The 48021-nt window shown below is 58.3% G+C and carries 40 protein-coding genes and 1 tRNA gene; 14 read left to right on the top strand and 27 right to left on the bottom strand.

Annotation, left to right across the window (positions count from 1 at the left end):
• Positions 1–8 precede the first annotated feature (8 nt).
• Positions 9–3059 (bottom strand): BPTD_3080 family restriction endonuclease, encoded by a 3051-nt coding sequence (locus BN1233_RS00645; RefSeq protein ID WP_046861596.1) that lies wholly within the window; start codon positions 3057–3059, stop codon positions 9–11.
• 607 nt (positions 3060–3666) lie between these two features.
• Complete coding sequence (locus BN1233_RS00650) at positions 3667–4776, bottom strand: DUF2235 domain-containing protein (RefSeq protein WP_048708971.1); 1110 nt, start codon at positions 4774–4776, stop codon at positions 3667–3669.
• 169 nt (positions 4777–4945) lie between these two features.
• Here BN1233_RS00650 and BN1233_RS50445 point away from each other — a divergent pair, with 169 nt between their 5' ends.
• Positions 4946–5077, top strand: a complete 132-nt coding sequence (locus tag BN1233_RS50445) for a hypothetical protein (protein WP_280139438.1) — start codon at positions 4946–4948, stop codon at positions 5075–5077.
• A 505-nt stretch (positions 5078–5582) separates the two neighbouring features.
• Here BN1233_RS50445 and BN1233_RS46560 read toward each other — a convergent pair.
• Positions 5583–6905 carry a hypothetical protein gene (locus BN1233_RS46560; protein ID WP_147706913.1) on the bottom strand — a complete coding sequence of 441 codons (1323 nt, stop codon included), beginning with the start codon at positions 6903–6905 and terminating at the stop codon, positions 5583–5585.
• A 426-nt stretch (positions 6906–7331) separates the two neighbouring features.
• On the opposite strand from BN1233_RS46560, the gene BN1233_RS50450 reads away from it, so the two are divergent.
• Positions 7332–7466 carry a hypothetical protein gene (locus BN1233_RS50450; RefSeq protein ID WP_280139437.1) on the top strand — a complete coding sequence of 45 codons (135 nt, stop codon included), beginning with the start codon at positions 7332–7334 and terminating at the stop codon, positions 7464–7466.
• Positions 7467–8356: 890 nt separating this feature from the next.
• Here the strand turns inward: BN1233_RS50450 and BN1233_RS00660 are convergent.
• Together BN1233_RS00660 and BN1233_RS50915 are read right to left on the bottom strand one after the other, a co-directional pair.
• Entirely contained in the window at positions 8357–9316 is a 960-nt protein-coding gene (locus BN1233_RS00660; protein WP_046861598.1) for a hypothetical protein, read from the bottom strand.
• Positions 9317–9604: 288 nt separating this feature from the next.
• Positions 9605–9790 carry a helix-turn-helix domain-containing protein gene (locus BN1233_RS50915; RefSeq protein ID WP_425311665.1) on the bottom strand — a complete coding sequence of 62 codons (186 nt, stop codon included), beginning with the start codon at positions 9788–9790 and terminating at the stop codon, positions 9605–9607.
• A 57-nt stretch (positions 9791–9847) separates the two neighbouring features.
• Here BN1233_RS50915 and BN1233_RS50920 point away from each other — a divergent pair, with 57 nt between their 5' ends.
• The gene (locus tag BN1233_RS50920; RefSeq protein WP_048708969.1) at positions 9848–10045 is read left to right on the top strand and encodes a hypothetical protein; all 198 of its coding nucleotides are present in this window, start codon (positions 9848–9850) and stop codon (positions 10043–10045) included.
• Between the two features lie 1057 nt (positions 10046–11102).
• Here BN1233_RS50920 and BN1233_RS00680 read toward each other — a convergent pair.
• The 8 genes from BN1233_RS00680 to BN1233_RS00720 form a co-directional block, all read right to left on the bottom strand.
• Complete coding sequence (locus BN1233_RS00680) at positions 11103–12668, bottom strand: anti-phage dCTP deaminase (RefSeq protein WP_046861602.1); 1566 nt, start codon at positions 12666–12668, stop codon at positions 11103–11105.
• Positions 12669–13165: 497 nt separating this feature from the next.
• On the bottom strand, positions 13166–13738 hold the full coding sequence (locus tag BN1233_RS00685; RefSeq protein WP_046861603.1) for a recombinase family protein: 573 nt from the start codon (positions 13736–13738) through the stop codon (positions 13166–13168).
• A gap of 940 nt (positions 13739–14678) precedes the next feature.
• Positions 14679–15023 (bottom strand): hypothetical protein, encoded by a 345-nt coding sequence (locus tag BN1233_RS00695; RefSeq protein WP_046861605.1) that lies wholly within the window; start codon positions 15021–15023, stop codon positions 14679–14681.
• A gap of 316 nt (positions 15024–15339) precedes the next feature.
• Positions 15340–15975 (bottom strand): DUF5677 domain-containing protein, encoded by a 636-nt coding sequence (locus BN1233_RS00700; RefSeq protein WP_048708965.1) that lies wholly within the window; start codon positions 15973–15975, stop codon positions 15340–15342.
• A gap of 413 nt (positions 15976–16388) precedes the next feature.
• On the bottom strand, positions 16389–16550 hold the full coding sequence (locus tag BN1233_RS46570) for a hypothetical protein (RefSeq protein WP_154678246.1): 162 nt from the start codon (positions 16548–16550) through the stop codon (positions 16389–16391).
• A 176-nt stretch (positions 16551–16726) separates the two neighbouring features.
• Positions 16727–16930, bottom strand: a complete 204-nt coding sequence (locus BN1233_RS00710; protein WP_046861608.1) for a hypothetical protein — start codon at positions 16928–16930, stop codon at positions 16727–16729.
• Entirely contained in the window at positions 16920–18077 is a 1158-nt protein-coding gene (locus BN1233_RS00715) for a hypothetical protein (protein WP_046861609.1), read from the bottom strand. The genes BN1233_RS00710 and BN1233_RS00715 overlap by 11 nt, the downstream gene beginning before the upstream one ends.
• 491 nt (positions 18078–18568) lie before the next feature.
• Positions 18569–19111, bottom strand: coding sequence for a hypothetical protein (locus BN1233_RS00720; protein WP_048708964.1), 543 nt, complete (start codon positions 19109–19111; stop codon positions 18569–18571).
• Between the two features lie 418 nt (positions 19112–19529).
• On the opposite strand from BN1233_RS00720, the gene BN1233_RS50925 reads away from it, so the two are divergent.
• The 4 genes from BN1233_RS50925 (at position 19530) to BN1233_RS00740 (ending at position 22043) form a co-directional block, all read left to right on the top strand.
• Complete coding sequence (locus BN1233_RS50925; protein WP_046861611.1) at positions 19530–19733, top strand: NepR family anti-sigma factor; 204 nt, start codon at positions 19530–19532, stop codon at positions 19731–19733.
• Positions 19734–19837: 104 nt separating this feature from the next.
• A complete protein-coding gene (locus BN1233_RS00730; RefSeq protein WP_046861612.1) occupies positions 19838–20128 on the top strand; it encodes a hypothetical protein in 291 nt (96 codons plus the stop codon).
• Between the two features lie 114 nt (positions 20129–20242).
• Positions 20243–20509, top strand: coding sequence for a hypothetical protein (locus BN1233_RS00735; RefSeq protein WP_046861613.1), 267 nt, complete (start codon positions 20243–20245; stop codon positions 20507–20509).
• Positions 20510–21812: 1303 nt separating this feature from the next.
• Positions 21813–22043 carry a hypothetical protein gene (locus BN1233_RS00740; RefSeq protein WP_046861614.1) on the top strand — a complete coding sequence of 77 codons (231 nt, stop codon included), beginning with the start codon at positions 21813–21815 and terminating at the stop codon, positions 22041–22043.
• A 98-nt stretch (positions 22044–22141) separates the two neighbouring features.
• Here the strand turns inward: BN1233_RS00740 and BN1233_RS44385 are convergent, their stop codons facing one another.
• The 5 genes from BN1233_RS44385 to BN1233_RS00770 form a co-directional block, all read right to left on the bottom strand.
• Complete coding sequence (locus tag BN1233_RS44385) at positions 22142–24544, bottom strand: type II toxin-antitoxin system ParD family antitoxin (RefSeq protein ID WP_053086453.1); 2403 nt, start codon at positions 24542–24544, stop codon at positions 22142–22144.
• An 81-nt stretch (positions 24545–24625) separates the two neighbouring features.
• Positions 24626–25210 carry an ATP-dependent DNA ligase gene (locus BN1233_RS00755; RefSeq protein ID WP_048708961.1) on the bottom strand — a complete coding sequence of 195 codons (585 nt, stop codon included), beginning with the start codon at positions 25208–25210 and terminating at the stop codon, positions 24626–24628.
• A gap of 366 nt (positions 25211–25576) precedes the next feature.
• A complete protein-coding gene (locus tag BN1233_RS00760) occupies positions 25577–28594 on the bottom strand; it encodes a type I restriction endonuclease subunit R (RefSeq protein WP_046861615.1) in 3018 nt (1005 codons plus the stop codon).
• Positions 28591–29928 carry a restriction endonuclease subunit S gene (locus BN1233_RS00765; protein ID WP_074078237.1) on the bottom strand — a complete coding sequence of 446 codons (1338 nt, stop codon included), beginning with the start codon at positions 29926–29928 and terminating at the stop codon, positions 28591–28593. Before BN1233_RS00765 ends, BN1233_RS00760 begins: the two co-directional genes overlap by 4 nt.
• Positions 29925–31931, bottom strand: a complete 2007-nt coding sequence (locus BN1233_RS00770) for a type I restriction-modification system subunit M (RefSeq protein WP_046861616.1) — start codon at positions 31929–31931, stop codon at positions 29925–29927. The genes BN1233_RS00765 and BN1233_RS00770 overlap by 4 nt, the downstream gene beginning before the upstream one ends.
• 195 nt (positions 31932–32126) lie before the next feature.
• Between BN1233_RS00770 and BN1233_RS00775 the strand changes: the two genes are divergently transcribed.
• Both BN1233_RS00775 and BN1233_RS42535 read left to right on the top strand, forming a co-directional pair.
• Positions 32127–32507: a hypothetical protein gene (locus BN1233_RS00775; protein ID WP_046861617.1), complete on the top strand. Its 381-nt coding sequence runs from the start codon at positions 32127–32129 to the stop codon at positions 32505–32507.
• Between the two features lie 400 nt (positions 32508–32907).
• Complete coding sequence (locus tag BN1233_RS42535; protein WP_048708957.1) at positions 32908–33342, top strand: hypothetical protein; 435 nt, start codon at positions 32908–32910, stop codon at positions 33340–33342.
• 1387 nt (positions 33343–34729) lie between these two features.
• On the opposite strand, the gene BN1233_RS00795 is transcribed toward BN1233_RS42535, so the two are convergent.
• The 3 genes from BN1233_RS00795 to BN1233_RS00805 form a co-directional block, all read right to left on the bottom strand.
• Positions 34730–35737 (bottom strand): helix-turn-helix domain-containing protein, encoded by a 1008-nt coding sequence (locus BN1233_RS00795; protein WP_046861620.1) that lies wholly within the window; start codon positions 35735–35737, stop codon positions 34730–34732.
• A 420-nt stretch (positions 35738–36157) separates the two neighbouring features.
• Positions 36158–37714, bottom strand: coding sequence for a VapE domain-containing protein (locus tag BN1233_RS00800; protein ID WP_046861621.1), 1557 nt, complete (start codon positions 37712–37714; stop codon positions 36158–36160).
• A 38-nt stretch (positions 37715–37752) separates the two neighbouring features.
• On the bottom strand, positions 37753–38880 hold the full coding sequence (locus tag BN1233_RS00805; RefSeq protein ID WP_046861622.1) for a hypothetical protein: 1128 nt from the start codon (positions 38878–38880) through the stop codon (positions 37753–37755).
• Between the two features lie 172 nt (positions 38881–39052).
• Between BN1233_RS00805 and BN1233_RS00810 the strand changes: the two genes are divergently transcribed.
• Complete coding sequence (locus BN1233_RS00810) at positions 39053–39286, top strand: DUF6626 family protein (RefSeq protein ID WP_046861623.1); 234 nt, start codon at positions 39053–39055, stop codon at positions 39284–39286.
• 104 nt (positions 39287–39390) lie between these two features.
• On the opposite strand, the gene BN1233_RS00815 is transcribed toward BN1233_RS00810, so the two are convergent.
• Positions 39391–39702: a hypothetical protein gene (locus BN1233_RS00815; RefSeq protein WP_147706914.1), complete on the bottom strand. Its 312-nt coding sequence runs from the start codon at positions 39700–39702 to the stop codon at positions 39391–39393.
• Positions 39703–39995: 293 nt separating this feature from the next.
• Positions 39996–40745 carry a DUF3102 domain-containing protein gene (locus BN1233_RS00820; protein WP_046861625.1) on the bottom strand — a complete coding sequence of 250 codons (750 nt, stop codon included), beginning with the start codon at positions 40743–40745 and terminating at the stop codon, positions 39996–39998.
• Positions 40746–40897: 152 nt separating this feature from the next.
• Between BN1233_RS00820 and BN1233_RS42540 the strand changes: the two genes are divergently transcribed.
• Both BN1233_RS42540 and BN1233_RS00830 read left to right on the top strand, forming a co-directional pair.
• Entirely contained in the window at positions 40898–41287 is a 390-nt protein-coding gene (locus tag BN1233_RS42540; protein WP_048708954.1) for a helix-turn-helix transcriptional regulator, read from the top strand.
• Between the two features lie 501 nt (positions 41288–41788).
• Positions 41789–43075 carry a tyrosine-type recombinase/integrase gene (locus BN1233_RS00830; protein ID WP_048708952.1) on the top strand — a complete coding sequence of 429 codons (1287 nt, stop codon included), beginning with the start codon at positions 41789–41791 and terminating at the stop codon, positions 43073–43075.
• Positions 43076–43270: 195 nt separating this feature from the next.
• Here the strand turns inward: BN1233_RS00830 and BN1233_RS00835 are convergent.
• A tRNA-Leu gene (locus tag BN1233_RS00835) sits at positions 43271–43355 on the bottom strand.
• Between the two features lie 193 nt (positions 43356–43548).
• Between BN1233_RS00835 and BN1233_RS00840 the strand changes: the two genes are divergently transcribed.
• On the top strand, positions 43549–44664 hold the full coding sequence (locus BN1233_RS00840) for a complex I NDUFA9 subunit family protein (RefSeq protein WP_046861627.1): 1116 nt from the start codon (positions 43549–43551) through the stop codon (positions 44662–44664).
• On the opposite strand, the gene BN1233_RS00845 is transcribed toward BN1233_RS00840, so the two are convergent.
• A complete protein-coding gene (locus tag BN1233_RS00845) occupies positions 44587–45327 on the bottom strand; it encodes a sulfate transporter family protein (RefSeq protein WP_046861628.1) in 741 nt (246 codons plus the stop codon). The two genes, BN1233_RS00840 and BN1233_RS00845, sit on opposite strands and share 78 nt — an antisense overlap.
• A gap of 212 nt (positions 45328–45539) precedes the next feature.
• Here BN1233_RS00845 and BN1233_RS00850 point away from each other — a divergent pair, with 212 nt between their 5' ends.
• Entirely contained in the window at positions 45540–46847 is a 1308-nt protein-coding gene (locus BN1233_RS00850) for a flavin monoamine oxidase family protein (protein WP_046861629.1), read from the top strand.
• A gap of 240 nt (positions 46848–47087) precedes the next feature.
• Here BN1233_RS00850 and BN1233_RS00855 read toward each other — a convergent pair whose 3' ends face one another.
• Together BN1233_RS00855 and BN1233_RS00860 are read right to left on the bottom strand one after the other, a co-directional pair.
• Positions 47088–47417: a helix-turn-helix domain-containing protein gene (locus BN1233_RS00855; protein ID WP_046861630.1), complete on the bottom strand. Its 330-nt coding sequence runs from the start codon at positions 47415–47417 to the stop codon at positions 47088–47090.
• Positions 47404–47781, bottom strand: coding sequence for a type II toxin-antitoxin system RelE/ParE family toxin (locus tag BN1233_RS00860; protein ID WP_046861631.1), 378 nt, complete (start codon positions 47779–47781; stop codon positions 47404–47406). Before BN1233_RS00860 ends, BN1233_RS00855 begins: the two co-directional genes overlap by 14 nt.
• Positions 47782–48021: the final 240 nt, after the last annotated feature.

The raw sequence follows: 48021 nt of genomic DNA on the forward strand, positions 1-48021 counted from the left end.
CGCCGATATTATGCTGCAGCACTGTTTGTGCTGCCGATGCAAAGGTCCTCAATCAGCCTGTTAAATTCCGTCTCAATCTCGTAGACGGCCGTGAATTCCACAAAGACCCACCGTCCGAACTGTGCGAGGTTATTCACGCCCGGCACCCAATAGGCGCGCATAGTGTTGGCCTTTTCCTTAGCATTCTCCCCGCGAAGACCCTTGATCTCGACGATCAGATTGAGCGGCTCGGGCCCGCCGTCATCGAACTGCACGATGAAGTCCGGCAGATACTTCCGAGGCGTGGATCCGGCCAGATAAGGCACCTCCAAGCCAAGGTTCTGGTTCTTGACGTAGGCGCGCACGCGCGGATGCGCCTCTGCAACCCGGCAGAACTCGGCCTCCCAGTCGCTGTCACAAACAACCCAATTCACGTGACATTTGCGAGGATCGGTCTGCCAGCGCGTTTCCTTCGAGGTCGTGAAATTGACGTGTGCGGTGGAGCCTGTGGGATTGTAGGCGTCGAGGATCGCTTTGACCGGGTGCTCGCCCGACAGCGTCTCAGTGATTGCAGCCTTGATGCGCTCGGCCGCCATGTCGGCGATCTCCTTGTAAAGGAGTTGCGCCGGATAGGTGCCGCCAGAGCACTTGAGATAGCCGCCTTCGAGCCATTGCCGCGTGATCCGCTTCAATTGGCCGAACAGGTGGAGCTTGGGCTCCTCGCCGGGATCTCGATACTTGTTATAGAGAAGGTGACGGGCCAGGTGGAACAGGATCGTGGACGAGCGCATGTCTTCGAGATGTGCGATCGTCAGATCGACGCCTTCGCCGATAATGCCCTGATTTTTTGTGATCGATGGCCCAACCAGTTCCGGCGTCAGGTGCAGCACGTGGTCGAGGCCGAAGGCTGCCTCGAGCCGCTCGTCAGGAAGCTCGACCCGATAGCCCTCGACACGCGGAAAGGTGATTTCGAGCGGATCGCGATCCGGCCTCACGGCATGGACGCGAACAGTCTCCCGCGGCTTGGCCGGCGGTGAGACGACGGGCTTCGCCGCAAAGTCGAACGGGATGCCGAGCACGTCCGCGTATTCGACATTGAACAGGCTGTCCTCATTGAGATCATAGGACTGGCGGCGCAGGCCGCGGCCGACGACCTGCTCGCATAGGAGCTGCGTCCCGAAGGCGCGGACGCCGAGAATGTGCGTGACCGTGTTGGCGTCCCAGCCCTCCGTGAGCATCGACACGGAGACGACGCAGCGGATCTGTTCGCCGAGCCGGCCCTTCTTGCCAACGGTGTTCATGACCTCGCGGAGGAGCGTCGCGTCGTCGATCGTGTCACCTGCACGAATATCGCCGGTGCGCTCGACGATCTCGCGGCGGAAACGCTCGATCTCGTCGGCGGCCATCTCGCGGAAATCCTTGTCGAGAGCCTCGCCAGATTCGAGCTGCGCCGAATCGATTAGGATTGTATTCGGGCGCGCGAGCCGGTTACCGAAATCATCGTAGTTGCGGAACAGTGCGAGGCGGCCGTTCTCGAGAGTCGCCGAGTCGTCGTCGTTCTCGCGATGAAAGCCGGAGATGTATTTGTAGATAAGTTCCGAAGTCGAGGTGTTGTTGCAGACCACAATGAAGACCGGCGGAACACCGATCCCCTCGCGCTCCCAGAGCTCGAATGTCTTCTGATGATGGCCATAAAGGGCTTCGAGCGCCGTCAGGAGCTCCGCCGGCAGGCTCAGGGGATCGAGCGACTTTCCAGAAGCTCCGCGCCCCTTCTTCGGCAGCTTCTTGCCGATGTGGTCCCACAGATTCCGGAACTTCGGCGTGTCACCCCCCGGCACATTATCGGCGACCGGGACCCGTGGCAGCTTGACGATGCCGCACTCGATTGCGTCCATGAGCGAGAAGTCACTCATCGTCCAGGGAAACAGCGTCCCTTCGACATAGCCCGAACCGCGCAGGAAGAAGGGCGTGGCCGAGAGATCGTAGACGATCGACAGGCCGAGCTTGCGCTTCACCGCTTCGAGCCCGGAAATCCACATCCGGGCTGCCTCGTTGTTCGCCTTCGCTTCGTCCTTTTCCTCGCCCTTCAGGTCCTCCTCGGCCGCATCCCTCACGCGCTCTCGATAGCAGTGATGCGCCTCATCGTTCAGCACGACGATGTTCTTCATACCCATCAGCTCGGGCATGACGCGCTGGAGCATCTGACCCTCGGTCTCGAGTGTCTGCAGCTTCTCGCCGCGCCAGCCTTCGATTGCGTTGCGCGTGCCCTTCGCGACCTCCATGCGCTCGCGCAGCTTGAACGCGTGATAATTCGTGATGACGATCTTCGCGCGATCGATGTCGGCGAGCATGTCCGGCGGAACGATCTCGCGATGTCGATAGTAGCTCTCCGGATCGTTCGGCAGAAGCACCCGCAGCCGATCCCTGATCGTGATACCGGGCGCGACGATCAGGAAGCCGCGCGAGAAGTGCCTGCTATTCGGGTGACGGACGGCATTAACGGTCTGCCACGCGATCAGCATCGCCATGACGGTGGTTTTGCCGGCGCCGGTGGCGAGTTTCAGGGCAATGCGCAGGAGTTCCGGGTTAGCCTGTGCGTTTGCGTTCTTGATGTGCGCCCAGAACTTGGAGGCCCGCGGGCCGAGCTTCGGCGCAACCTCAGTCAGCCAGATCGCCGTTTCGACTGCCTCGATCTGGCAGAAGAATGGACGAATGCCTTGGAACTCGTGGTGGCGCCAGTGCTTCAGGAGACGGGCAGTCTCCGGCGTCACGAGCCACTGGTCCGGGTTCGGCAGGTTGCGCCAGATCTCGACGTGAGTCCGGATCTCGTTGATGATCGGGGTTGGGTTGTATTCCTGCTCGTCGGACGATAGCCCCGCACTATCCTCGAAGACCATCTGGGCCTGCGCGCGCGCCTGCCTGCGCTTCTTCGGCTTGGGAACAGGCGTGATGAGGTCGGAGCGGCGGCGTGCCTCGATGATCTGATTGGTTGGCTGCCCGTCCGCGTCTAGTTCCCAGTGGCGGCCAGGATACGCGTACGGCGAATTCAGAATCGGCCGCTCGAAAAACTGCTCCGTCATGCCCCACGCTCCCCAGTCTTGTCTCTTGCGGACAAGTTCTCATTGAGGAGAATCGTTACTCAATTACACGCCGGACGCCAAGACTGCGGCATATCAATGATTTGCCGCATACGTTAGGGAATGTCGCTTTGGGCGAAAGTCTGGTCTGGCGAAGTCCAGAGCGGATCTGACTCGCGTATCTCAGCGGAACACCTTGGTCTGGTGTTGGTGCCCAGGAGAGGGCGTGAAGGATCGAGTACATCCAAGCACTTGGGGAAACCTGGGGGATGGACTTCGACTCGTATTTCCCCGTACCGTCTCACGCCCGCTCCCCCAGCTTTTGTTCATAGCTACAGTCGCTCATGAACTGGATGCCCAACGGATGTGAGCATGCCCAATCCTTCTGGAACTTCCGTCGCCCATTTCTATTTCGTTCGCAAGGCGATGTGGGACGGCGATGGTCGAGCGGCTGAGCGATTTTCCATGAGTGATCGTCCGGATCAATTGCCCCCTTTGCTCCCACCGCAAAGGTCCATATCGGCTGGCGCGACATAAACCACGCCCGTCGTGCCAATCCCACCGAAAAGTAGCCGCGATGGATGTTCGGGTTGACTACTCCACGTCTTACCTACTGGTTTGCTTTCACGTGGCCGAGATTTCGCGGCTCATACCGTCCCACAATGGTTTCTTCCTTGCCCTGAGTGACAAGGTCATTACGGCCGAGACGATGCCTGACACTCTCGTGTACGCTCTCGTTGATGGTCGGAAGCAGATTGCCCTGAGTATCTACGGGCGCGTAAAGCCGCTCGTAAAAGGCGACCTGAAACGGCTTTCCCTCGACGCATCGAAGGGTTGGTGTCAGCATGTCTTTTGTTGACCACCCGGTCCGAGAATCGTGCCGGGGAGCCAGCGGATTGAGCTTGTTTGAATCGGGCAACATAGACCAATCTATCGCTAAACCATTCTCGCTCGCTTTCCCCGCCATCCAGACCAGTGGAATGTCGGCCAACTCGCGATCAGCGTATCCTCCTCCGACATCCGAGTGCGCTCCTGCGAACCATACCTGTTCTATACGAATTACAGCCGGAACCTGACCTGTCCAAAGAGTGGGGACAAATTCGTCCCGATGCTCATCGATGGCGAGCGCATGACAACCATGTTTCACAATCCTGGACGGCGACGTATCGTGAAAGGTGTAGTTATCTCGGGTGAATGCCCCGAGAATGGCGGTGGGAACACCTAACGCTCCCACTGTGTCCCAGACGCCTAGAAATGTGATCTCGACATCCATGTGGGTATCGGAACCGCAGGACGCACAGAAGCCCTGAGGCGTGCGATCAACCTCTTCGCGGTAGTACTTCCAAGCCCGCGTGAGGTCTCCAAGTTTCTGTCGTTTCAGCAGGCCACAGCAGCCGATAAATCCAGCAAGGCTGCGGGCCGTGAAAGCACCACGCGAGAAGCCGAAGAGAAAAATCCCGTCTCCAGGAACGTAGTTCTGGGCGAGGAACATATAGCCCGAGCGAATATTGTCATCAACGCCGAGCCCTGTTGCACCCTCAATTAGCTTCTGAGCGGCAATGCCGGTCGAGCCTACGCCACGCAAGTACAGGACCAGTTGAGGGTCGCCGCGATGCTGGGTGGCATGAATGGCGCGCGCAAGCCGGGTCACGTTTGTCTCGGCCTCTTCACTGTCGGCGCTATTCCAAGTTCCGTCGAAGCAAACAACCAGCCGCTTCATCTGATTCCTCCGAAATCCATGTCTTGCGTTCAGTAACGGCTGTCGGGTGCTAATCTGACAGTGGCTTGTTTAGATCGTCGCTCAATTGCATAAGATAGCACTCGCGACGGCGACCGAGTTCATTGCTCTGGTTCAGTTTGCATGCAGTTTCCGGCTCTTGAAGAATCGGATGAGCGCCCTCCTCGATCTTCCGCTGGCGAGCTTGGATCGGTTTGCGATTGGCACTCGTCTGCGCGAGGTCGGCCATTTGGAAGGCGCGAATACCGACGCAACGACCGAAAACGCCCCTCCGTCCAAGTGACGGTCTCTCTTGCGAAGTGGATGACGGCGGAAGCCCTTGTAGCGGGCTTCCTCGTCGCAACCATGGTGGACAGGTTGCCGGGCGGGAATATGGCTCTCGCCCTCCCGGGCAACACGCTGCCAGCCAGAGCCATTCTTGTTGTTCTGGTCCTTGCTCTAGCCCAGTCTCGGAAGCAAACGTCAACCCTGCGGTGTCTCTGATCGAAAGTATTGTGGGCTTGCTGCCAAGTCGAGAGTTCGCCGCATTCATCATTGCCCAACGGCTTGGCGCTCTGCCTGCACTGGCGTTGATAAGATGGTTGCTGGCTCCCAAGTTGTGCGATTCCGGGCAAAACTGAGCACCTGTGGCTTGATCTGACAATCTGTCCTGGTCTTTCCAACCCCAAGCGTTGCTGGCATCAGCGAGTTTGCCGTTCTCCTCTGGTTCTCACAGGAAGCACTCAATCTGCGCCCTGTGGCCGCGCGCCTTCCAGACCTTCTGTGGGAATAGTAATACGCTCTCCCAACTATCTCTTACGAAATGAAGCCTCCAATGTTGTCTCAGTCGTGCGAAGGATTCTCGGCACAAACCGCTCGGAGAAACCAGCTATGAAACTCCACATCACCAATGTTGCTAACTCACCAATGGGCCATGTGACGGACAACTCATCCGCGGACTCGGGGTTGGCTGAACGAGCTTCCGGAGGCTTCCCGGACTTATCCGCGGACTCCGAGTTGGCTGAACGAGCATCCGGAGACTTCTTGGTCACATGATAATGGAGTTGATCGAAATCAGGGAATACTTCACCTTTGATTATACCAGATTGGAGAAAAAACATTACGGTAAGTGCGCCCATGACTCCAACCAAGCATCTTAAACTGATAGTCGCCCAGTCTTCCAAATCCTTCCATTCTCCAACTGGCAATTTATCTATATTTTTCTGGAAATACAGCAATCGGCTAAATACAACGCCAAATAAACCAGCGGTAAATACAGCCGCAATCGGCAAAGATGGCGACATTTTGATTAATATTCTGTTATCGGGATTTGCTGACATACCCAGCATTCGCAAAACCTGAGAGCTTATACTTTGTTCTGATACAATGCTGGTAACTAGATGGGCATGGGTGAATAAGAAACATGCAAGAGCAAAAATGCCAACAATAGTTATACGCCAACGCGCTTTTTGCTGGACAGGAATAGAATGCAGCCTCTTCAAGTATTCCCAATGCAAACTCTCGTAACAGCGAACAGCTAACGCTCTTAGCGGAGCTTCACAACCCTGTTTACACTTTGGAGGCCCCTCCTTTGTCTCTACGCACTGGCTTGCCAATACATTCAACTCAGCCTCTAGTGTCGGAACTGATTTCACGCCTTGGTTAGTAAGCAAGTTTATGACTCGCCTCAAGTCTCCCAGTAATTCGTCAGCAGGGATTATCCGTGCAAGCTCGGATTCCAAATGATACGCGTCCGCCCACGCTTCTTCGATGGATGTCGATTCGGCTTTATTAGCCCATTTTTCATAAAAGTTGTCGAGCCTTTCCCGTGTAAGCGACATTATTGCCTGTTGCCGCCGAGAGAGAGGAATATTACCTTCTTCCGAGTAATATTCCTCATAGTGGTTTGCTCTAAGTCTAAGGTTTACTATAAAGGCGCGCAACCTAATATCGTCAAAAAGTATTTCTTTAAATGAACGGAATAATGGCCAAATACGGAATACTCGATCCGAATTGACCTCTTTCTTTGTGGGACTTGGATTGTCTCTGAGTTTGTGCCTATGTGCATCCGGCTCAAGCGAGATGCTCCGTGGTGTAGACCCGTTGCTCGCGGCTTCACTCGCCTCCGGCATCGTTCCCTCCATCCACAAGCTATGGAATTTCCTGACCGACGACAGTGATGTTAACATACACCGTCCGTAGCATTCTGTTGAGGGCGGAAATCATCACGACAACGCAATACGTTGAGTAAATCTGAGGGGCGATTTTGCGCTCGCATCAGCCCGTGAAATCTCGCGTCCACTCCCCCAGCCTTTGCACTCCCTCTTCGTTTCGCTGTTAGGCAACTCTCTGTCGAAAGCGGTTGGCTGACAGCCCATTTGCGAGGGCTAAAACGAGGCTTGTTGCGGGCGCGGGATTGTCCCATTTCCTTTCGATTGCCGAACTCACGCTAAGCGAATGCTCTGCGCTGGCTCCAGAAGCGACGTGATCTTAAGAACTCGATCTGGCGGGAAACCTCAGACAGTGGCGATGCACAGGCGACGAGGACCGAAGTCGAGATGGACCTGGACAAGGTGGTGTTTGTGCCGGTGGCCAAGGGCGGCTCCCGGTCCGATTCAGTTGCCTGCCGCAACAACCTGGACTACATCATCGGAGCGAAAGAGCGCAGAAGAGCGGGTCAAGAACTATCGTGAGGCGCTCGCGAGACTGTCACGAATTCCGCCGATACACGAAGCAGGAGCTATCTGAGATTTCGCGAGAGGTGCTGGCGCGCGAGATTGACGATCCTTTTCGAACACGCCCCCCGTTCTCCCCCGTCGCCTCGCATTAGATGCGCTGTCCCTGGTGCTACTCGATGAGGTTCTTGAGCCTGCTATCCAGGCGCACGTGACATGGAGACCCGCATGTTCGGTCGCACCGTTCGAGCATTGCTTTAAACTCATTGCATTGCGAAAACACCTAGAGTTACTCGAATCCTTATAGGCCATATCTACGAAGTAGTTGCGCCTGCAAGTCTGGTGGAGATATACAACGCACGAGAATTTCTACCCGGCTACGACTCCAGCCTCTCTTCCTATCTAAGAAGGACCCATGTTTGGAAGCATTAACGGTCAGTCGGACTACCTCGTGAGATGACGAAAGTCGTTCCGCTTCGCTGATTGCCTGACGCATATCTTCCTGCATGCGTGCCCTTACCGCATCTTTGCCTCTCTGCCCTGCCAAGTCTAGCGCATAACTGTACGCCCTTTTGACATCGCGGGAATAATCGAAGGTCTGTCCAGACGCTATGCGCGAAACTGAAAAGCCACCGTTGTTTGTGCTGATCTCTATATTCCGGTGATTAACTATGATTTGACCGGCAGGAGGAGTTGAAGTGCACGATGCGGGACAGTCCCCACCTTCCCATGAGGCTGTACAACTCGCTTCGCAACCGGCAATCCATGTTTCTGCTCCAAAATTACACACCTGGGCGCTTGCTGCCGCCAGCCACGAAAGGACAATTGTGCTCGCGAGTACGATACGTGTCGCCAGTTCTCTCATTGTAATCTGTTCCCTTTGGTCGATTAAATTCTAGCGAGCAGTCTCACGAGGACGGAAGGCTAACGACTACTATGAGCGTAATGACATACTTACTCGCAAGATTTTCAGCCATCTGAATTGTCAGTTCCCGAAGATGGAAATCTGGGACATATGAATCCTCAAACTTGTGCTGACTTCTTCTTAAATGGACTAACCGCTGCTTTTCACCTCCAGCAGAATACTCCCTTAGCCACCTTTCTCGTCTCATGTCTAAAACCTCTTTCCCGTCAAGGTCGATAGATACGGCTTTGGCGAGATCGACGGAACTTGTGACATCTCTTGTCGTGTGGCCCTCGCCGTTCGTGTGGAAGTCAATTTCCTGAACATGAACCCATACATCTAGGTTCACAGTTGAGATGCTTCTTGATCCGAACACCGAGGATGCAGACGTAACCAACGCATCTGGGGGAATCTTGCACTCTCTGTTCTTGTTGGCGACACTGGAGTTTGAAGCATCCCCACTCGACTCCGTACAGCGTCCTCGAACTCTCTCAGGAAGAATGCCGACTCGGTAAATGCCTGCGTGGAGTACGCCATTATGTCGACGAAACTCCTGGGCCACGATAGGTTCTAATTGTCCTTTGGAAGCGAACACATTGGTGAGTTGCCCCTCGATCACCTTACGGAGCTTGTTGTCATCCTCTCCAAGTGCAGCGATGAGCGCGGGCTCCGTGCCAAACGCACGGTGAATTTCCCGAAGTAGTGCGGGGCTGTTCCAAACAGCTTTAAGCAACCACCCAGTAAGCACTAATGATGGAATTGCGATAACGCCCGACCAGAAACGAGCGTCTTTGTAGAATGGTTTCTTTAAGTCATCGGTAATTTTCGCGACCTGTGCTCCAAGCGACTTCAGAGATTCCTGTGCGCTTTCTAGGTCTGTTTTAATGGGTTCAATCTCTGCCGCTGCAATGCGCCGAGATTCGATGAGAACTTGGGCTAAATCCTCATTCACTGAAACCCCCATCGTCTCCTATCTTGATTTCGCACCTGCTTAAAGGCTTTTGGCAATGCTGAAGGAGAGCAAAGGCTTTTGGCAATACCCGAAGGAGTGCTCGATAAGAATAGCTCGAGTATTAAATTATTCTGCGAATCCGCCGGGCGACCAACTACCGATTTAGACTAATCTATGCACCGCAGGTTGTATGACTCGTATGCCCAGAGTAATAGCCCAGCGTACGGCTTGTACATTGTGTTGTAAGCAGTACGCTAGGACCAACCTCTATCAACGTACACGAGTCCATTCGGATGATAGCTATGCCGACCGGTGCTCGTTGAAGCCGCACGTCGCTGGCTCGATGTTCAGCGGACCATTAGCGAGAACCCGATACACGCTCGACGGTCCTACCTTGAGTGTCTTGGCGATGTTCGCAGGGCTGAACCCTTCCTTTTTCAAGCGGATGATCTCCGCGGTCTGATGCCATGCAACTCGCACTCTCACTGGAATTTCTCTTCTGAGCCTTCCGGATTCCGGCTGCTTCAACGGCGTATTCGTTCCGTGACGGATGTGGTGGTTTCGTTCTTCGCGCTCGTGGGTCGGCGTTACCGGGTGGCCGATATCGCTTCAGATATCGACTGGTTGATCGATATGTCTGGCCTCGATGTGCCGCACGCGATCAAGAACGATCACGAACTCGACGCTTTGATCTCGGCCCGGGCGACCCAAACCCGCCTCCTGGTGCATCTGAAGCAATGACGACTTTCTGAGTTTTCGGTTCAAAATGCCAATAGATCCTGCCCTTGTGTCATAGACTGACACCCGATCTGGACCCCTTCAGATCTGTGCCAATGACATGGCATCTGAGAATTGGCAGGCCCGTGGGGACGATTCGTGAGCCTAGTGGCACAAGTTGTCACGACGCATTTCCCTATCATGACGAAGTCCAACCGGCCGATAAGTTGTATGAAGCAAGGTCCGGTTTACTGGACCCGCTATAATCGTCGTTGGTTGGCCCGATCGCAGACATCGGGGCTTGATCCGAGAGCCCCGTGGATCAGCTATCCCTGAAAACCCGTATACCGGCGGTGCATATCCTCTCCGGCTGTCCGCACTAATTCCCACTCCGCTGAGGAGAGCCCAAAATTCTCCTGAGCATACCGGCACAAATTGGAGCCCGGCGCTAACTTATATGGCGACATCATGCCCCAAACACGATGGAGACCTGTGTAGGTCGTCATCTGTCCTGGCTCTCGCATACCGAAGAGAAGACCACACGACAGTCGATTTGAACGTCCCCGGTAGGCAGCCTCTATGTCGAGGTGTGGAATGTCATCCTCCAGCCGGATTGATAGCTCCCCAAACAACTGTTCCAAAGGAAGATCAGACACCCCATTCATCCGAGCGCTACTTGCCGCGAGACCGACAGCATACCCTGCGGTGAAGTCATCTGTCGCGAACCGGAGGGCTGCCTTCAGCGGTCCTAACTGATGGTCCTCTCTTTCAAAGCGTGCCTTTTGATCACGAATTGCATTGGCGGCTATCATGGCCCCCAAACTAACGGCAGTGTCGGTATCCTCACCAACCAATGTTTTCTGAGAGGCAGATCTGTCGGATGTTTGTGAACGCGGATGATTCGGGGCAAGGTTAATCCGAGATCTTACTGAATTGCCTGCCCCATTCTCTCGCTTTCGCCCAAACCAACCAAACATTGTCTCCCCCGAGATGACAGCCCTGGCACACGAGCAACCTAAGCAGTTTCACGTCCAGGATGCTAGTCCGGCGGACTGGCAACTATAATGCGAGATCTGCTTACCTAGTTGGCTCCGGTGAGTTGGTCCTCGCCATCCTCTGCTTTCGCAGCAGCCTCGGCCTCTTTTTTCGCGATAAGTTCGGCAAGCCGCAAGGCAACCACCGCCTCCGCTTCATAATGAGGTGGAACAACAACGTCGATCATCGGGCGACGCGGATCACTCTTCCATTTCATGGCCGCTCCATCAGATCCCTTGCGCTTTCCCTTTTCGAATAGGTCGCGATATCGAAATGGAGATATCCCCATAAACGGCTGAAACGAGACCTTATTGGTCTCACTCGGGTCATCGATCTGAATCGAGTCGCTATGCAGTTTCTCGGCATAGCTTTTTGGATATGGCTCCAGATAGACTACCCTCTTGATGCCACTCGCAACGATGTGTTTCGCACAGAGGTGACAGGGGAACGTCGTTGAGTACAGGGTCGCCCCTCGAACTGAGGTGCCATTTCGGGCCGCGTCACAAATGGCAGACATTTCCGCATGAATGATTCTCCCGAATTCGATGATGTCCATGACACGGGAATCGCGGTAGCGCCTCCCGTCATCCTTGCTGAGCAACTTCTCCACGACTGCCTTAGCCTCTTTGAGATCCAGCAACTCGTCGCTTAAGAACTTATCGCTGAGCAGGCGGGAGACAATCTCCGCGAATATCTCGACCTTGTTCAGTTCATTAGGGTCGTATCCAACTCTGATGTCGCGGCTATCCAGCGGATCTCCTGTCCAGTAAGTGCCTCCCCCGGCTTTTGGAACTTCGTTTGATCCTACGCTGATAACCTCTCCTGTTGCCGAGAATATCGCGGCTCCCACTTGGCGTGACAAATCATTCGACCGCAGCGAAGCTGACTTGGCCAAGTACATGCCGTATTCTTCGCGCGTCGGCGATATTTCATTGCTCCCAAAGAGCGCATCTATAAATCTTTGGATCGAAGCCGTTGCAGCCTCACGATTGCTCGAATCGACGAAAACGTCACCGAGTGGAAACGCGTTGCTGATATTTTGGCCGTAGTCCTCGTCTTCCTTACTATCTCTCTCCATGAGGGCTTCCGCCCCTTTCCGCGCCTCTTTCTCGTCCTTGGTTCCCCTGGACCGCATCTTGAGTTGGGCAACGAGGTAGTCCTCGCGCTTCTTGGGATCGCCGTAAATGGACACCTGAATGTATTGCCGACCAAAAACTGCGCGTAAAAGACGAGTCTCCTCGGGCGTTTTTAATTGGCGGATGATATAGGCAGTGGGACGGCTCTCGGAACTATGTTTCTCGGACCTAAGTCTCTTGATCGCAACAATTCCGAGCGCAGCCAATATGTCATTTGCGCCGTATTTCTTCCTTAGATCATTAGCATAACGTATCTTCGAGTCATAATTTTTGGCCATGTCGGTGTCATCAATAGTGACATCCGATTTCAGTTCCAGCATAAGGCCCGTAAGACGGACTAACTCCTCTTTGTAGTTAAAACTCCTTAGGGCGTCCGCGATCGCAGTCTGGATATAATCCAGATCAACACCAATTGGCCCTACCAGCCCGAACACCAAATCGGGAAAATCGATGGGCGGAGCGAAATTTACTTTCATTGTGGAACTTTCCGCTTCCTTAGCGATTCTGGCTTGAGGTAGTTGGGCCGTGCGTTACGGTCTGCACGATTCGTGCACTAAGGGGGACAGGCATGCGACAAGGAGCGGCATTCTCGCCGGGCTGGCTTAGAACCGAAATTGAAACCTCCCTTCGGCAGGTGGCTGACAAGCCGTACATTCCTGCACAGGTGATGGAGTCCTTTAAACGGGCTGAGAACGCAATCAAGCATTCTGACAGCTTGCAACGTTCACAGGGCGACAATCGTCGTTCTGAGAAGATAGCATAATCCCCATTCGGCACTCCGCTGCCAACATTCTTCCACTAGCTCAATGCCATGCGGCGTGCATCGCCGCGTGGCTTACACAGAATACCACCACCTCATCGTCCAAGAGGTAAAGGATCTCTCGGATCAATTCTGTCTCGCGAAAAGCCAGCCATAGGCTGAAGCGAACGTAGACGTGAGAGTAGAACTGCTACACTATCGTAGCACACGCCACTAACGACTCTCTGCGATCGACAGCGGGTTGTCAGCCAGAATCCTATAGACGCTCGATCGTCCGACTTTCAGCATCCTCGCAATGTCAGCCGGGCTCTTCCCTTCCCTCTTGAGGCGAACAATCTCATCGGTCTGACGAAGCGCGACAGGAACACGCCCGCGAAACTTCCCTTCTTTTTGTGCCTTGCGGATTCCGACAGCCTGCCTCTCAAGCATTACTTCTCGTTCCCACTGAACGATCGAGCCGATGAGATTTGTAAGTAAGCGACCGTTTGGCGTCGCCGTGTCTACGCCCATGTCCAGAATGCGGAGCGAAACCTTCTTGGCATCCAAGTGCTGAATGATCTGCCAGAGGTGGGGAACAGACCGAGCCAGTCTTGAAAGGGTTGTTACGCAGAGGGTGTCACCATCCCTAACCCAATCCAGGGCCTGATCGAGAACAGGTCGTTGGCCCACCGAGGAGGTCTCCTCGATGAACAGCTTCTCGCAGCCTAATTTCCTAAGGGCCTCGATCTGATGCTCCAAACCGGCCTTCTGGTCATTGGTTGACGTGCGAGCAAGCCCAACGAGCATGTAGTTCTCCAAGTGCGTTTTGGGACAACTTGATGGGAATTGCCAAGCTTGTCAAATGGGACTACTCGTGTGGGATAGTTCCGGCCGCAAATGGGAGTTCCCACACGCCCTTGGTCTGTGGGACGGGCGAACAGCCCTCCGGCCCAGTTCAAGGTCCAGTCCACTGGACCTTCGAGGCCGCACGCGCGGAAACTCTTTCAGAGTCTTGAACCACCTCCACTAGGTTGCTCAAACACGCCTGCGCTCGTGAGACTGGTCGGTGACACCTACCGTCCATTCTAAATACGTGCATGGAACGAAGGTGTAGTTCCCAAAATCGATGCCGATCCCTGGAATGCGTTACCTGCGCCAGCCGGTGTGCCTTCCGACTTTCTCGGCGCATTCTCTCCACCTGTCCTCGGCGGATGTATGTCATGGAGTGCGAGACGGCGATCTCATCGCCCCGCGACTTCGGGAAGTGGCGCACTGCCGTTCGAAATGTGATTGACCACAACAGGAGGCGGACCAACTGGTGGCGAGATGTCGGCCTGTGGGCGTGGCTCTCAGCGGACGGTTGGATCAGAGGCGTCGTCAGCCTGGGCGCGATGACCGAGGATGAGTTCGTGAGTGCCGTTGGCCGACGCTGGCCCACCGTGCTGCGGTATATTGAGCCGCCGGGGCTGCGAAATGAGATCATCGCCGTCGTACGACCGGGAGTAATCTGCCCTGGAACTTCATCAGGACGATATCAGTCGATCCGGACAGCGATCTGGCCTCGCAAGGCGGCGCAGCGCATGATCTCGCAACCAACGGCCGGTCGCCTTCGGGTCTGGGACGATCCCATGCCGGTTCTCGTTTGATCTGGCGACTGTTCGTCTAAACATGCTTTAGGAGAATTGTGCCCCTGCGGCTAATAGAGGAGATCCTACGCAGTTTGCATTCCGCATATCGCAGTCTGCGATTAGCAGAAGTATATCTTAAACAGAGCGGCATCGCCCTGTTGAACAAACCGAAAGTCATAGCCGATGAGAACCATGCGATCATTGCGGATCGGCTCAATCTCATAGTCACCCGGACACTGCTGCTTGCACCACACGCGGCGATGGTGGAACTGCCGTTCGAAAAGTTCATCCCCAAGATGCTCACGCGAGAGGCCCGTGCATGTGACCACGTTCGGGGTAGCGGCTCGGCGAGCCGGTGTGATGAACCCCGATTTGAGGCCCAGAACCGCAGCATGCTGGTGCAGCCGGGCCAGGAAGGCGGGCGGTATCCACGGTAGCGTAGTTATGATTTCCCGGTATCGCATGGATATCCTCTTCTGATGATGAGGTATTTATCCCCGATGTTCGGGAGTCAGACGCGAGAGATCGATACGCCTCTTCGCTTCATTTCTGTGCTGACGGTCGGGCTGCTCGTTATCCCGACCGTTACCCTTTAGGCCGCCCCAAACCAGTACTCGCCAGAGCAAATACAAGACCATAAGTAATTGTCGTTTTGGGTCACAAGAACGCTCGCCTTGCGAATTAGATCGGAACGAGCCTGAGCAGCATTCGATGAGTAGAGCAGATTGTTTCTCAAAACACTGAGGAACTACGGTTCTTGTCGCAGCCATGCATCGAATGTCACTCCTCGGGAGTATCGTACCGTTCAGTCCAGACGACATACAGCATCAGCATCAGGGAAAGAGCCCAAGCAATATAAGCGCGTCTTGCTTCGGCAGCACTGATCATGCCAATCGAAGTTGGCGTATCAGGTACACCCTTCGTGTACGCGTGCACTACCGAGAACAACGTTGGATGCGACCACTCGCTGAGTGTTGAATACATCAACCTCGCTTTACCCTCGTCATCGCCTAGCTTTGTAAGAGCACGCTGGAGCGATTTGATCAGTTCTGCTGTCGAAATTGCGGGCGTTTTTTGTCCATACTTTGCTACGGCAGCTTCGGTATGCGCCTGATTAGGATCAGGGTCTTCAGCAAATAAGCGTCTGCGCTGCTCTGAAGAATTATCCAGATCAACCAAAACAGCTTCCAATGCGTCTAAATCGCCGCTCAGTTCCTCGGCACGGTCGAGTATGTACGTTGTATATGCTGCTTGCTCGAAAAAGGCACGGGCTATGATAAGGGACGAGGTCAATCGCTCGTTTTCAAGGAGAATGATGCAGTCATCGAATAGATCAACGGCTCTCGAAAGGCTTCGAATAATCCTATTTGTGACGATCTGATCAAACCGGCTGCTTACATCCGCTTCGGCCATCATTCGTACTAGGTCCCGTCGCGCATCTCTTGCGGCTGTGATTCGCTCCTTATTCTGTTGTGCATCAAACATTGAAAGAGTCCCCTCAGGAGTGGCCTACAGGATCATTTCCGCCACGCGGTGGTGTTGCCTCGGGCATTATCCCATTGCAGCAGGCCAGCAAACACGGCGTGTAATCGGAATACCTACCCGAGGCTGCGTATCGCGAATAGCTGATCAAATATGTTTTCTACCTCCTTGAACCTGCGCTCCGCCTCGGCCCGTCGGTCCGGCGGATGTCCATCCGGGTGGAGCTTCCTCCGGTAGGCGGTCCGAACCGCCGCGAGGACGAACTCAGGGCAGTTCTCATCCAGGCCGACCCGCCGGTAAAGCGGGTTCGGCCGCCTCTCGGTCGCACGCCTCGACGCGTCCCAAGATCAAATCCGAGTACGCTCCTCGACCAGAAGTTTTATGATCGCGATCGCGCGATCCCGCTCGCCCTTGGCCGTCATGAGAGCCTCGAACACGATTGCGATCGTGTCCTCGGCGGTGTGATGGTCCTCGATGTGGAATCCGCTGTAGTCAGCAGGGCTCCTCATCCACTCGCAGAGTGCGGCATCGCCGCTGGCGAGGAGCCGATCGATATGGTCATCACGCGAAGGAACGTTACCCGAACTGTCCCCACCCTGGTGCTGCTCGCCTTGATTGCTCGACGAGGTCTGGTCACTAGCCCTCCCGTCGTTCGTTCTCGACCTGAAGAAGCCAGCGCCCCATTTCACGGGCGGAACACCAGGGCGGGTAGCAAGTTCCCCCGCCCAATGAGACGACCAGTGGCATCGCGCGTCTCATCCGTGCGCTCGTCGTAGAAGCCGAGCCGCCGACCGGCGGCATCCCGAGCCCCGATGCGACCCGAGATGCCATTGCCCTCGTAGCTCCCGAGCATCCAGCCCGTCCGGTCACGCACATACTCACGCGACATCGGCAGCCTCCCCGAGGTCGAGTTCTCGGGCAGCCAAACCATCTTCGTCGTGATCGTCATCGCCGAAGCCAAGGTCGTCGGTGAGATCCCAAACACCGAGCAAGCGCGCAATTCCGAGCGAGCGCGGGTAAATCTCGCCCGGCGAAAGAGCCGGAATCCCGAAGGTCTGGAGTTTGCGTCGGAGAGCCGCAGCGGCTGCTGGATCAACCCGTCCGTTCGCCAGGGCGTGGATCTCAGTCAGGACCCAGTCCCCACTAGTCAGGCGGCGGCACTCTCCGATGGCTCCGGGTTCGTGTCTCCATTCCAAGTATGCCTGCACGCCAAGCGCGACGAGCGGGACCTTGGTCGCGGCGCAGTTACGGTATCGCCGCCCGAGAGCCGACATGGCATCTCCACTCGTCATGACCACGACATCAGGATCATCTGCCGGGATCGATGGACGAGCCGGAGGCAAGTCCATCTTTTCCAGCCAGCGCCGGAACAGCGTCGCAAGGTCGGTCTTTTCGCCCAAATTCTCAATCGATTGCCGGATGGCGTCGTCGTTCGCAGATGAAACGGTCCCACGGATCACTGCCAATGCCGCGTTAGCGTCGTCCGCCTGAGATGTACCGTAGAGGCGTTTCAGAACGTTCTTATGGACCAGGACGCGGTCAAGACGTTGCACAATCCCAATGTGCATCGCACAGATCGAGCCACTGTGCTGCATGAGAGCTTTGGCGCGAAACCGGTGCTCGGGAAGACCGAAAAGCTCGAACAACGTGCGATACGAGCCCGGTTTAGGAAGCGGTGCATCACCAAGTCGATGCAACACTCCCAGCAAACCATCTGGAACCTGCCCATACACTGCGTGGATGATTTCCCGCACACGGGATGACACCATCAACGCGCGAGCGATCTGCTCGTAGGGGCTGAGGGTATGACGACCATCGGCGGGAGTGAGGGGACGGAGCCGGGTGGCGAGGCTTTCGGGTCCTCCAAGAAGCAGTTCGGCGAGGGCCATCAGAATTGCCTGACGGCGGAGCGCCGAGGCACAGAGGAGGAAAGAGAGGAAGCCGGGCGCTGCGGCGTCGAGGCGGACGGCGATGTCGAGGCTCCAGCCGTCAATGGAGCGTGGTTTGGAGGATTTCTTCGCGTGAAATGGTCCCAATGGCGGCTCCGTCGCTGTTGCAGACGGTTTGAGACTCTCACGGAATTTGTTTTTGACAACTAATTTCTGCCGCTAGACAGCCAAAATCGTGCAAGTCGTTGAACAGGAATCGAATTATCTGCGTGCGATGGCTCGCTCTGGACTGAATACGGAGCGCGTCAGATCAGTGAGTTGGCCTGACCGAGTTCTCGGCCGCTTCGGCAGCTTGATCGAACTGCTCTTCCGGCCACGCGTTTGCTCCCCGAAGGCCCGCCCCTGCTCAGCCCGCCTCATAGTGACGGTAGACCCCACACTTCACCCTCAGCCAATCCTTGCACGGACCTAATCGGTAGGGCCTTTCCCGCCGTATCGAGACGATCCCTTCCAAGTTCATGGAGCACACATGACCGAACAGGGCCGCCCCCCTGATGGCCCTCGACAAAGCCGCTGAACCAGAAGCCATCATGCGGGTCCTCGGTCAACAAGTTAGCAAGAGGTAGAATCTGAACTCATCATCTCGGTTGCATCACCTTCTGATGAGTATCGTCATGCTTCATGACATCGCCGATCTTGCTCTCGTAGCGCACAGGACGTTCGGTATCCCTATGCGTGCGCCAATGGATCAGAAAGTAGCAATCATCGGGCTCCGAACGGTCGAACACCTTCAGGCGAGAGCGCTTCCTCCTATTCCGCATCGAGGAGTAATCGTCGAGAACCAATCTGACCGGGAATTCCCGCGCCAGTTTCGGGGGAATGCGAACCTCTCGTCCAAAGTTATGGTGTCTCTCCGGGCGAAGCCACTGGATATCCTCGCGAATGTCCCGAGCAACTTGCAACTCCGGGCGGGATGCCGTGATGCCAGAGATCACGATCTCCTCTTCGAGCGAGTTCTCGACATAGAGGCACCGCCCGTCCCAAAGCTTCGGGTCGAAGGTGTTGTCGAGGATTCGCACCACCGGGACGGGAGACGATGAGTTCGACAGCATATGCGAAACGCCCCTTTCGAGAGCATATTCCGCAACCTTGAGCCCGATGCCCATCAATGAGAAAGCCATTTCCGTCCCTCGAAACGTCTTCTCCCCTATGTGGGCAAGCCGGTTTGAATTTCGATGTTGGAAGCCGCTCAGCACTCGGTGCTGAGCGAACCGAGCAGTCGGCAAGGACTTCAACTCTCTTCCATACGAGGTTGCTCAGCACCCGACTGGAAAGCCTGCCATTGGGTCTCAGGAGGAATGATCACGCGGTTCAAGGAGGTCGCCAACGCTGCCGTCAGAGAAACCAGCAGTCTCATGCGCCCGATGCAGCGGCCCCAAACCCAGATGAAGCCCAACCGTTACGGCTTAGCTGATTAGCTTGCGTTTCCAAGAGCTTGGCCGAAACCGATTGCGGGGTCGCGAGTTGCTTCTGCAAATCCATCCAACTTGAATGCCGGAGACCAGCAGCCGCTCGGTCTCGGAAAGGATAGCTTTTGTCATGAACTTCTACAAAGGAGGCCCTTGGAGCGTTGGCGTAAGGTCCCAATGGTTGGGGCAGCGTCAGGCCCTTGATTTGCTTGGGAGCAGCCTCAGACAGGTCTATGCTAAGCTTGAGCGCGAGCCCTTGCCGGATCGCCTGCGGGAGCTTGTTGGGAAGCTCGAAGAGGCGGATAGGGACGGCATGTGCGCCAGCAAGCGGTGATCGCTTGGTGCAACGCAACATAGGTGAATAAATCCTGCCTCTTGCTGGGGTAGTTGTCATGCTCGGTCGTCTATCGATTCAGTCGAGTGAGAGGGCACGAGAGCATGACTTCTGGGGCAATCTCATCGGTCTTAGCCGAGGCTCAGAAAGAGCTTGACCGCGCCCGTCTCGGGGTCGCAGAAGCAGCACTTGCCCTCACGATCTGCCACGAAAAGCTGGACAGAGTTGTCGATCACGCCGTCGAACAACGGAAATTCAGCCCCATTGAAGCACTCTTTCGCGAGGAAGAGGCGGCACGCAAGTTCTACGAGCGGGCGGCGAACTATCTCGCAAGGTCAGAGGAGCGGTGGTTTGCTCTTGGGACTGCATTAGCCGCTGAACAGGAGCAGGCGTAGTTGGAGCCGGTGCCGCGCCACTGGCTCAACTGATCAGCCGAGCGGCCCTCCCACATTGGATAATCAGTAAACCTGAGCGAGTACCCGATTGGGGCTCACGACCTATGGTGGAGCATGACGAGCGAGATCGACGAAACCGCAACCCTCGCCCTTGCAGACCGCCATATCAGCGAAGGCGAGGAGCGCATCCGGCACCTGACCATAACGAGGGACAGTTTGTCGGTCGCTGGCCGGGACACCGGCGAGATAGACCGGTTACTGACGCTGTTACAGGACACCCTTTCGGTTTGGCACGTTCATCGCAACAACATCCTGAGCGCCCTTGAGCGGCAGAATAGGCCCGAGTTCAACGCTGCCTATGAGCAGATCGAAGCCTCGTAGATTAGGGTCGCTACTGCGCCATCGGCTCAACTGATTGATGCCTCTACCCTGTGGAAGTGCAGTCTTCCTCATGCCTGCTCGACTGCCTCGGTGCGATGCGCCCTCTGCTATTAACTTAGGTTATTCAACAGGTTATCCGACCGGCAGTCGGGAACAATCTGCTGCTGAAGGTTGTTGGGACACAGCATGCGTGATTCCTCCGAACTCGTGGGGTGCTTGCTGCAACCAGCCCTCCATTCTTTCGCTCCGTCGCGCTGTAATGCCCTGCGGCTTCACTGAGAAATCGTGAGACTGGTCGGTTCGGACACATTGGACTACCCGCCCGACGTAGATCGTCGAACTGGTGTTAACCGGGCGGACCTACGATTATACGCCTCGGCAGTGCATCTCTAAATGCAGTCACATACCGATCAGAGTGGATTTCAATTCAATAGGTTGCTCCCAGCATGCGTATGACACGTTCTCCGGCACGGTCGTTCACGTTCGAGGTCAAGCGCGCCAACAGGCGGGTGCCCGAGGTCGTGACCCTCAGCAAAGCGCCAGTCTCAGAAAGTGCCTCTCTGGCTGATCAGGTCTTCGGCAAGCTCTCGGCGCGGCCCCGCGCTCGACAAGCGGACAAAATCGAAGTTCCAGCCCCAGTTGGTTCTACGGCTTCTGCACCCCAACCACCGGAAGTGTTCGGCACAACAGAGTCGGCAGAGAAGTCTGCTCGGCGTGTTCTGCCTGACCTCCTGTCGGTTCCTGTGAGCCCGGTCGAAGAGCGGGTGCAGCGTGAGGCGGAAGAGCGGGCCGTACGGCGTAGGGCAGCACGAGCAAGCCGCGCCACGAAAGAGGCGAAGCGTCCGTCAGTCGCGACCACTCGCGAGAACACGACACCCGCCGTCAGCACAGCCACACGGAGCGTGGTCATAGAGGCGATGATTGGTGCCGATCAACCGCTGGAAGCAATCACCACGTCGCCACAGCCCGTCAAGCTGGTTCCGACATCACGGAGGCGGAAGAGGAACGCGCTCCTTACAGCTTTCAGACGGGCTGGGCGTAACGGGAGAGCCGTGCCTCGTCTTCCTGCGGGCCAGCGTTGGAAGCGCCGTCTGCCCCAAGTCTGCTGGTGATTTTTGCAACGGTTCGGCCTGATTAGATTTTGACATTGAGATCGGGAAACCGGGCCGGGTACGTGCCGCTTCGAGCGGACAATCCATAGCCGCCAAATCGGTCAAAGGCGTAGGTCGCCCTCGCACCTCTTCAGAGACAACTTTATGAACTCTTGGTGCTGTCTCGCGTTGGTCTGAGACGGAAGTCTAAGATGTTGGATTCGAAGCAGGAATTTTCTGATCTAGCTTTGGTAGAACGCCAGATTGTCGAGAGCGAGCGACGGGTGAGCCGACAAGCCATGCTTGTGGAGCGAAAGCGTTGGGCGGGGCAGCGGACGAAGTTGGAGGAGCATATACTCAAGCAGTTTGAGGCGGCGCGGGACGCTCTGCATCGACACCGAAAGTTCATTCTGGACGCAATCGACCGATCTTCTGCCAAATGATCGTTATCGGCAGCAAGCTGTCGTGGTTGCGGAATTCAGGGGAGTCGATAGGCTCCGCACTTCACCTTCAGCCAATCCCTGCACGGGATCACGAGCAGTCACGAGTTGAGACGTTCCAACGGCACCGTGACATGCACGGTGAGACCTTCAGGCCGCCAGTCATACTCGACACTTCCCTGAAGCTGGCCCGTGACGCTCCGCTCCACGAGAGTAGTCCCGAATCCATGGGCACTCGGCGGCTCAGCAATACTTGGTCCGCCGCTCTCCTGCCACTTGAGGTAGAGATCGGCATCCCTCTTTGTCCAATCGACCCGGATGCAGCCCTCGCGAGCCGAGAGCGCCCCATATTTCGAAGCGTTCGTGGCGGTCTCGTGCAGGATCAGGGCGAGGCTCGTCACGGCACTCTCACCGACCGGCACAGCAGGGCCGTTGAGGATGATGCGCTCGCGATCCATGTAGGGTGAGAGCACCGTCTGCACCAGCCGGTCCATGGTCGTGCCCTGATCCTGCTCCTTCCCGGCCCCGATCAGCCCCGGAAGGATGAGATCATTGGCCCGCACGAGGGCATCGAGCCGCCCGCGAAGGATTTGAGCCATCTCCTGTGGGGTGCGCGCCGACCGGGCGCTTACACTCACCATGCCGCTTGTGATCGCGAATATATTCTTCACCCGGTGGATCAGTTCTCGAAGCAGCAACCTTTGGCGTTCCTGCGCTTCTTTCTCTGACCGGATGTCACGCGCCTCGATGATGGTCCCGATGGGCTTTCCGTCCTCGCCTTGGATCGGGCTCGCCGTGAAGGCCACAGGGTAGAAGCTTCCGTCCCTGTGGACGAAGATTTCCTCGCCCTGCATCTGATGGGCCTCGGGAAAGGCGCGGTCGATGGGACACTCCTCAAGGGGGTAGTGGCTACCATCAGGACGGGTGTGGTGAATGACATCGTGCAGGGCTCGTCCCTTCACTTCCGCGAGCGAATAGCCGGTGAGCTTTTCGGCTGCGGGGTTCATGTAGACGCACTGCTGGCGCTCATCCATGCGGAGGACTGCAACCGAGGCATTATTGAGCACGGCATTGAGGTGGCGTTGGCTCTCTCGCAGGGCCTCTTCGACACGCTTGTGTTCGGTGATGTCGCGGGCGATCTTCGATGCACCGAGGACCCTGCCCTGAGCATCCTTAACCGGTGAGACCGTGAGTGAAATCTCGACCAGAGTTCCATCCTTGCGTTGGCGAATCGTCTCGTAGTGCTCGACGCGCTCGCCCCGGCAAATCCGGTCGATGATCTCTAATTCCTCGTCCTTCCTGTCATCGGGTAGCAGGATCGTGACGGGTTTGCCGATTACCTCCTCGGCCCGGTGGCCATAGAGCCGTTCCGCTTCTTTGTTCCAGCTTGTAATAGTACAATCGAGATTGATGCTCACGATGGCATCGTTCGACGAGGTGATGATGGCCGCGAGTTGCCGCTCGACCTCCTCGGCGCGCTTGTGCTCGGTAATGTCAACGACGGCACCGGGAAATCGCAGGGGCTTGCCATCGTCACCATAGAGGCATTCGCCGCGCGCCTCGATCCAGCGAACCGTGCCGTCCTTTTGAAGGAGCCGGTATTCCTGAACGTATTTCTGACCGGTCGCGATGGTGTGGTTGACCGCCTCAGCAACCCGGTCCCGGTCGTCGGGGTGGATACCGGCCATGTAGTCGGCAATCGGTGTGCCCGTCCCGCCCTTCTTGGGATCGACCGAGAACATCGCGGCAAATCGTGGGTCGGAGTAGAAGGTATCCGATAGGATGTGCCAGTCGAATGTGCCGACCATGCCCGAGGCATGGAGGGCGTGCGACAGGCGTTCCTCGGCTTTGACCAGTGCCCGTTCCGCCAGCACGCGCTCGGTCGTCTCCACCACGACAGCGAGCACGCCTGCGGGCTGACCGCTCTCGTCCAGCACCGGAGAGTAGTCCAGATTCATCCAGACCGGCTCGGGAACCCCATTTCGATAGAGGGTCAACTCCTGATCGCGGTAAGATAGCGTGCCCCCGCTCAGGCCGACCTTCATGACGTGATCGTTGAAGTCGGCGACCTCGGGCCAGCCCTCTCTCACCTTGGAGCCGAACAGGAGAGGATGGCGGCCTCCTGCAAATCCCGAATAGGCGTCGTTGTAGATCATGACGCCATCCGGCCCCCACAACAGAACGATGGGAACCGGCGAGCGCAGGAGAAGACCGACCGTCGTTTTGAGGCTCTGCGACCAAGAGGAGAGCGGTCCCAGTGAGGTGCGGGACCAGTCGTAGACCCGCGTGAGCCTGCCCGTCTCGCTGTCGTCGAGGAAACCGAGGTCGGGAGCAGGCGCTTCACCTCCCTCCCATGGTTTACGCTGCTCTGCGCTTTCCAGCAGGCGCAGGCCAGCCCGCACGACCTCGCTGGCGCTGCGGTAGCGGCCAGAGGCGACCTTAGCGGCCACGAGCGAGGTTAATTCGGGCGTCAGGGACACCGAGAGGGCTGATTTGGCGGGCATGTCCAAAGGGTAGGAAAAATTGGCACCCGCAATTTAGGTGGTCATGTAGCCGTGGCAATAACCTGTGATGATGACGCTAGGTCAGGCATGCCCTCGACCCAACTTCCCGCACTTCACCTTCAGCCAATCCTTGCACGGCCCTGACCGGTAGGGGCTGTCCCGCCGCTTGGAGACGATCCCTTCGAGGTTCATCTCGCAGGCATGCCGGAATAGGGCCTCACCCTGATAGCCCTCCATGTGGCTGCTGAACCGGAGGCCGTCATGGGCTCCCTCGTTCAGCAGGAAGGCGAGCTTGGTCCGACGCTCATGAAGAGGGTTGGGGCGCAAGTCTTGCCCCTCAAGGGTGAGGAGGTCGAAGGCCATGAGCCTCGCCTCCCAACAGGCTGTCTCGGAACGAGGCGTATGGAACTCAGGTGAGCCGTCCTCTCTCAGACAGACGGCCTCCCCATCGATCATGGCAGAATCAGTCGGGAGCGCCCGGATCGCGTCCACGATGGCGGGGAACACGCCCGCCCAATCCTGCCCGTCACAGGACCAGAGCCGAACCACGCTCCGATATCGCCGCGCCACGATGCGGTAGCCGTTCCACGGCGGCTCGTGCATCCACTCCGGGCCGGTGGGCACCTGATGGGCCACAAGCTGCTGGTATAGCCGAATCAAACTCACCGGCAACTGCCGGTCACGGGCGCAATCGGCTCTACTCTACTCGCTGTAGGGAAACCGTTATGCCCTTGGTCCCGAGATACTTCTTTGCGGCCTCATAAGCCTCCTGCTCAGTGACATACCAACCCAACAGCGTATAGTACTTCCACTTTCCGTTTGGCCTCAGTTCACGTTCCACACGTGGGAACAACCATAATTTTGACCGTTGAAGTGAAGCAAGCCTGATCCGCCACATGATTTTATAAATGCTTATTTTGCATGGTGCTCATTGGCTCCGATCAAGGATAGCTGAGCAGGCCGTACACCATAGTCAAGCCCGTCCCGGCTCACTTGAATTAATATGTTTTCGTAGTCGCCCATTCAGAGTTGTTACTCAGCGGCACTTGCTGTCGGCTCCCGACCGGATGCCCCTCCGCTACGGGCACGCTCATAGAACTCCCGCATCATGGCATTGAGCATCATGCCTCTAAGCTCGTCGTTCGCCATGAACTGCTCGGTGATCGCCTCATTGCGCTCCATGCGCTCGATCACCGCCTCCATGGCGCGCGGATCGAAGACGTGCCGGAAATTCGCGAGCGTGTTCGACCGGGCTTGTGCCGCCAGTCCTTCGTCCTTCCCGAGATCGCCCACAACCTGTTCCATGAGGAGCCGGTCTTCCTCCGAGAAGTCGGTGCCGAACCGGTCGTTGATGAGCCGGATCACCTCCGAGAGCGGCGATACCGCCTCATCGTTCGGCTTGTGGGTGCCGACTGCTGTCGGGCCGGTCAGCGTTCCCGTCTCGCCCGGTGTGAGGCTCACTGAGCCCTCAAAGGTCTTCTCAAGCCGGTAATAGGCAAGGCTCACGTCGTCTTCGAGGTCGAGCATGCCCCCACCCTCGCGCTTGGGCAGCTTAGTCCGTAGGAGCCGCAGGAAGGCATACAGCTTCTCAAGCTCCACGTCCTCGAAGGGCATGATCTGGCTCACGAAGCCATAGAGCCGCACGAAGCTATCGAGATTGGCCCGGAACTCCTCCTGACGCTCCTCGTCTGGCTCGGCCTTGAACCGGCCAACTGCCGGATCGATTGCTTTGTGCAGCAAGCCTTGGTCGGAGGGCTTCTGCTTGGCCTCGGGCTTGAAGAACACCCTCGCGAAGTCCTCGACCTCCTGCTGCCAGTAGAATTGGAAGCCATCGAGGGTGGTCTTCAGCCCGTAGAGTTGGTTCGGATCGGTTGGCTGATCGATTTCCGGCTCTTCGTAGTAGGGCTTGAACGCCTCCTTGATCTCGTCCGCCGTGTTCTCGAAGTCGAGCACGAACGTGTCCACCTTCCCGGCACAGGTGCGGTTCAGGCGCGAGAGGGTCTGGACGGCTTTGAGGTCTTTGAGCTTCTTGTCCACATACATCGTGTGGAGGAGCGGCTGGTCGAAGCCGGTCTGGTACTTCTCGGCGACGATCAGGACTTGGTAGTCGTCGCTCCCGAACCGCTCGGGCAGTTCCCTCTCCCCGAAGCTGTTCATGCCTGCTTCGGTATACTCGTCCCCCTCGTCGATCACAGTCCCCGAGAAGGCCACCAGCACGCCGAGGTCCGTGTAGCCCTTCTTCGCGATGTATGCCTCGAAGGTCTGCCGGTAACGGACGGCATGCAGGCGCGAGCGCGTCACCACCATGGCCTTCGCCTTCCCGCCGATCTTCTGGCGGGTGTGGGCGCGGAAGTGCTCGATCATCACCTCGGCCTTCTGCGCGAGGTTGTGGGGGTGGATCGAGGCGTAGCGGGCGATAGCGCGCTTGGCCTTCGACTTGTCCACCTGTGGGTCGTCTTCGACCGCCTTCTCGAACCGGTAGTAGGTCTCGTAAGTGACGTAGTTCTTCAGCACGTCGAGGATGAAGCCCTCCTCGATGGCTTGCCGCATCGAATAGAGGTGGAACGAGCGCGGCTTCCCATCGGGGCCGGTTGTTCCAAAAATCTCGACCGTCTTCTTTTTCGGGGTCGCCGTGAAGGCGAAGAAGGAGATGTTGGGCTGGCGACCGCGTGCCCGGATCGCTTTCAGAACCTCGTCCTCGGTGTCCTCGCCCTCATCCTTCTCTTCCTCCTCGGCCTTCTCCAAACTCGATGCGGCGAGCGCCTTCTTGAGGTTGGTGGCACTCTCGCCGGTCTGTGAGGAGTGGGCCTCGTCCACGATCACGGCGTAGCGCCGACTGGCCTTCGCCTCGACCTCCTTCAGGATGAAGGAGAACTTCTGAAGCGTGGAGATGATGATCGGGGTGCCCGCATTGAGCGCCGCTGCGAGTTGGCCCGAGTTGGTGTCGATCTTCTCGACTACCCCCTGCTTGTGCTCGAACTGGTAGATCGTGTCCTGCAACTGCTTATCGAGGACGAGCCGGTCAGTGATCACGATCACGGACGAGAAGATTGGCTCGTCCTTGGTGTCGTGCAGGGAGGCGAGCCGATGGGCGAGCCAAGCGATTGAGTTCGACTTGCCCGATCCTGCCGAGTGCTCGATCAGGTAATTCTGCCCGACGCCCTTCGCCCACACGTCCGCCAGAACCTTCGTGACGGCATCAAGCTGGTGGTATCGCGGGAAGATGATGCTCTCCTTGCGGACCTTCTTTCCGCTTGGAAGCTTCCGCTCCTTCACTTCGAGATGGGCGAAGCGGGCCAGAATCTCCATCCAGCGGTCCTTCGCCCACACCTCTTCCCATAGGTAGGCGGTCTTGTAGCCGTTTGGATTCGGCGGATTGCCCGCACCCGTGCCATTGCCCTTGTTGAACGGCAGGAAGGTAGTGTCCCCGCGTTCGAGCCTCGTGGTCATGAAGACGAGATCGGGATCGACCGCGAAGTGAACGAGGGCGCGGGTCTTGAAGCGCAGGACCGGATCGTTGGGGTTCCGGTCGAACTTGTACTGGCGCTTCGCGTGCTCGACCGTCTGACTCGTGAAGGGGTTCTTCAACTCCGCTGTCGCAACAGGGAGGCCATTCACGGAGAGCACCACGTCAAGGGAGAGCGACGGGCCCGTGGGTGAGTGATGGACCTGACGTGTGATGGTCAGGATGTTCTGCTCGTAGAGAGCCTGCGCCTGCGGGTTGAGGCTCGTCGCTGGCTTGAAGTAAGCGAGCCTGATCTTGACGCCGTGATCGGTGATCCCGTGGCGCAGAATGTCGAGTGTGCCGCGCTGATCGAGTTCGCGGGCGACGAGCGCCACGATGTTGATCTCGACCGGAGGGCCGTGGATCGCCTCAAGCCTCGCCCACTCCTTCGGCTGGCTTGCCTTCAGGAATTCGATGATCAGAGTGGGTGTGAGCCCAAGCTTTGCATCGAAAGCCTTCGGATCGCCTTTTCGATAGCCGCCCGAGGAGAGGAGGCTTGCCTCGATAGCATTCTCGAAGCCCTTCTCACTGTAATCGACGGTCACTCTGCCGCCTCTGCCATCTGGCGAGCAACGTCGATCTGGCCGGTGACGGCGGCGGTGATAAGAGCGGTGCGATGCTCGCGGAGTCGATCTATGGCCTCTAAGCAGCAATTAGTTAGCTGATCGAATCTTGACATCAGACCGTCTAAGTGTTCCGCAATCGCAGCCTGCTCTTCCAGCGGTGGATACGGCACAATAAGGTTACTCGCTGTCTCCACATTGAAGTGTTGCTGGATAGCCCCCTCAGAGCCAGCCGTGTACTGTGCCCGCGCAAGGTCCGAATTCATGACGTAAGCAAGGTACTGAGAGTGAAACAACTTAGATCGCCTCGTGATGATCAGGTCAATGCAGTTTGCCCCATCGAGGTCCGACCCGATCACAGCAGTCGTCCCGGGTTGGCCAGTTCGCACCGAGACAAGATCACCCGCTCTAAGGGTGGACTTAGCTAGAACCTCACTGAACTCTTCTCCAACAAACACGAGATTTTCGCGCGATACGTTCATAGCTAGCACATTAAGGGAGCGTAGAGCGGGTATGCCTGCCTCGACGTAGTATTTCGATGGCGTAACGACGATACCTACCGTAATCCCGCTGGCAACGTGCTTAAGGCGCTTTATATTCCAGTGAACCGGAATTTCGCCGAACCAAGTTGTTTCGGTCTTCTTCCTTGGGGTGACGGGATTCAAACCCTTTGTAACAGCCGTGTCGATCTCGACGTTGCGCTTCTCCTTAATACGTTCGACCAACTCCTCCTGCTTTGTAATCAGGGCATCGATCTTGGTCGTCTCACGGTCGAGGAAGTTGGCAATTGTGCGCTGCTCTGCTTGAGGTGGAAAGCAAAAGAGGTGCGCCCGCAGCTTCTCGGCGGGTAGGTGCTCAATCGTGGTCTGATTCGCGCGCTCTGAGAAGACTCCGGTCTTCGCCGCTGCTGTAATCGACCAATAGAGGAACCGAGGATCATCTCCCCTTTTGGGGCGCACCCGATGCAGTGCCTTCTGGTAATAACACTCTTGGAGTTCCCCATCCCAAACCGCGACGCGTCCGATTTCACCTCCTTCACAGACTAGCAAGTCTCCGGGCCGAAGGGCGAATTTCTGTCGATCATCTTCATCAAAATCCATCATCGGAAGATCGGTGACCTTTATCCGATCCCACTGGACATCAACATTTCGAAGGTAAGGTCGAAGGTGGTGACCCGAAATTCGCGCAGCGTCCAACATCTTTCCAAGCTGAACTTCAGCGCGGTGGGCAAGCTTCGTGACCGTCCAATGTGATGGAACCTCTTCCGTCATCGACAGTCGAGTGCATTTGTAGTGTGGGTGTTTACGGAAGCTCACGCCGCGATCTCCCGCAGCATGCTCTGAATTTCAATTGAGAGCCGCCTCAGGTCGGCGTCGATCTCCTCCAAAGGGCGCGGCGGCACGTATTGGTAGAAGTGCCGCGTGAATGGAATCTCGTAGCCCTTCCTAGTCTTGCTTTCGTCCACCCACGCATCTGGCACATGAGGCAGAACCTCACGCTCCATGTAAGTCGCGATGTCCTCCTTGAGGGGCACGTTCTCGGTATCTCGAAGCTCGGGATCAGGCTCGATCTCGCCGCCACTCAGGCACGGCTCGGCGGTCTCGTCCCGCTCGGAGAGCCCCGCCAGCACCGCCTTCATGACAGGTGTCGGCACCTTTACGCTCTTGCGCTTCAGAGCCGCCTTAAGGTGCTCGGTGAACTCCTCGCGGTCCTTCCAGACCCGATCCCCTGCGAGTGACCCGAGAACGGACAGGGCTGCCGCCTGAAGTGACTTGCCCGCTGCGATCTCGGTCTCGCCTTCTCGACCTTTCTTCCGGCTTGTCACCAACGCCTTAAAGGCCGACTGCTCTTTCACGCGCTCGATCCGCTCCGGGTCGATCTGGAAGTTGAGCCGCAGGGGCCGTTCGACCGTGATCCGCCAATAGCCGAAGTCCTCGTTATCGAGGACCTTCGAGTGCTCGCCCTCTGCCATTTCCCCGAAGAGCCGGGTGACCTCCCTGATCGCGTCCTCGGGAATGAAGTTGCGCTTGTTCCCGAGGCTCTTGCGCATCTTCTCGAACATGCCTGTGGCGTCGATCAGTTGGACCTTGCCCTTCCGCTCCGGGCTTTTCCGATTGGTGATGATCCAGACGTACGTCGAGATACCGGTGTTGTAGAAAAGCTGGTCGGGCAGGCCGATGATCGCTTCGAGCCAGTCGTTCTCGATGATCCAGCGCCGAATCTCACTCTCGCCCGATCCGGCCCCACCCGTGAACAGGGGTGAGCCGTTGAGGACTACTGCCAATCGAGATGTGCCGCCGTCATTCCTGAACTTCGAGACCATGTGTTGGACGAAGAGCAGCGACCCGTCTGAGACGCGGGGCAGGCCCGCCCCGAACCGGCCCTTGAAGCCCTGCTTCTCGTGCTCGTCCACGATCTCCTTCTCGATCTTCTTCCACTCGACCCCGAACGGCGGGTTCGAGATGCAATAGTCAAAGCGACGGTCGGGAAAGCGATCCTCTGAGAAGGAGTTGCCGAACCCGATGTTGTTCGGGTCCTGCCCCTTAATGAGCATGTCGGACTTGCAGACGGCGTACGTCTCCGGGTTCAACTCCTGCCCGAAAGCCACGAGCTTCGCGTCCGGGTTGAGTTCACGCAGATACTCCTCGGCCACTGAGAGCATGCCGCCTGTCCCACAGGCCGGATCGTAGAGCGTGCGGATCGCGCCCTTCTGCGTCAGCGCCTCTGTGTCTTCGGACAGGAGGAGGTTGACCATGAGGCGGATGACTTCGCGTGGGGTGAAATGCTCACCGGCTGTCTCGTTCGACTGCTCCGCGAAGCGCCGGATTAACTCCTCGAACACGTACCCCATCGCAAGGTTCGAGACCCGCTCGGGGTGGAGGTCGATCTCTGCGAACTTCGAGACGATCAGGAAGAGGAGGTTCGATCTTTCGAGCCGTGCCACTTGGGTGGGCAGATCGAAGCGGTCGATGAACACGTCCCGCACGTTGGACGAGAAGCCGTTCAGATAGGCGAGGAGGTTGGCCTCGATCTGCTCGGGCTCGGCCTTGAGGCGCTGGAACGTGTAGCGCGACAGGTTATGGAAGGTCTGGCCCGCCGCCATATTCAGCATAGTCTCGCGCATCACTGGCGTGGCGGATGCCGGAAGGGAAGCTGCCTTCTTGAGAACCGCGTCCTTCGTCCGTTCCAGCACGCAGTCCAGACGGCGCAGCACCGTGAATGGGAGGATGACCTTCCCGTAGTCGGATGCCTTGTAGTCACCCCGAAGCAGATCGGCGACCGACCAAATGAACGCGACCTTTTCGGAATGCCCCTGCATTCTTGCCCCCAAGCGTGCGAATCAAAGCCGGGAGCTTAACGACATAGGAGGGAGAGAATCCACCACACCGGTAGGTGCAGCTTGTCGCCTCCGATGACCGTCCAGATCGCTTGCTCGGGTTAGGCTGGATGGCTAGGGAAGCCCCATGAGGCTAGGCGAGCCCGCAACAGCGGCTCCGTAAGGGAATGTAACTTTATGACTAAACTGAAAATCCAAAGGGTCGATCTGGATGACTCGGGCAGTCCTATCCACTGCCCCTTCTGTGGAACGAAAATTACGCGCTCATATGACGAAGCGAATCCGGACGGGTGGGTGGTAGAGAACCCCTGCGCCCATACCCTATTCGCAGCCCACGACGAGGGCTTCGAATACAGGAGCGAAGCCTTCAACAAACACCTAGAGACGGTGCTCGCGCGGATCGAAGACCCTGAAGAGCGCGAGGAGATCGAGGAGGGCAGCATCGACGAACTCACCGATATGGTCGAGATCGATAACTCCCTGAAGTTCGCCGTCCACGTGCCACCACCAGCAGGATTCGGCTCGTACGTTGGATTTGCTGCGCCAGAATCCGAGTGAATAGATTTTGGGTGCTCGTTTTCATTCGGGCACCTACCCCTCTCACGTGGGCTCATAGGCTAGCCCCGAAGCCAGAGTCGGGGCAGTCCCCACCGGCTTGCGAGACTACCGAATTGCTCAGCCGCGAATCGCGCTGGTCGATATCACCCAACACGCCTGCCCAATGATCTAGCCTGAGGTCAGGTGCTGGGTCTAAGAGACCCTAACGATCAAGAAGCTCGACGAGGAGTTCTTCGAATGACGCAGCGGCATTGGGCCTGCACATGGTCGAGGGCTGCGTCGTAGCAGTCCAATCGGTTTCATCGAGCGATACTGACGCAATGCACTCCTCCGCTCAACGAAGAGGTCTCTTGCAGCGAGGTCTTGCTTGCGTATTCTCCATGCGGCGGGGGAGAACACTATGTCGATCAGCTTTCGAAAAACGCTTCAGTGGGAGGTGGACGAACGCTCATTTCATTTCACCACGGACGGCGTTGTAGGAGAGCTTCAGACGCCCGATGGTCAAGTGATCACATTAAGTATGGGCGAGTGGCATGCGATCTCAATCGGGCTGACTGAGCTTGGGCCGGTGGCGAAGTCCTCAAAGTACAAAGCAGCGATGCCCCCGAACGTTGGACAGCCATGGTCGGAAGAACTGGACGCGCATCTCAAGGCCCGCTGGACCGATGGAGCCGACGTGCGCCAACTTGCAGCCGAGTTCGGTCGCAGCCGAGGAGGCATCACCTCGCGGCTGGTACGTCTTGGTCTGGTACCGGATCGGCAATCTTCGGACTCACGGATACCCGCCGTTCCGCCGCCGGGTAGGTCGGACGAGACGCGCGCTGAGTCATCTTGAAGTTGGTAGGCTCTACTATGCGGATCAGGCAGAGCGCATGGGTAGCCCACATGGCTGCGCTGACATCGGCGCTCCTCTATCCCATGCTGATCTTCGAAGCTCAAGCGCAGGCAGTTCCCAAGGTCGGAACGTGCCCATCTGGCTACCATTCGAGCGGAAGTGCCTGCATTCCGAATTCACGGGACAAGGGTGCTCGTCCAGCGTTGATCAAGGTCGGGCCTTGTCCTTCAGGCTACCGTTCCTCGGGCGATTACTGCCTCGGGTCCAGTGACAGGGCGAAGCATGCGATCCCGAAGACTGGCGCATGCCCGAGCGGATATCATTCGTCGGGGGCCTACTGCCTCTCGAACCGGTAGAGTCGGTTTGAGTCTGAGATGTGGGCCAGCCATCATGGCAGCCTCTTCGCGACAGGCTTGGCTCTCCCCGCCTTCGGCTCCCTCTGTCCACTGTCCATGATGGCGCTGGTGCGGTCAGGCAGTCGGTGTCGCTGGATGCAGCGGGCAGGAAACGGACATCCTCGCAATGTTTGAGACAGTGACGGGCATGCGCTTTGGCCTGCACTTCAAGGCCAAACAGTCTGCTGACAAGTTCCCTGGCACGCGGGATTAGGCCACCAATTGCGCTCTTCGGGCAAAGTGTTGGGCGACATCAGAACCGAAAGCTGTTGTGCCGCATGCCGGACTGGAGAATTCGACCTTCTCGACGGTTCGGAGCGGTGAAGGAGGCCGTCTTCCCGCCACAACGATCATGCCGGGAAGGCCAGAAAACAGTTTCGAGGGAGGGCTTCACCTGCCCTACCGATGATCATCCATTGGTACCGATCGGGAGGGCACTCAGACGGCTCGTCGGGAGCCAGATACGAGGTCGGGATGCTCGCCGAGGCCGAAATCAATTTTGAGGCGGGACGCCCACGGCTCGCCGAGCCCACGGACGGTGGCAATGCGCTCCTGCGGCCCGCTATGGTGCTCCCCGTGGATCGACGAGAACTTATGCCAGTCTCATATAATCTGTCGGGTCGGACAGCGGTGGTTACAGGTGGCTCGAAGGGCATCGGTCGGACCGTTGCCGAGCGGCTGCGAAGCTCCGGTGCAGCAACCGCGAGAGAGCAATCGTTGAGGCGTTCTCCCAGTTTCCTTTTCGTCGCATGACGGCGGATGGCATCGATACTCGATATTGGTTTCAGAATGGTCGCGCTCGGGCATTCATATTGAGGAAGAGACCCGACTATTGCCGGGTGATGGACATGTGTTTCCACAACGTTCGGTATGAAGTGGAGGATCGAATAAGTTCATGAAATGCACGTTATCGGTCGTCTACCTTCCCCCTTACCCTGCTCTCGACACGCCGGACATCAGGAATTTCATTGGCAGCACTGGCCGTGTACAGACTACAGCCTGCTGATCTCAGCCGCTGTCGTCACGCCATTAAGCATAAGCTTGACGATGATTTCGATGCTGCGCGGAATTGGCTGTTCACCGCTTTCAAAGCGCCGCATGGTCCGCTCGTGAACGTCGAGCAATCTGGCAAGTTCGTGTCGTGTAATCCGCAAATCCCGCCGGGCGGTCGATAGTCCTGCCGCCGTCAACGCGGAGCCCGCAGGCGTGACCAAGGCCCCATTCGATCTTCTGCGGGTTTTCCCCACCATGGGAGATCCTTTCAACGTCGCAGGGCATGGAATGGATGGCGGACGCGGTTTGGGCCAGCGGGACGGGAACTTCCGCGTGGACATTTTGTCCAAAGGCGAGTCGGGCTCCAAGATCCTCATCCGCAACTGCGCGCCCCGGAAGCCCAGGCGAGCTTCCACCTCATCCAGGGGCTCGAACGGCATAGGCCCGTGGTCCTCCGGTACGGGAAATACATCCACGATCCAACACGCATCGTCGGAGAGGGTCTCGGACGTTCTCTCAAGGGCACGATCCCAATCGTCCGAGAATAGAAACTCCGATTTAGCCCAAATCTTATAGATACCAAGAAATATGCCGCAATGTCCGGTCGTGCGCTCCGCCCACTCGCCAGGAATCGTGCTCATTCGTTCCGTGACGATGGTGGCTACGGCGTCGAATTCCTCTGCCGTCATCCGTTTATCAGCGATGAAGGTTACGAGTACCGGGCGGTACTGGAACTCAGGCCCCTCGTGGTCGGAGATGTCGTCGACCAGGATGCGGATGTTGTCGTGATAGCCATCCTTCAGCCACGCGATCACGGTATCGGAATCAAAGCGCGCCGTATCGAGGGTGAGGTAACTGTCTCCGGTGTTCTTCAGAGTGTAGAGCCGCTGCTTTCGTAACTGATACGGCAGGTTCTCGCGCGCACCCTTGTTTCCAACTGGATACAACGGGACGAGACCCTCCCCGGTAGAGCGATAGCTCGTGAAAGCGACCCGGAACTTCGGCACCGGCACCTCCGCCGCACAGCTTCCCCGTGCTGGACATTTTGTCCAGGATGATGGACCGGAAGTTCCTATCTTCGAGAATCGATGATCTGTTTCAGGCGGTGCTTCTAGGACGCAGAGGAGGAACTCGGAGGTGGGCAGGTATGCTTGTACCTACTCGGCGTGGCTTTAGCCCGAAGCAGAAATTTGGGCATCGTGATTGGCCCTTGTACAGCAGATGCACACACCGTGAATTCGATTGGACTTTTGGGGTTTTGGACCCATTCTGAGGAAGCTCTACAGAATAATCTCTATAGTGTATTTTTTCTCCTCTTCTTCAAAATGACCCAAAAGTCCAAAAGTCCAAAAATCACTTTATAGAAGAAGGCCATTCAGATTTTGGGGTTGGGGTAAACCCCAAAATCCGATGTCGAAGTCCAAAGCTCACGAGACCTTCCGGTAGCGAGTGCGTCCCTCGCTGAGGTCAACGACCCCGCTGTCGCCTCCGGCTGCATCGTCTTCGACCAGCCCCTTTGGTTTCATGATGGCGTACTTGTTCGAACCGCCATACGGCACGACCTCGATGTCATACCGCTTGGACAGATCCTTCAAGGCATAACCGAGCTTCACGGCGCTCCACTGGTTGACCTCATTGGCCCCGTAGTGGGCCTTCAACCAGTCGTGAAATCCGTAATCGTCTGCTGACAGACACGCTCCATGCCCTTCCCACCAGCCTGTGGCCTTCAGGGACGTGCCCCACGGGATGTTCGGGCAATCCATCAACCAGTGCTCGACCGGCGAAAGATAGCGCTGCCTCAGTTGGATCTCTTTGATGAGCGCCGCGTTCTCTGGTGTGGCGTACATCGGGGGCTCGGCTGCATCCTCATCCACCGAGCGCCAGATCTTCTCGGCATCGATACTGTGGATCAGGGCACGGTCCACAGGCTGCGTTTCGAACTGGATGAAGCGCCGGTTGCCAGAACTGTCCCTGATCTTCTCGGCGGTATCCTCGTTTGTGCAGGCGATGAACGTGGTAATGATCTGCTTCACGCCCGTTCTCCCATAGGCCGCCCGCATCTGACGCTCGCTGTCAGTCATGATGGCTTTGAGCTTTGAGATATCGGCCTTCGAGATCCCCTGCATCTCCTCGAACAACCACACAGGCATCAAGGACAATTGATAGGACTGGTCATTGTCGTCGAAGGCATCGAAGCCGACGGATGCGAACATACCTGCCTGCCGCAGAGGCTCGCACAGGGTCTTGATCGCCTCGGACTTCCCATCGCCCTGTGTCCCGAACAAGATCGGCATCAGATGGGCGGAGTTCTTCCAGACATAGCGGACGTGGTTCTTTGCCCGGTAGATGAAGGTCGCAAAGGCGATCTCGGCGGCCTTCCAGACCTTCTCGGACTGCTGCGGGGTCGCCTGGGCTGGGATCATCATGCAAACGAAGCGCTTCAGTTCAGTCTGATCCGGGTCAATCGCCGGGTCAAAACGCAATTTCTGGGCTACCTCGCGCCGGAGTTTCTCCTGCTGATCGACCATCCAGTTGTCGAGCCCCCAGTCGATGGCCTGAGCAGGACAGAGGCCCACCTCCACATTCCAGATCTTCATCTGCTTGCCGATGTAGTCCCGGTCGTGCATGCCAGCCTTGCCGTGGAGGGTGAACGCTCCGCTATAGTTCATGTCATAGCCACGGGAGCCCAGGAATGCTGGGATGAAGGTCCACACGTCGTGCGGCATCATCCCCAAGTCAGCTTTCACCCGGCAGGCCCTGACCAGTTCCTTCGCGGCTTGTTCCTTCTTGAGGCCGCCGTGGGCGATGAGCACCTGGATCATCTCGGCCCACAAATAAGATGCGGCGGTGATCGCCGTCTCTGCCGCTAGGAGCAGTTCCGCCAATTCTGCTGTGGTGACCACATGGCCCGGTGGCAGATTCTGCCAATCCTGAATGAGCTTCTCGAAGTCGAGCGTTGTATCTTTCTGAGTGTTCGTTGACATATATTCCTTTGTAGTCAATCGGATAGGTTAAGTGGGCCTCAGGCCCGGTAGCGGCGAAGCGATTTTACCCGTCGCTCCAGCGCTACCTGTTTGCTTTTTTCGAAATCCGGTGATCCGACGACTTGCATTGCCGCCCGGACATCCTCCTCCAGGGCTGATCGTCCGTACTGGCGTTCGCAATACCCGCCGTACCACTCGACATCGATTTCCTGCTGAAACGCTCGCATGTCCCCGAACGAGAGCGTGCGTTTGGACTTCAGCCAGATCTTGGTGAGAACCCCCAGCAGGGATTGTCGCCGGGAGCCGCCATTGTACCGGGAGTGCAGAAGTTCCGCCCACTGCGGGTTGAACACCCTAGCGTCATGGACGGAGAGACCGAGGCGCGCGGTTTGGTTCGTGACCAGGACTCTATAGGTCTCGAACTCCTTGTCGGTCATTGGCCGGATCTTGGCGTTGGATTGTCCGCGCTGGGCATGCCGCAGCGCCTCGTCCGGGAGGCTCTCGACCGCCGACAGGAGCGCATCAACATTGAGGGAGCCGCCTTCGAGGGATTCCCGCCGTCGGCCGATAAAGCACGGACCATAGAGATGGTCACCATCGTCGTAGATGCTGCCGTCCAACTGGTGCTCGAAGATGGCATTGAGCCAGATGAAGATCCGGAATGCCTCATCGTTTGTCATCGCTCTGCTGATGGGCACGATGATGCGGACCTTGTGTCGCTCGGGCTTGTGCGAGAACGACGTGTACAAAAGGTGCTTCCACCTTAGGGCTTTCAAGGTCTCAGCTATCTGTTCAAAGGTCACATACGGGTACTCGGGATGCTGGTTATCCAAGTCCGCGTAGAACAAGGATACCTGATGGGCGGAGTATTCGCCGTTCCTCCAGTGTCCCCATTTGCCCGGAGCGGATGGGTCTTTCGTCTTCTTTTGGCTCTGCTCGAATAGGGTTGGAGTGAAGCTATAGGTCTCCATCTTGTTGGATTGAGGAGATGGATAGGATGCAGTCGCCCAGAACCGCTGGGCGAAGGTGTCAAAGTCCGGATAGCATTCCCAGTCCGTTATTTTGGACTGGTGCAAGATCGTCTGGTTGCGCTCCTTGGTGAAGTAAACCTCGCGGAGATAGCTAACACATGGAGGTTCTTCACCGGTCGTCATATAGTTGTCCATTGTGCTCCTTTCGTCGTCCGGTAGCGTGAGCTACCTGTGATTTATTTATGTTTGTCGCGTCGGCGACGTTTATTGTGACAGCATCGAGTTCAAGCCGGGATTTGTGCCGCGCTAGCGGAATAAATAGCTGCGTGGAGATATCCTTTTCGGGTTTGAATGAACGAGGTATGGCATGCTGCAAGAAATCTATATGTGTTTGAAACAGCGTGGTCTTGTGGTCACCAAACGCGAGTTCTCACGGAACTGGTTGGGCAAGGCGCACAATTATCTCGCCGACACTTCCAGGAAGGCGGATCATCCGAAGACAATCGTACATTTGATCAAGCGCCTTAAGGCTGCCGGTCAGGCGGATCTCGCCGCAGTGCTGATGAGGGAACTCTTCGGGAGCGAATTCTGCCGAGCCTGAGCAGGTTATTGATGCCGTTGGCTTGCTCCATCCGAAGAAGTCAGCTTGGATGAGACAATGGTTACGAGGAGCGGCCCGGAAGCGAACTTCCGGTCCGATGCGCCTCAGCAGAATGCCAGCTTGAAATGCATCATGTCCGCCTCGTGCTGGAATGAGCAGGTGACCTGCATGTCAAGTGTGGTCGTGAACACGCCGTCGCTAATCTCGTAATCGAGGAGGCTGAGTTGTGCTGCGTGGTCGCGAAGATCCTGGAGCACCTCGTCGTGAGCGTCGTGGAGATAATGTCTCCAGCCATAGCCCGAGGGACGGTTTGTCAGTGCCGCGATTGCGATGATCCTGTCGATGATCTCGGACGCGGGGACGACGTGCGTGAATGAGTGTGGGTGGATTGGAACGGGTCCACTGACGTGTTTCACGCCGACGTGGGCGAATCCTTGAATTTCGACGGAATCGTCATTCCCGAGGCGCGCTTTGCTTCGATGTAGGGAGAATAGCATTTATTGCAACAGTAGTTTGGTGGTGATGGGAAACGGTATTACGGTCTGCGTCTGAGGCCATGACTTGGTGTGCGTTCGGATGTGCTGCACCGCGTGGCGGCAGATAATCGTCTGGTTGGATGTGCGATCGTTGGACGGCCTCTACGGTCCGAAGTCGCCGAGAGATGGTTGGAGACCGATCTCTCGTGCGCCTCTCGCATTCGGGCCGCTTGTTACGCGGCGCGGGAAAAGGTCCAGTCTGCTGGACTTTCGATACCACATGCGACCAGAAAGTCCTCAAACTCGTATCCGCACTTCTGGGCGAAGTGGCGGAGCCTGCCTTCTGCTCCGCTGCACTCTCCGCCTGTCGAGCCCCGGTGCCAGAGAGCGGCAACCTTGCGGGCCTTCTCCCTGGTTTCGAAATCAAGAGGGGCGGACTTTCCGTTTCGCGCAGAGGGGCCGTGCTTCGGTCCAGGCGATACCATTGCCTGCAAGCGCTCAATGGTTTCTAGCGCCTCGTCGAGTTTCCGGCGAGTCTCCGCCAACTCCTCCTTTATGGAGGGCTTTCGCTGCTTCCGGTTGTCCTCGCCCGCTTCGGGCGCGGGAGCCATGGCCCGTTGCCATTGGCGGATCAGCCCGAGAGCGCCATCGACGCTGTACTCTCTCCTGCCCAGCAGACGGCCTTCGGCTTCCGCCCAGGATCTGGCACTCTCGTAGTCGGACCAGGAAGCGGCGAGCTTCGTGAGCGCGCTGCACCATTGCTTCGAAAAGTGGAAGGTCTCGCGCGCCCATTCGAGATAGCCGCCTCGCGGCAGGAGGGGCTTTGCCTTGATGAGCGCCTCGCCGATGCTCCGGAAGTCCTTGAGGGAACTTTCTGAGGCGTGGCGTGCTCTTGCGAGCGTTTTCTGGATGTCGGCGGCGATCGCCTGAAGGGCGGGTTGGCTATCCTGGTCTTCGGCGTTGGGTTTCGTTTTCCTGGCCATGTGGCTCTCCTTTGTGGTGCCACTTGATACCGGCCTGGATCGCGTTTGGCAACATTTTTTGTCGCTTTCATCTTTTTTTATTATATGAGTCTTTTTTTGTTGAACATGCGGCGAAGCTCGGGTAAACAGCAGGCCGTCAAAGGAGTGATGCCATGGCGATGACGGGCCAGCAGATGAGAGCCCTCCGGGAGAGACTTGGTTCGACCCAGGAGCAGTTCGGGATACAACTCGGGCTCAACCGAGCGACCGTGGTCGCTTACGAGAAGGGCACGCGGGGTGGGCAGCCACTCCCAATTCCAAGGTCCATTGAACTGGCCTGCGCAGCCCTCGCGGAGGGCATCACGAGCTACATCGAAAAGGAAGATGAATTGAAGATCGATGTATTCCGCCTGTGGACCCGGTCGGGCCTACGTGCAGACGTTCAGGAGTGGTGCCTGAACAATCTGAAGAAACCCGTGGTCTTTCACATTGGCGTTGCAACATTCAGCGACGTAGCCGACGCGGTGCTTTTCAAGTTGTATTGGTCGGACCAACTCGCCTGACGAATGCGGGTATTGTCGCCCGACACGTTCGATACACCAACATTGAAGGAGGTAGTACGATGAAGTGCATTTGATCGCAGCGTGGGAATTCAGTTTTTCCCCGCCCTTCGTCGAGATTTGATGGTCGGGGACTGCATTTCCTTTCAAGGATATCAAAACATCCGCCAGACGTTTGAGGGAGCGTTGGGGCGGGCCAATCCGGGTGTAATCGAGCATTAAGAGCGTAGGCCCGGTACGCTCAAAGTAATTTCAAGTGCCTACTAGAAAGCGAGATATTCAACTCCCTCAAGGAGTACAGGCTATCGGGCTATCGGAGTATGAGGCTGCCGTATACTGGAACCTTTCTCCAAACCAATTCGCGGCACTGCCGCAAAACCAGAAACCGCGAGCCAGAAGGGCGGGACACCGCAAGTTATACTCGCGGACCGAGATGGACCAAAAATTTCACGAGCTTCCATTTTGGGACGATGATCCTGGTGATGAGTGGAGGGTGGACTGATCATGCCGAAGGCTCAAAAGTCGCCCATCCGGTATGTCTACGATCAGCCAAACCGTCACGGCCGCACCCGCTATTATTTTTGGCGCGGAGAAAAGGGTCAGCGAAAATTCCGAGTGAAGGATGATATCGTCACTGGGGCGGCGTTCTACGCCGCCTACTCGCGCTTTCTCGACGGCCAGCATCCATATCCGGACCAAGAGGCAGTCGAGAAGGCAAGAACCGATAGTGTGGAGGAGCGGCGGAAAGAGGCGAAATCGACTTCGACGAAGTTCCCGGTCAACTCCTGGGGGTGGCTGTGTCTGGAGTATATGAAAACGGATACCTTCAGGCAGCAGAAGAACAAGCGCGCGATCGAAGGTCAATTACGCTGGACCTGGGACCAGCCATTAAGGCGATCGAATCCAGACGGTAGAACATACGGGGACATGCCGCTGGATCGCTTCGACACTGAAGCGATCCAAACGCTGGTCGATCGCAAAGTGACGACTACGGACATCGACGAAAACGCGAAGCGAACAGGCAAGTCACAGAAAGTGACTAAAACAACCGGCGGTCCTCAGAAGAACAATCTAATCAAGTGGGTCCGAGGTGTCCTCAAGTTCGCGATCAAGAGAAAGCTGGTAAAAGTCAACTACGCCCACTTTGTCGAGAAGGAGCAAGTCAAAGGGGGTGGTTACAAAATGTGGACTGACGAGATGTGGGATCGCATGGTGCACGCGTACCCGCTCGGGACAAAGCAGCGTCTCACGTTTGATCTCGCAGGCTATACGGGCCAGCGGCGTGGTGACGTGTATCTGTTGGGGTGGGACCAATACATCCCGCCAGAGGATGGCCTCCCGTACGGTTCTCTTCGAGTGGAGCAGGAAAAAGGCGACGTTGGCGATCCCTACGTTGCCCACATTCCGATTCTCGATGAGCTTCACGAGAGTCTCGAAGCCGCAAAGGCAAACGGAATCCTCGGCTCGAAGTTCTTCGTCCGTCAGGACCACAAAGACGAACCCTATGTGAAGGAGAGCTTTGGTAATATGGTTCGCAGGTGGCTTGACAAGGCTGGAATCCCGAACGGCTTCAGCCTGCATGGCCTACGCAAGCTGTGTGTGTGCCGACTTATCGAGCGCGGCTGCGATCCCCACGATGTGATGGCGGTCACCGGCCACCAGACCCTAAAGGAGATTGACCGCTACGCCAAAGCGTACTTCCGCGAGAAGAAAAAGGCGGATGTCTACAAGAAATGGAGAGCCGGTATGCAAGAGGCTGAGACCGCCACTGCAACCTCAAGGGTGGCCTGAACTGAGCCACCGCCTACCAAAGCCGCCTTCAGGCGGCTTTTTCATTGGTGAACCGGTGAACGATTGCGGAACGTTCGACGCCAGACAACGAGAACAGAAGGTGGCGGATTTTAACCACCCGGTCTTAACCACCTCCGCCGATGCGGGCGCTCAGGCGGCCTAAGTGCCTGAGGAAAACCTACTATTCAGGAGAAATGGTGCCCAGGAGAGGACTCGAACCTCCACGGCTTTCACCACTGGTACCTGAAACCAGCGCGTCTACCAATTCCGCCACCTGGGCCCGCCGCGCGAGCGACGCGGATCCGTTTACGGTGCGCCGCCGAGGCCGTCAACAGAGATCGCGAGAGATCACGCCCGTCCGTTCTGCCCCTTTTCAGTCCCCTCGGCATTGACTAGACCGCTCCTGGCGGCACGGACGGGTGTCCGGCCCCTTGCAGCATGGCGACGCCCTGGTGGGCGGGCAGGAGGGTTTCATGATCGGCGCAGTGCGTACGCCGCAGCAGCAGCTCGTGACGGTCTTCGGCGGCTCCGGCTTCCTGGGGCGCTTCGTCGTGCACGCGCTGGCCCAGCGCGGCTACCGGATCCGGGTGGCCGTGCGCCGGCCGCATCTCGCGGCGCATCTGCAGCCGCTCGGCAAGGTCGGGCAGATCTTCGCGGTCCAGGCGAATCTCCGTTATCCGGATTCCGTGCGCCGTGCGCTCGAGAAGGCCGACCACGTCGTGAACCTCGTCGGGATCCTCGAGGAGAGCGGGCGGCAGACCTTCGATTCCCTGCTCGCGGAAGGCCCGCGCATCATCGCCGAGCACGCCGCGCCGGATGCCACCCTCGTGCACGTCTCGGCGATCGGCGCGGATCCGGATTCGCCCTCGCATTACGGGCGCGCCAAGGCGGCCGGCGAGGCCAACCTCCTGCGGGTGCGGCCGGACGCCATCATCATGCGCCCCTCCGTCCTATTCGGAACCGGCGACGGGTTCTTCGAGCGCTTCGCGGGCCTCACGCGGATGCTCCCGGTGCTGCCGCTCGCGGGCGCCGACACCCGCTTCCAGCCGGTCGCGGCCTCCGATGTCGGCGAGGCGATCGGCCGGGCGATCGACGGCACCGTGCGAGGCGGGCGCATCTACGAGTTCGGCGGGCCGGAAATCCGCACCCTGCGCGAGATCGTCGAATACGTGCTCGCCGTCACGGAGCGGCGGCGCACCATCCTGCCGCTGTCGTGGCCGATGGCCCGCGCGCAGGGCAGCGTGCTCGGCTTCCTGGACCGCATGACCTTCGGGCTGATGCCCGCTTCCTTCGTGGTGACGCGGGACCAGATCAGCCTGCTCGAGCGCGACAACGTCGTCTCGGAGGAGGCGATCCGCGACGGGCGCACCTTGGAGGGGCTCGGGATCACGCCGACGGGCTTTGATGCGATCGTGCCTGCCAACCTCGTGCGCTTCCGCCGGCGCGGGCAGTTCGACCTGCGGCGCAACACCTCCGTCGCCGCGGAGACGCCGGATCTCCTCGCCCCGGAATCAATGGGGCCGCGGTCCGGCTTCCACCCGGAGCGGGCGCCCGGCCCCGCCGCCGGGCAGCGGGGTACGCGCGCTTAATCTCTTGTGCACGTGCACCATGAGGGCCACCCCGACGAGCGGGGTGAGCAGGTTGACCACCGGCACGAGGACGAGCCCGGCGAGAATCGCGCCGGCGAGCAGCACCGTGCCGCGGTGCTCGGCCCGCATCCGGGCCGCGTCGGCCATGGGCCGGAAGCGGCCCGCCGCCAGCTCGAAATATTCGCGGCCGAAGAGATAGGAATTGGCGACGAAGAACGCGAAGACGTTCACGACCGGCACGAAGAAGAGCAGGAGCGCCGCGAGGTTCACGAGCAGCGAGAGGCCCGCGAAGCGCAGGCCGTAGAGCAGGGAGCGGCCGAGCGACAGCGGCACGCCCGGCGGATCGGCGGGAAAGTCGGTCCGCTCCACGACCTCCGCGACGTCGTCGAGGAAATAGCCCGCGACGATCGCCGAGACCGCCGGCAAGAGATAGGCGAGCGCCACGAAGAGCCCGGCCCCGGCGAGGAAGAACGCGAAGGCCTCGACCATCGGGTAATCGACGGCGAAATCGGTGCGATCGAGATAGAAGGCGAGGAGCCGCGTCAGCCCGAACCAGACGAGGACGAGCAGCGCGATGGTCAGCGCCAGGGATTTCCAGAGCACCTTGCGCAGGGCCGGCGACAGGACCTGGCGCAAAGCCGCGAAGAGATCGGCGATCAGCATGGGAGTGGGGCTCGCCTCGCACGGGCCGGCCCGGTGCGCGCCGGATCGAATGGGACCATCACCACGGGCTTCATGCCTCCTCGCCTGACCCGGCGCTATGTAGTGAGTGCCGTCGGGATGTGAACGGGCCGGCAGCATCGCCGGGCGCGGCCTGCGCGCGCAAGCCCGGTGCGGCGCCGGGCGCACAGGATCGATGAGGATGAGGAGGGGGCATGGGGCTCGATGCGAAACCGGTTTTCACGCCGCCGCTGGCGCCGCTGCCGGCGGCGCCCGACGTCGTGGTGATCGGGGCGGGCCCGGCCGGGATCTCCGCGGCGCGGACGCTCCTCGCCGCGGGCCTCTCCGTCGCGGTGCTCGAAGCGCGGGAGCGGGTCGGCGGGCGGGCCGTCACCGTGCCGCTGCGCGGGCACCCGATCGATCTCGGCGCACACTGGCTCCACAGCGGCCCCGTGAACCCGCTCGTCGCGCTGGGGGCGAAACAGGGCGAGCGGCTGCGGCGCGCGCCGGGCAACGGGGAGCTCTTCGTGAAGGGCCGCCCGGCGAGCCCCGCCGCGCGCGCGGCCCTGGGGCGCGCCTTCGACCGGGCCGAAGTTGCGCTCACCCGCGGGGGGCGCGAGGCGCAGGACAGGCCGGCCGAGACGGCGCTGCCGCCGCTCGGCCTCTACGGACGGCGGGTGCGGCTCATCCACGGGCTCGTCTCGGGGCGGCCGCTCAAGGAAGTCAGCCTGCAGGACTTCCCGACCCTCGACTATGCCGAGAACTGGTTCATCGCCGGCGGCCTCGGGGCCTATGTCGCGCGGCTCGCCTCCGGGCTGCCGGTGCGGCTCGGGACGCCCGTGACGGCGATCGACTGGTCGGGGCCGGGGGTTGCGGTCGAGACGGCAGTCGGCCGGCTGACGGCGCGGGCGGCGATCCTCGCGCTGCCGATCGCGGTGCTGCAGAGCGGCGCGGTGCGGATCTCGCCCGGGCTCCCGGAGGAGACCGAGGCCGCGATCCGGGCGTTCCGGCCGGGCATCTACGAGCACGTGATCCTGCATTGGCCCGGGGCACCGTTCGAGGAGCCGGACCGGCTCGTGACGCTTCTCGGAACGCATCCGGACCCGCCAGGCCTGCTCGGGCGGATCGACGGGACGGCGTTCCATTATCTCGAGCTCGACCAGCCGCTGGCGACGGGGCTGGACCGGCGCGATCCGGAAGCGCCGGGCCGCTTCGCGCGGCGCGTGCTCGCGGACCAGTTCGGCACGAAGGCGCTCGCCGGGCTGACGGTGATGGGCGCGACGGCATGGCGGCACGATCCGTGGTCGCGAGCATCGTGGGCGGTGGTGCCCCCGGGGGCGTGCGCGAGCCGGGCAAGGCTGAAGGTGCCGGTCGGGGAGCGGCTCTGGTTCGCCGGCGAGGCCCTCGCGCGGGTGCAATGGGGCACGGTTGGGGGAGCCTGGGCGGAGGGAGAGCGCGCGGCGCGGGAGGTGGTCGATCACCTCACCACTGGCAGGAAGTCGGCCGCCTCAGCGGCCGAGTGAGGGGGGACGCGATGGGCTATTCTTTTGAGGGCAGTGTGAATTACTCCTTCTGAGAGGTCGGCGCCGCCACCCTCACCCGCCCCTTCGGGGCGACCTCTCCCATCGAGGGAGAGGCGAAGCGGCGGCAGCCCGCACATCACCTCGCCCCTTGTGGGAGAGGTCGGCTGCGAAGCAGCCGGGTGAGGGGTGTCGGCAGTGCGCTATCCTATTGAGCGCACAGGAATTTCAACCTCCTGGCACTCAGAGAATCGCTTTGATCCCCTTCTTGTCCGCGAGCGTCAGGAGCTTGAGCGAGGGGCCGCTGGGTTTCTTTTCACCTCTCTCCCACTGGCTGACGAGCGAGGGCGTAACGTTCAGAGCCTTGGCGAAGAGAGCCTGGCTCATGTTCGATGCCTCGCGAATATGTTTGATCTTCTCCGGTTGCAGAGACTCGATGGGTGTCAGGCACGCAATATCGAATCGGCGCATCGTTGCCTTGTCGAGCGCGCCGACTGCGCTGAGATCCTTCGCCGCCAGATGAAGAGATCGAAGCGCATCACTCCGGTAGGCCTTCTTTCTAGGGGGCTTCATACTGGATCTCTTTCCATCCTCGTTCGTGGACGAGCGCAGCCATCGTTTCTGTGGTGAGTCCTGCGAGGAATTTCGCGAACTCGCGATAAGCATCCCTCTCGTGGTCCGACAGGTTGGCCTGTTGGTTCTTCGCAAACAGGTGCAGGAAAACGGCGCGATCTCCTGCCTTGTAGAAGACGATTGTGCGAAACCCGCCCGATCTGCCCTCTCCTTTGCGTGCGATGCGCTGCTTGATGAGGTTGGCGCCGATATCTGCATCGACCAAGCCGCTTTCCGCGCGTCGAACTGCCTCTCTCAGGTCCGCATCGCCGACGTCGTTCTTACGTGCCAGACGGGCGAACTCTTTCGTGAGGAAGAGCCTCATGAGTGCCCCGCGCGATGCTCCTCAGGGCACGCAAACTCGATCTATAGCACACAGTGCTATAATTCAAGGCTGTCGAAGGTAATGCTGGTGCGGCCCTCTACATCACCTTTCCCCCGGCGGGAGAGGCGGAGCTTCGCCTCTCCCGCCGGGGGAAAGGTCGGCTGCGCAGCAGCCGGGTGAGGGGTGCCGGCGGCGCGTTGAACACAAGGAACACCGCGCCTCACACACCGCCACCTTCCT

This window comes from Microvirga massiliensis (genome assembly GCF_001006805.1).
Classification (GTDB): Bacteria; Pseudomonadota; Alphaproteobacteria; order Rhizobiales; family Beijerinckiaceae; genus Microvirga; species Microvirga massiliensis.

Excerpts from the sequence above, each read along its gene's own strand:
- BN1233_RS00645 (WP_046861596.1), bottom strand. The coding sequence starts at position 3,059 with ATGACGGAGCAGTTTTTCGAGCGGCCGATTCTGAATTCGCCGTACGCG.
- BN1233_RS00650 (WP_048708971.1), bottom strand. The coding sequence starts at position 4,776 with ATGAAGCGGCTGGTTGTTTGCTTCGACGGAACTTGGAATAGCGCCGAC.
- BN1233_RS50445 (WP_280139438.1), top strand. The coding sequence starts at position 4,946 with ATGAGCGCCCTCCTCGATCTTCCGCTGGCGAGCTTGGATCGGTTTGCG.
- BN1233_RS46560 (WP_147706913.1), bottom strand. The coding sequence starts at position 6,905 with ATGCCGGAGGCGAGTGAAGCCGCGAGCAACGGGTCTACACCACGGAGC.
- BN1233_RS50450 (WP_280139437.1), top strand. The coding sequence starts at position 7,332 with ATGGACCTGGACAAGGTGGTGTTTGTGCCGGTGGCCAAGGGCGGCTCC.
- BN1233_RS00660 (WP_046861598.1), bottom strand. The coding sequence starts at position 9,316 with ATGGGGGTTTCAGTGAATGAGGATTTAGCCCAAGTTCTCATCGAATCT.
- BN1233_RS00680 (WP_046861602.1), bottom strand. The coding sequence starts at position 12,668 with ATGAAAGTAAATTTCGCTCCGCCCATCGATTTTCCCGATTTGGTGTTC.
- BN1233_RS00685 (WP_046861603.1), bottom strand. The coding sequence starts at position 13,738 with ATGCTCGTTGGGCTTGCTCGCACGTCAACCAATGACCAGAAGGCCGGT.
- BN1233_RS00695 (WP_046861605.1), bottom strand. The coding sequence starts at position 15,023 with ATGCGATACCGGGAAATCATAACTACGCTACCGTGGATACCGCCCGCC.
- BN1233_RS00700 (WP_048708965.1), bottom strand. The coding sequence starts at position 15,975 with ATGATGGCCGAAGCGGATGTAAGCAGCCGGTTTGATCAGATCGTCACA.
- BN1233_RS46570 (WP_154678246.1), bottom strand. The coding sequence starts at position 16,550 with ATGAGGAGCCCTGCTGACTACAGCGGATTCCACATCGAGGACCATCAC.
- BN1233_RS00710 (WP_046861608.1), bottom strand. The coding sequence starts at position 16,930 with ATGTCGCGTGAGTATGTGCGTGACCGGACGGGCTGGATGCTCGGGAGC.
- BN1233_RS00720 (WP_048708964.1), bottom strand. The coding sequence starts at position 19,111 with ATGGCTTTCTCATTGATGGGCATCGGGCTCAAGGTTGCGGAATATGCT.
- BN1233_RS50925 (WP_046861611.1), top strand. The coding sequence starts at position 19,530 with ATGAACTTCTACAAAGGAGGCCCTTGGAGCGTTGGCGTAAGGTCCCAA.
- BN1233_RS00730 (WP_046861612.1), top strand. The coding sequence starts at position 19,838 with ATGACTTCTGGGGCAATCTCATCGGTCTTAGCCGAGGCTCAGAAAGAG.
- BN1233_RS00735 (WP_046861613.1), top strand. The coding sequence starts at position 20,243 with ATGACGAGCGAGATCGACGAAACCGCAACCCTCGCCCTTGCAGACCGC.
- BN1233_RS00740 (WP_046861614.1), top strand. The coding sequence starts at position 21,813 with ATGTTGGATTCGAAGCAGGAATTTTCTGATCTAGCTTTGGTAGAACGC.
- BN1233_RS44385 (WP_053086453.1), bottom strand. The coding sequence starts at position 24,544 with ATGCCCGCCAAATCAGCCCTCTCGGTGTCCCTGACGCCCGAATTAACC.
- BN1233_RS00770 (WP_046861616.1), bottom strand. The coding sequence starts at position 31,931 with ATGCAGGGGCATTCCGAAAAGGTCGCGTTCATTTGGTCGGTCGCCGAT.
- BN1233_RS00775 (WP_046861617.1), top strand. The coding sequence starts at position 32,127 with ATGACTAAACTGAAAATCCAAAGGGTCGATCTGGATGACTCGGGCAGT.
- BN1233_RS42535 (WP_048708957.1), top strand. The coding sequence starts at position 32,908 with ATGTCGATCAGCTTTCGAAAAACGCTTCAGTGGGAGGTGGACGAACGC.
- BN1233_RS00800 (WP_046861621.1), bottom strand. The coding sequence starts at position 37,714 with ATGTCAACGAACACTCAGAAAGATACAACGCTCGACTTCGAGAAGCTC.
- BN1233_RS00805 (WP_046861622.1), bottom strand. The coding sequence starts at position 38,880 with ATGGACAACTATATGACGACCGGTGAAGAACCTCCATGTGTTAGCTAT.
- BN1233_RS00810 (WP_046861623.1), top strand. The coding sequence starts at position 39,053 with ATGCTGCAAGAAATCTATATGTGTTTGAAACAGCGTGGTCTTGTGGTC.
- BN1233_RS00820 (WP_046861625.1), bottom strand. The coding sequence starts at position 40,745 with ATGGCCAGGAAAACGAAACCCAACGCCGAAGACCAGGATAGCCAACCC.
- BN1233_RS42540 (WP_048708954.1), top strand. The coding sequence starts at position 40,898 with ATGGCGATGACGGGCCAGCAGATGAGAGCCCTCCGGGAGAGACTTGGT.
- BN1233_RS00830 (WP_048708952.1), top strand. The coding sequence starts at position 41,789 with ATGCCGAAGGCTCAAAAGTCGCCCATCCGGTATGTCTACGATCAGCCA.
- BN1233_RS00840 (WP_046861627.1), top strand. The coding sequence starts at position 43,549 with ATGATCGGCGCAGTGCGTACGCCGCAGCAGCAGCTCGTGACGGTCTTC.
- BN1233_RS00845 (WP_046861628.1), bottom strand. The coding sequence starts at position 45,327 with ATGCTGATCGCCGATCTCTTCGCGGCTTTGCGCCAGGTCCTGTCGCCG.
- BN1233_RS00850 (WP_046861629.1), top strand. The coding sequence starts at position 45,540 with ATGGGGCTCGATGCGAAACCGGTTTTCACGCCGCCGCTGGCGCCGCTG.
- BN1233_RS00855 (WP_046861630.1), bottom strand. The coding sequence starts at position 47,417 with ATGAAGCCCCCTAGAAAGAAGGCCTACCGGAGTGATGCGCTTCGATCT.
- BN1233_RS00860 (WP_046861631.1), bottom strand. The coding sequence starts at position 47,781 with ATGAGGCTCTTCCTCACGAAAGAGTTCGCCCGTCTGGCACGTAAGAAC.